General features: G+C 44.0%; 54 protein-coding genes (2 of these 54 cut by a window edge). 43 read left to right on the top strand and 11 right to left on the bottom strand.

Annotation, left to right across the window (positions count from 1 at the left end):
• Positions 1–1,236 carry the 3' portion of an ABC transporter ATP-binding protein/permease gene (locus tag A5868_RS11895; protein WP_086303370.1) on the top strand. 1,113 nt of this gene lie to the left of the window's left edge, so only the last 1,236 of its 2,349 coding nucleotides appear in the window; its start codon lies beyond the left edge, outside the window; the stop codon is at positions 1,234–1,236.
• A 43-nt stretch (positions 1,237–1,279) separates the two neighbouring features.
• On the opposite strand, the gene A5868_RS11890 is transcribed toward A5868_RS11895, so the two are convergent.
• Entirely contained in the window at positions 1,280–2,473 is a 1,194-nt protein-coding gene (locus tag A5868_RS11890; protein WP_086303371.1) for a YdcF family protein, read from the bottom strand.
• Positions 2,474–2,616: 143 nt separating this feature from the next.
• On the opposite strand from A5868_RS11890, the gene A5868_RS11885 reads away from it, so the two are divergent.
• The gene (locus A5868_RS11885) at positions 2,617–3,102 is read left to right on the top strand and encodes a GyrI-like domain-containing protein (RefSeq protein ID WP_086303372.1); all 486 of its coding nucleotides are present in this window, start codon (positions 2,617–2,619) and stop codon (positions 3,100–3,102) included.
• 30 nt (positions 3,103–3,132) lie between these two features.
• Here A5868_RS11885 and A5868_RS11880 read toward each other — a convergent pair whose 3' ends face one another.
• The 4 genes from A5868_RS11880 to A5868_RS11865 form a co-directional block, all read right to left on the bottom strand.
• Positions 3,133–4,425: a serine hydrolase gene (locus tag A5868_RS11880; RefSeq protein WP_086303373.1), complete on the bottom strand. Its 1,293-nt coding sequence runs from the start codon at positions 4,423–4,425 to the stop codon at positions 3,133–3,135.
• Between the two features lie 142 nt (positions 4,426–4,567).
• Complete coding sequence (locus A5868_RS11875) at positions 4,568–5,362, bottom strand: TPM domain-containing protein (protein ID WP_086303374.1); 795 nt, start codon at positions 5,360–5,362, stop codon at positions 4,568–4,570.
• Positions 5,359–6,429, bottom strand: a complete 1,071-nt coding sequence (locus A5868_RS11870) for an ATP-binding protein (protein ID WP_086303375.1) — start codon at positions 6,427–6,429, stop codon at positions 5,359–5,361. Before A5868_RS11870 ends, A5868_RS11875 begins: the two co-directional genes overlap by 4 nt.
• 29 nt (positions 6,430–6,458) lie before the next feature.
• Complete coding sequence (locus tag A5868_RS11865) at positions 6,459–7,679, bottom strand: SPFH domain-containing protein (RefSeq protein WP_086303376.1); 1,221 nt, start codon at positions 7,677–7,679, stop codon at positions 6,459–6,461.
• A 182-nt stretch (positions 7,680–7,861) separates the two neighbouring features.
• Here A5868_RS11865 and dnaX point away from each other — a divergent pair, with 182 nt between their 5' ends.
• From dnaX to A5868_RS11810, 11 genes are all read left to right on the top strand, one after another.
• Entirely contained in the window at positions 7,862–9,607 is a 1,746-nt protein-coding gene (gene dnaX / locus A5868_RS11860) for a DNA polymerase III subunit gamma/tau (RefSeq protein WP_086303377.1), read from the top strand.
• 84 nt (positions 9,608–9,691) lie between these two features.
• Complete coding sequence (locus A5868_RS11855) at positions 9,692–10,006, top strand: YbaB/EbfC family nucleoid-associated protein (RefSeq protein ID WP_010779861.1); 315 nt, start codon at positions 9,692–9,694, stop codon at positions 10,004–10,006.
• A 28-nt stretch (positions 10,007–10,034) separates the two neighbouring features.
• On the top strand, positions 10,035–10,631 hold the full coding sequence (recR, locus tag A5868_RS11850) for a recombination mediator RecR (protein WP_010779862.1): 597 nt from the start codon (positions 10,035–10,037) through the stop codon (positions 10,629–10,631).
• A 57-nt stretch (positions 10,632–10,688) separates the two neighbouring features.
• Positions 10,689–11,333 (top strand): dTMP kinase, encoded by a 645-nt coding sequence (tmk, locus tag A5868_RS11845; RefSeq protein ID WP_086303378.1) that lies wholly within the window; start codon positions 10,689–10,691, stop codon positions 11,331–11,333.
• Positions 11,334–11,346: 13 nt separating this feature from the next.
• Positions 11,347–11,676 carry a cyclic-di-AMP receptor gene (locus tag A5868_RS11840; RefSeq protein WP_010779864.1) on the top strand — a complete coding sequence of 110 codons (330 nt, stop codon included), beginning with the start codon at positions 11,347–11,349 and terminating at the stop codon, positions 11,674–11,676.
• Between the two features lie 3 nt (positions 11,677–11,679).
• Entirely contained in the window at positions 11,680–12,618 is a 939-nt protein-coding gene (gene holB, locus A5868_RS11835) for a DNA polymerase III subunit delta' (RefSeq protein ID WP_086303379.1), read from the top strand.
• 26 nt (positions 12,619–12,644) lie between these two features.
• The gene (locus A5868_RS11830) at positions 12,645–13,457 is read left to right on the top strand and encodes a PSP1 domain-containing protein (protein ID WP_086303380.1); all 813 of its coding nucleotides are present in this window, start codon (positions 12,645–12,647) and stop codon (positions 13,455–13,457) included.
• A complete protein-coding gene (locus tag A5868_RS11825; RefSeq protein WP_044926567.1) occupies positions 13,457–13,804 on the top strand; it encodes a DNA replication initiation control protein YabA in 348 nt (115 codons plus the stop codon). The genes A5868_RS11830 and A5868_RS11825 overlap by 1 nt, the downstream gene beginning before the upstream one ends.
• 93 nt (positions 13,805–13,897) lie before the next feature.
• Positions 13,898–14,758, top strand: a complete 861-nt coding sequence (gene rsmI / locus A5868_RS11820; protein WP_394371523.1) for a 16S rRNA (cytidine(1402)-2'-O)-methyltransferase — start codon at positions 13,898–13,900, stop codon at positions 14,756–14,758.
• 151 nt (positions 14,759–14,909) lie between these two features.
• Positions 14,910–16,124 (top strand): ammonium transporter, encoded by a 1,215-nt coding sequence (locus tag A5868_RS11815; RefSeq protein WP_010779869.1) that lies wholly within the window; start codon positions 14,910–14,912, stop codon positions 16,122–16,124.
• A gap of 19 nt (positions 16,125–16,143) precedes the next feature.
• Positions 16,144–16,488 (top strand): P-II family nitrogen regulator, encoded by a 345-nt coding sequence (locus A5868_RS11810; protein ID WP_086303382.1) that lies wholly within the window; start codon positions 16,144–16,146, stop codon positions 16,486–16,488.
• A 38-nt stretch (positions 16,489–16,526) separates the two neighbouring features.
• On the opposite strand, the gene A5868_RS11805 is transcribed toward A5868_RS11810, so the two are convergent.
• Positions 16,527–17,066 (bottom strand): PH domain-containing protein, encoded by a 540-nt coding sequence (locus A5868_RS11805; protein ID WP_086303383.1) that lies wholly within the window; start codon positions 17,064–17,066, stop codon positions 16,527–16,529.
• Positions 17,067–17,481: 415 nt separating this feature from the next.
• Here A5868_RS11805 and A5868_RS11800 point away from each other — a divergent pair, with 415 nt between their 5' ends.
• From A5868_RS11800 to dinB, 14 genes are all read left to right on the top strand, one after another.
• On the top strand, positions 17,482–18,585 hold the full coding sequence (locus A5868_RS11800; protein WP_086303384.1) for a baeRF6 domain-containing protein: 1,104 nt from the start codon (positions 17,482–17,484) through the stop codon (positions 18,583–18,585).
• A 191-nt stretch (positions 18,586–18,776) separates the two neighbouring features.
• A complete protein-coding gene (locus A5868_RS11795) occupies positions 18,777–18,977 on the top strand; it encodes a cold-shock protein (protein ID WP_010745638.1) in 201 nt (66 codons plus the stop codon).
• Positions 18,978–19,208: 231 nt separating this feature from the next.
• Positions 19,209–21,962 carry a helicase C-terminal domain-containing protein gene (locus A5868_RS11790; RefSeq protein ID WP_086303385.1) on the top strand — a complete coding sequence of 918 codons (2,754 nt, stop codon included), beginning with the start codon at positions 19,209–19,211 and terminating at the stop codon, positions 21,960–21,962.
• Between the two features lie 54 nt (positions 21,963–22,016).
• Complete coding sequence (locus A5868_RS11785; RefSeq protein WP_010779874.1) at positions 22,017–22,520, top strand: cell wall elongation regulator TseB-like domain-containing protein; 504 nt, start codon at positions 22,017–22,019, stop codon at positions 22,518–22,520.
• Between the two features lie 27 nt (positions 22,521–22,547).
• Positions 22,548–23,735, top strand: a complete 1,188-nt coding sequence (locus tag A5868_RS11780) for a pyridoxal phosphate-dependent aminotransferase (RefSeq protein ID WP_010779875.1) — start codon at positions 22,548–22,550, stop codon at positions 23,733–23,735.
• 38 nt (positions 23,736–23,773) lie between these two features.
• Positions 23,774–25,072, top strand: a complete 1,299-nt coding sequence (gene asnS / locus A5868_RS11775; protein ID WP_010779876.1) for an asparagine--tRNA ligase — start codon at positions 23,774–23,776, stop codon at positions 25,070–25,072.
• Positions 25,073–25,282: 210 nt separating this feature from the next.
• Positions 25,283–27,340, top strand: coding sequence for a heavy metal translocating P-type ATPase (locus A5868_RS11770; protein WP_086303386.1), 2,058 nt, complete (start codon positions 25,283–25,285; stop codon positions 27,338–27,340).
• A 214-nt stretch (positions 27,341–27,554) separates the two neighbouring features.
• Positions 27,555–27,998, top strand: a complete 444-nt coding sequence (locus A5868_RS11765) for a CopY/TcrY family copper transport repressor (protein WP_010779878.1) — start codon at positions 27,555–27,557, stop codon at positions 27,996–27,998.
• Positions 27,999–28,047: 49 nt separating this feature from the next.
• Positions 28,048–28,257 carry a copper chaperone CopZ gene (gene copZ / locus A5868_RS11760; RefSeq protein WP_086303387.1) on the top strand — a complete coding sequence of 70 codons (210 nt, stop codon included), beginning with the start codon at positions 28,048–28,050 and terminating at the stop codon, positions 28,255–28,257.
• Positions 28,258–30,432 (top strand): heavy metal translocating P-type ATPase, encoded by a 2,175-nt coding sequence (locus A5868_RS11755; protein WP_086303388.1) that lies wholly within the window; start codon positions 28,258–28,260, stop codon positions 30,430–30,432.
• A gap of 66 nt (positions 30,433–30,498) precedes the next feature.
• Positions 30,499–32,607: a heavy metal translocating P-type ATPase gene (locus A5868_RS11750; RefSeq protein ID WP_086303389.1), complete on the top strand. Its 2,109-nt coding sequence runs from the start codon at positions 30,499–30,501 to the stop codon at positions 32,605–32,607.
• Between the two features lie 106 nt (positions 32,608–32,713).
• Positions 32,714–33,751 carry an HTH domain-containing protein gene (locus A5868_RS11745; protein WP_086303390.1) on the top strand — a complete coding sequence of 346 codons (1,038 nt, stop codon included), beginning with the start codon at positions 32,714–32,716 and terminating at the stop codon, positions 33,749–33,751.
• Between the two features lie 170 nt (positions 33,752–33,921).
• The gene (locus A5868_RS11740; RefSeq protein ID WP_010745652.1) at positions 33,922–34,452 is read left to right on the top strand and encodes a hypothetical protein; all 531 of its coding nucleotides are present in this window, start codon (positions 33,922–33,924) and stop codon (positions 34,450–34,452) included.
• A 183-nt stretch (positions 34,453–34,635) separates the two neighbouring features.
• Entirely contained in the window at positions 34,636–35,757 is a 1,122-nt protein-coding gene (dinB, locus tag A5868_RS11735) for a DNA polymerase IV (RefSeq protein WP_086303391.1), read from the top strand.
• Here dinB and nrdG read toward each other — a convergent pair.
• Both nrdG and nrdD read right to left on the bottom strand, forming a co-directional pair.
• Entirely contained in the window at positions 35,749–36,351 is a 603-nt protein-coding gene (nrdG, locus tag A5868_RS11730) for an anaerobic ribonucleoside-triphosphate reductase activating protein (RefSeq protein WP_010779884.1), read from the bottom strand. The two genes, dinB and nrdG, sit on opposite strands and share 9 nt — an antisense overlap.
• A gap of 101 nt (positions 36,352–36,452) precedes the next feature.
• A complete protein-coding gene (gene nrdD / locus A5868_RS11725; protein ID WP_086303392.1) occupies positions 36,453–38,645 on the bottom strand; it encodes an anaerobic ribonucleoside-triphosphate reductase in 2,193 nt (730 codons plus the stop codon).
• A gap of 421 nt (positions 38,646–39,066) precedes the next feature.
• Here nrdD and A5868_RS11720 point away from each other — a divergent pair, with 421 nt between their 5' ends.
• From A5868_RS11720 to A5868_RS11685, 8 genes are all read left to right on the top strand, one after another.
• The gene (locus A5868_RS11720) at positions 39,067–39,834 is read left to right on the top strand and encodes an ABC transporter ATP-binding protein (protein ID WP_010779886.1); all 768 of its coding nucleotides are present in this window, start codon (positions 39,067–39,069) and stop codon (positions 39,832–39,834) included.
• Complete coding sequence (locus tag A5868_RS11715) at positions 39,824–41,836, top strand: FtsX-like permease family protein (RefSeq protein ID WP_086303393.1); 2,013 nt, start codon at positions 39,824–39,826, stop codon at positions 41,834–41,836. The genes A5868_RS11720 and A5868_RS11715 overlap by 11 nt, the downstream gene beginning before the upstream one ends.
• A 282-nt stretch (positions 41,837–42,118) precedes the next feature.
• Complete coding sequence (locus A5868_RS11710; RefSeq protein WP_010779888.1) at positions 42,119–42,268, top strand: teichoic acid D-Ala incorporation-associated protein DltX; 150 nt, start codon at positions 42,119–42,121, stop codon at positions 42,266–42,268.
• A 36-nt stretch (positions 42,269–42,304) separates the two neighbouring features.
• A complete protein-coding gene (gene dltA, locus A5868_RS11705) occupies positions 42,305–43,816 on the top strand; it encodes a D-alanine--poly(phosphoribitol) ligase subunit DltA (RefSeq protein WP_086303394.1) in 1,512 nt (503 codons plus the stop codon).
• Positions 43,816–45,069 carry a D-alanyl-lipoteichoic acid biosynthesis protein DltB gene (dltB, locus tag A5868_RS11700; RefSeq protein WP_086303395.1) on the top strand — a complete coding sequence of 418 codons (1,254 nt, stop codon included), beginning with the start codon at positions 43,816–43,818 and terminating at the stop codon, positions 45,067–45,069. The genes dltA and dltB overlap by 1 nt, the downstream gene beginning before the upstream one ends.
• 332 nt (positions 45,070–45,401) lie before the next feature.
• Positions 45,402–45,635 (top strand): D-alanine--poly(phosphoribitol) ligase subunit DltC, encoded by a 234-nt coding sequence (dltC, locus tag A5868_RS11695; protein ID WP_010740760.1) that lies wholly within the window; start codon positions 45,402–45,404, stop codon positions 45,633–45,635.
• A complete protein-coding gene (dltD, locus tag A5868_RS11690; protein WP_086303396.1) occupies positions 45,635–46,900 on the top strand; it encodes a D-alanyl-lipoteichoic acid biosynthesis protein DltD in 1,266 nt (421 codons plus the stop codon). The genes dltC and dltD overlap by 1 nt, the downstream gene beginning before the upstream one ends.
• Before the next feature lie 366 nt (positions 46,901–47,266).
• Positions 47,267–48,355, top strand: a complete 1,089-nt coding sequence (locus A5868_RS11685; RefSeq protein WP_086303397.1) for a hypothetical protein — start codon at positions 47,267–47,269, stop codon at positions 48,353–48,355.
• A 37-nt stretch (positions 48,356–48,392) separates the two neighbouring features.
• Here the strand turns inward: A5868_RS11685 and A5868_RS11680 are convergent, their stop codons facing one another.
• On the bottom strand, positions 48,393–49,019 hold the full coding sequence (locus A5868_RS11680) for a response regulator transcription factor (protein ID WP_010779894.1): 627 nt from the start codon (positions 49,017–49,019) through the stop codon (positions 48,393–48,395).
• Between the two features lie 39 nt (positions 49,020–49,058).
• Entirely contained in the window at positions 49,059–50,159 is a 1,101-nt protein-coding gene (locus tag A5868_RS11675) for a sensor histidine kinase (protein WP_086303398.1), read from the bottom strand.
• 153 nt (positions 50,160–50,312) lie between these two features.
• Here A5868_RS11675 and A5868_RS11670 point away from each other — a divergent pair, with 153 nt between their 5' ends.
• From A5868_RS11670 to A5868_RS11660, 3 genes are read left to right on the top strand one after another with little or no spacing between them, the layout of a single operon-like run.
• The gene (locus A5868_RS11670) at positions 50,313–51,245 is read left to right on the top strand and encodes an ABC transporter ATP-binding protein (RefSeq protein WP_010779896.1); all 933 of its coding nucleotides are present in this window, start codon (positions 50,313–50,315) and stop codon (positions 51,243–51,245) included.
• 10 nt (positions 51,246–51,255) lie between these two features.
• Positions 51,256–52,392: an ABC transporter permease gene (locus tag A5868_RS11665; RefSeq protein WP_086303399.1), complete on the top strand. Its 1,137-nt coding sequence runs from the start codon at positions 51,256–51,258 to the stop codon at positions 52,390–52,392.
• On the top strand, positions 52,379–53,551 hold the full coding sequence (locus A5868_RS11660) for an ABC transporter permease (RefSeq protein WP_086303400.1): 1,173 nt from the start codon (positions 52,379–52,381) through the stop codon (positions 53,549–53,551). Before A5868_RS11665 ends, A5868_RS11660 begins: the two co-directional genes overlap by 14 nt.
• 93 nt (positions 53,552–53,644) lie before the next feature.
• Here A5868_RS11660 and A5868_RS11655 read toward each other — a convergent pair whose 3' ends face one another.
• Positions 53,645–54,055, bottom strand: coding sequence for an NUDIX domain-containing protein (locus A5868_RS11655; RefSeq protein ID WP_086303401.1), 411 nt, complete (start codon positions 54,053–54,055; stop codon positions 53,645–53,647).
• A gap of 173 nt (positions 54,056–54,228) precedes the next feature.
• Between A5868_RS11655 and A5868_RS11650 the strand changes: the two genes are divergently transcribed.
• The 5 genes from A5868_RS11650 to A5868_RS11635 all read left to right on the top strand — a co-directional run.
• The gene (locus A5868_RS11650) at positions 54,229–55,308 is read left to right on the top strand and encodes a M42 family metallopeptidase (RefSeq protein WP_086303402.1); all 1,080 of its coding nucleotides are present in this window, start codon (positions 54,229–54,231) and stop codon (positions 55,306–55,308) included.
• Between the two features lie 110 nt (positions 55,309–55,418).
• Positions 55,419–55,583: a hypothetical protein gene (locus A5868_RS19040; protein ID WP_010779901.1), complete on the top strand. Its 165-nt coding sequence runs from the start codon at positions 55,419–55,421 to the stop codon at positions 55,581–55,583.
• A 96-nt stretch (positions 55,584–55,679) separates the two neighbouring features.
• Complete coding sequence (locus A5868_RS11645) at positions 55,680–56,453, top strand: DUF975 family protein (protein WP_010779902.1); 774 nt, start codon at positions 55,680–55,682, stop codon at positions 56,451–56,453.
• Positions 56,450–57,187: an MBL fold metallo-hydrolase gene (locus tag A5868_RS11640; RefSeq protein WP_086303403.1), complete on the top strand. Its 738-nt coding sequence runs from the start codon at positions 56,450–56,452 to the stop codon at positions 57,185–57,187. Before A5868_RS11645 ends, A5868_RS11640 begins: the two co-directional genes overlap by 4 nt.
• 42 nt (positions 57,188–57,229) lie before the next feature.
• Positions 57,230–57,671: the beginning of a lipoate--protein ligase gene (locus A5868_RS11635; protein ID WP_086303404.1), read on the top strand. It continues 566 nt past the right edge of the window; only the first 442 of its 1,008 coding nucleotides appear in the window; its start codon is at positions 57,230–57,232; its stop codon lies beyond the right edge, outside the window.

Here is a 57,671-nt window from a genome sequence, read left to right as displayed (position 1 = left end):
TTTACACGCGTAGTGGGGATGAACCTGTTGCGTGACGTGAACGGCGATGTGAAGCCGGTTAAATTATCCAATGAAGCGCCAGACAGCGGTCCTTCTATGATGAGTGCAATGTCCAGCATGACTGGGATGGGCGTCTCTTCATTCCCAACACAGTTAGACAAAAGTTCAGGAAATTTCTTAGAAGATAATTACAAATTACTATCCGGTGCATATCCAAAGGCTACGACAGACGTGGTATTGATCGTAGACGCGAACAATAGTACCAACATCAATTCATTGAAAAATCTCGGATTCGATGTCAAAGACGGTGAAAAGATCGACTTCGACAAAATCGTCGGAACGGAATTTAAACTGATCAACAACAATGAATATTATTCGAAAGTACCTACAGGAAACTTTATTCCAAATAATGACTATCAAGCCATGTATAACAACGCAAACAACGATACATTAAAAATCTCAGGGATTTTACGTGTAAAACAATCTTCCACGATGAATCTTTTAGCACCAGGCATCGCCTACAGCAACGAGTTGACATCAAAAATTGTAAAAGACAATGAGAACTCTGAGATTGTTCAAGCGCAAAAGGATACAAATACGAATGTGATGACCAATGAAGCCTTGGATGATACGACGAAGGAAAGCACGATCGCTTATTTAGGCGGAAACAGTATTCCAAGCAGTATCATGATCTATCCGAATAATTACAAAGACAAAGAACAGATTTTAAGTTATTTAGATGATTACAACAAAGGAAAGAAAAAAGAAGACAAGATCATTTACACAGACTTAGCTGGTACGATGACTGAGTTGACTGGTGGCCTGATGGATGCGATCACCTATGTATTAGTCGCATTTGCTGGGATCTCATTAGTAACAAGTATGATCATGATCGGTATCATTACTTACACTTCTGTAATCGAACGGACAAAAGAAATTGGTGTCTTGAAAGCTTTAGGGGCTAGAAAAAGAGATATCACACGCGTATTCGATGCAGAAACATGTATCTTAGGGATCGCCTCGGGAACATTGGGCGTGCTTATTGCATACCTCGCGACCTTCCCAATCAATGCGATTTTGTACAACATGACTGAATTAAAGGATGTCGCACAATTAAATCCTGTCCATGGCGTAATTTTGATTGTTGTTTCAACTGTACTGACAATGATCGGTGGACATATTCCAGCACGAATGGCAGCGAAAAAAGACGCTGCGATCGCTTTACGAGCAGATTAAAAAAAGAAGGAATGCCCGCATGTGGGGCATTCCTTCTTTTTGCTTAAATTATAAAAAAGTAATTGAATATCGCTAAAGCGATGCAGCTTAAAGCAATGATTCCGCAAACAATCAAATGCAAGCGTTTATTCATAACAGCGACTGCTATAAATTCTCTTAAGAAAGCATTCGGCAAATAATAACGGGCTGTTTTTGACCCTATACCGTCAATTTTTAAACCAACGGCTTCTGCGTACATGCCTGCTCTGAAGATGTGATAGTTATTTGAAACGAAGATCGCATGGTAGCCGGAGGGTTTCTCACGATCCATGATTTCTTTACTGAACCGCATGTTTTCAAGTGTGTTCGTCGATTGTGCTTCCATGAGGATATCCTCGTCAGGAATGCCTTGTTCCAAGGCATATTCTCTCATTGCCTGCGACTCAGGAACTTTTTCATCGTGTCCTTGACCGCCAGACATCAAGAGCTGAGGCGGGGATAACGTTTTTTTGCTTTGTTCGTGATAGAACTGAATGGCGCGGTTGATTCGATTGGCTAAGAGAGGCGTTACTTTTTCTCCATTGATCAATCCAGCACCCAATACGATCAGGTAGTCTTGGTTGTATTTTGGCTGGTTAAATTGATAAAGAAGAGAGATCGACAGGAAATTCCAAAAGACAACGAAAAAATAAAAGGCGATCGTTGTTGGAATGGCTAATAAAATCACAGACCAATTCGGTAAGATTCGAGGGCCAACCGTCTGTAAAAGAATCAAAGCAATGATCGCCAAGCCTAATATCAAGGTTAACAAATTGGGCAGCTTGCGAGATTCGTGACGCAAGACGACGAAGCTGTTGCCGATCAGGAAAATGATTGCTGCGTATAATCCAAAGGCTACGGCAAATAAAAACAATACTGCCAAAATACCCAAGATTCCAGCGCCGATCAATGAACTGGAGGTGATAGTCATAAGGGTTACATACCCCATGAAGCTGATCAATGTCAGATTCAGCAGCCAGCCATTTCGTAACCGGCTTTTTTCTTTGAAATAAAAATAGCAAAAGAATAAAAGAAAAAATAGCGGAATCAAAATGAAGAAGCTTTTATTTTGAATCTCCAATATGCAAAAATATAAGACCAGAAAAATCCCTGTCCAACGTGAAAAATAGTGGAATTTTTTCCCCTTAAAGCGAATCATCAAACCCATTAAAACGATAAAATAAATTGCCATAGCAATTAAATCTCGTTGTATATTCATCCCATCACTTCTTTCATTTTTTTTCGATTAATGATTGATGCCATGACCAAGTATATCAAAGAAAAGCAAAAATGCGCAGTGAAGAACTATTAGTTGGTTTTCTTGGAGAAGATTAGTAGAATTGAGGTAAAGGAGTGCTGCAGATGGAAATTGAAGGTGTGACTCGTGTAGATTTGCCAACACTTTTTGTAGTTGGCAAGGAAGGCCGAGGATTAGCTGAGGAAGGTCCTTCGTGGGTCCCTTTATTGTGGGATCAAATGAATACCAATTTTGACGAGGTCGTTGAACTTCTGGCAGGTCAAGAAATGAAAGATCTGCAATTATGGGGGCTGATGAGCGACGGCGAGCAGTGGTTAGAACCGTGGCAAAAAGAGGGACGCTATTTGGCAGGAATCCAAGTACCAAAAGAGGCAGAAGCGCCTGAAGGATGGGTACGCTGGGAATTGCCGCCAATGAGTTACCTCACGATCAAGGCGAGTGCTGAAAAAATTGAGGACGCGACGAATTTGATGCTGGGAGAAATCTTCCCTTTAGAGAAGCTGGAACTGGCTGGCGCCATCCATGAGCACTATTTGCCGCATTTTCCAGAAGGCGAAGTAGAATTATACTTTCCCTTCAAAGCAAAATAAAAGCTTTCGACTTCGGTCGAAAGCTTTTATTTATGCAAATAGATTTGTAATTCTCTGCCAGATCAATTCAAAAGCACTTGCTTTTTCTACTGCATTTTTCGTTACGAGATCGGTGGTTGCCCCTTCAGTTTTCTGGACATAGCCTAAGTTGTCTTGCGCTAACGAGACGCTGACCGTTCCGATCTTTTCATTTTTATGAACAGGTGCGATGATCGCATTGCTGTCTAGTAAAGAGTGGTCCAAGGTCGTTTCGATCGTCAATTGTTTCGGGTCCATATCACTTCTTACCCACAGATTGACAGGTTTCTCCATGGCTAATGCAACGGATTTTTCTTTACCTTCCGTAACCTTCAAAGTCTTTTGATCACTCGGTGTTTGTCCAGCGACAGTCACATCCTGTTGACTCCAATTGTTCAAACAGTAATCCATTAATTTACCAGTCTCAACAAAACGTGCATTTTCGTCATTTGGCTGATCCAAGGCATTCAGGATCACAGTAATCACACGACGACCATCTTTTTGGATCGTCCCCACAAAGCAGGCACCAGCTAAATCAGTGGTACCAGTTTTTAAACCATCAACGCCTTCTTTGTAATTTGGTCCCTCATACAGCATCACATTCCAGTTTTTCATGTCGTCTGGTTGAGAGGTGTTTGGGGCGAAGGTCTTTTCTTTGATTTTAGAAACTTCCAATACTTCAGGGAAGTCTTTTATCAAGTGCTGTGCCACGATGGCCACATCACGAGCAGACATCAGATTTTCATCATTTTCTTGGGTTCCGGGATATTTGTGTTCGCCTAAATACACATTGCTTAAACCGGAAGCATTGATGATTGTTGCGTCTTTGATCTCCCATTTTGTCAGTTGCTCCCGCATCTGATTCACAAATGTATGTTCATTGCCCGCAACCAGTTCGGCTAAAGCAACCGCGCTTGCGTTGGCGGATTGAACGATCATCGATTCAAAAAGATCCCTGACCGTGTACTTTTGTCCTCGAACGAGAGGGACGTTGGATAAATCAGGAACAGTGCTTAATTTCTCCGCATACTCTGAGATCGGCACTTCTTGCTCCCAAGAGATTTTTTGCTGCTTGATCGCCTCTAAAACGAGGTATGCCGATATCGTCTTAGTGATCGAAGCGATGCCTTTTGGCGTATCGCCATCTTGGTTAAAAAAAACTTTTCCTGAGTCCGCATCAATAGCATATCCCGCATTTGCATTAACAGAAAAATCATCTGCTGCTAGAGCGGTGATTCCTATGAGGCTTTGGAAAAAGAGAATCAGAGTAACCAAAACAAGGGGGAATCTTTTCTTTTTATTCATTGGTGGGCTCCTTTACTTCTATTAACCCTAAAAGTTTAGCAAAATAGGAGGGTGAATTCAAGAAAATACAACAAAACACCAGAGTTTTTCATTAGTTTTGAAATCTCTGGTGTTTGATGATAACATTTTTCGTTTTAATTGCTTAAAAACTTCGACCGCCGCCGCCAAATGTCCCGCCGCCACTGGAGTGGGTACTGCTGCCACCGCCGCCCCCACCGCCATTATTGGAGGGCTTCGGAATTCGACGAGTGGTGACAAAGGAGTTTACTAATTGATCTTGCCGTTCAGTCAAATTCAACTTAGCATGCTGACGGTAGGGATAGCGATACGTTCCAGTTTTTAATTGGTAACGTAAACGAACAGAGACGAAGAACGCGATCGCCGCCACTGCGGAAACGATGAAACCAATGGCAAATTCAATCGGTGTGAGCGACTTGTAGCGTGTCACCTTGCCAGTCTCTTCGTCAATTCGATAGGAGCCGCCAGGAATACCGTCATCAACGAAATTTTTTGTATGAACGAAGTAGTTGTTCGCGGCTTCATAATATTCTTGATCTCTCATGGCATCTTCTACACTGTCTAAAATGGTATTTACGCGTTTGTCATTTAAATAGTCGATCATGTTGCCTGAAGTCGACAAATGAATTTTTCGTTGATTCATGTCTAATAATAGAAGCGCCCCGTTGTTGTCTTTGCCTACGCGATCCATTAACTGGAGGTCAGCGAACTCCTGTGGATCTTCGGTATTGGAATTCGTAGTTAAGACAAAGACTTCCCCTTTGATTTTTTGATTTATGGCGTCCGCCTGATTTGAAAGTTCGGTTCTTTCTTCTGGTGAGAACAAGTTTGCCTGATCATCAACAGTATTTGAAGCGGCAAAAACAGTCAAAGGGGTAAACAATGCCAGAAAGCCAACGATAAAAAGGATTTTTTTCATATGAAATACCCCACGATCATCGCAATGAGCAGAACAGCGGCAAATATTCCGCCGGAGAACAGTCCAAGTCGTTTGTTGCTGATAGGCAATATACCGCTGACTTTTCCAGTTTGTCCATTCATCGCGTAATAGTATGTTTTCTTTGAGGCATCCTGATACGTGACTAACCAAACAGGCAGGAGCATATAATGATTGTCCTGTTTTTCAACATCCACGGAGTGACTGCTGGCTGTGAATGTCGTGTAGCCAGAAACGGTATCCCGCAGCAAGTCTTCGGTATATTCGCCAAGCTCATGCTCGATTTGATCGGAAATATCTTTTATTTCGATATCCCGCTTTTCAGCTTGAAAACCCGACAAGTATTCGGTGTGAAAGTCTACCGCTTGATCAATGGGGAAGGGTTGGACTCCTTCTACCATTTTTTGCTGGATATTCTTCTTCAACGCATTTTTAGTCAAATGCTGGATCTTGGCTGTTCCCTTGCGGAAAATTTGGTAAATCTTTGTTTCTGTATACTCAAGATCTCCCACGATCCAAACACGCAGCGAGGTCCCTTTACCGGTCAAATTACCCGCTGTTTCCGCATCAACGACCCAATAAGGAAAGTAGACGCCGGTCATTTTCTCGATCTGCTCCTTGTTAAAGAAATCTTTTGGAATAAATCGCTTCTTTTGTGTCCAAGCCAAAAAGTCAGTAACGGCTTTTTCGCGGTCAATGGTGAAGGGCAAGACTTTATTCGGTAAAAATTCTCCTGTCAAACGTCCCGACAGCACCACGGGGTTATGACAGAAATAGCAATAAGTTGCGGCGGTAGTGTGATCAGTGACAATCTGAGCGCCACAGCTAGGGCAAAGGAAGAGGTCCATATCTCCAGTATTCGCCTCTTCAATACTAGCCGTACTTGTTTGTCCATCAATCGTTTGAACGCCATCGTTGGCTTCAAACTTCTCAATATCTTCCACGGTAAAAATGCTTAAACAATAATCACAGTGAAATTTTTGATCACTTGGATTAAACGTCAAAGGACCGCCGCAGTTGGGACAATGATGCGTGATTACATCTGCCATTTTGCAGGTCCTCCTCTCGTAGTGATAAGTTAATCTAATGGAATGGCTTTAAAGGGTTTTCCGCAATGTGGACAGAACTTCGGTACTCCGTTACTTAAATCAACGACCTCGCCGCATTCGCTGCACTTCATTTCGATTTTCGCCGCTGCTGCCGGTGCAGGTTTTGGTTCACCACAGTTGCTGCAGAACTTTCCAGTATTATCTTGGCCGCATTTCGGACATGTCCATTGCTCGCCGTCAGCCGAATGTTGTTGGGACTGCTGATTGTTGCTTTGCGATGCCTGATTTAAGAAATCACCGCCGGCATTCATGCCCATACCCATTCCGAAGAAGCCAGTGGTTGCACCCGCATCATTTTTACCCGCTGCTTCCATTCCGCGGGCAACAGAACCTTGAACATAGCCCTCACGTACGCTTGGATCGCCAAGCATCGCGCCTTCATTGCGCATATTGATTAATTTTGTTGAGTCATCTGTGTAGGAGATGCTGGCAACAGCGACAGAAACGATTTCCATCCCCCGCAGTTCGTTCCAGCTGTCATCCAACGCATCCGACAAATACTTGCTTAGCTCCAAGCTTTTTGATGGTACATAAGAAATACGCTGTCCGTCTGCAGACATTTGATTGATCGACGCTTGCAGACCAGTTAGGAATTCTTGCAGGTATTGTTCATTGATGTCGCTGATATCGACTTGATCCATGTTTCTCGGAATCGCATTCGCGAAAAATAAAATCGGATCCGTCACTTTGATCGAGTACGTTCCGTGTGCGCGTAAAAACAATTCTGCATTGTAAAAATTATCAAAATAATTCAGCGGTGTACTGGTACCGAATTTGATCCCTTTGATTTCTTGCAGGTTAATATAGAAGACTTGCTGCTTCTGAGGGGTGACACCGCCAAATTTGAATCGACTAAAGGTCTCCGCAACGGCATCTTTTAATGACCCGTTGAACATAGACGGTGCAGAATTGTTCTCCACTGTGTAGTAGCCTTCTTCGGCGGTGTAATCAATGATTTTTCCGCCATCGACTAAAAGCATCATCATATTCGGATACACGTGAATAACAGAACCGTCCGTAATCACGTCTTTGGTTCCTTTTTTATTGCTGCCGCGTTTGTCGTCTTTGCGCACGGCAACGCCTTTCGTCATGACAGTCGTTTGACCCATGTCGGATGGTTCGATAATCTCTAGCCATTGATCGGCAAGACCGCTGCCGATCGAGCTGGTTGCTGCTTTAAATAGTCCCATGAATATCCCTCCATAAAAACGTTTTTTCTATTATACCACAGGGGTTTTTCGAAACAGAAAAGATCCAGATGCACAAATTAAAAGACACTAAACAATTACGGGAAACAATTGGTTTCTATAGTTTTTTTACTGGAAATCACGTATAATAAAAAGCAGTGATTTTTAGAGAAAAGAGGAGAATTATGGCGTATCAAGCACTTTACCGCGTTTGGCGTTCGCAACGTTTTGATGACCTAGTCGGGCAAGAAGCGATAACCAAGACGCTGAAAAATGCGATCCAACAACAGAAAACGTCTCATGCCTATTTGTTTACCGGCCCCCGCGGAACAGGGAAGACCAGTGCGGCGAAGATTTTTGCAAAAGCCATCAATTGTCCAAACAGTGTCGATGGGGAACCTTGTAACGAGTGCGAGATGTGCCGTTCGATCACTGAAGGGCGTCAAGAAGACGTCATTGAGATCGATGCTGCCAGCAACAACGGTGTAGAAGAAATTCGTTTTATTCGTGACCGGGCGAATTACGCGCCGACTACTGCAAAATACAAAGTGTATATTATTGATGAAGTCCACATGCTTTCCACAGGGGCCTTCAATGCGTTGCTAAAAACGCTGGAAGAACCAAAAGAACATGTGATCTTTGTTTTAGCAACAACGGAGCCTCATAAAATCCCTGCGACGATTATTTCTCGGACACAACGGTTCGATTTTAAACGGATTGATGTTCAAGCGATCATCGGCCGCATGGCATATATTCTTGAACAAAGCAATCAGCCTTATGAAGAGCAAGCATTGTCTGTGATCGCTCGTGCTGCTGAAGGGGGCATGCGTGACGCATTGAGTATTCTGGATCAAGCGATCTCATTCAGCAATGAGAAGATCACGTTAGAGGACGCATTGGCTGTGACGGGAAGCTTGACGACGGAGATGATGGACAGCTTCATCGGCGCTTGTTTGGAACAGAATGTCAGCGGAGCGCTTGAGGTACTGGAAAATATTTTGTCAGAAGGAAAAGAAGCACGTCGCTTAACGGAAGATTTACTATTGTATTGTCGAGACTTGCTGATCTATCAGCAAGCCCCGAAATTGATGGAAAATCGTGCGGCGTATCTGACAGATACCTTTAAGCAACTAGCCGAAGCGACCGCTTCTGAGCGGTTGTATGCAATGATCAAGATTTTAAGCGATACACAAAATGAGATCCGATTTACCAACCATGCGAATGTCTATTTGGAAGTTGCAACAGTAAAATTAGCGACACCGCAAACGAATACTGAAACTGCGGGCGCTGCTCAGTCTGTAGGCCAAGTGTCTACAGGGACGGCGCAACCTGCTGAACAAGCAGAAGTTGCCGCGTTAAAAAGTCAATTGCAAAAGCTGCAAAATGAGTTTCAGCAATTAAAAGCTCATCCAACAGTTGAAAAAGAAGAACGAAAAGCAGCACCGAAGAAAACAGCCAGCACGTACCGCGTGCCCACGGAGCGTGTCTATCAGGTATTAAGTGAAGCAACCAAAGACCATTTGCTGAATGTGAAGAGTGTTTGGGAAGACCTTCTGATGGCTCTGCCAGTTACGCAACGGGCGATGTTAAAGGCTAGTGAGCCTATGGCGGCTGGACCTGAATTGCTGCTGGTTGCTTTTGACTACGAAATCGTTTGTCAGCGAGCGGACAGCAACGAGGAGTTACGCTTGAATATGCAGAACAGTTTAAGTATGATGATCAAAGATTATACACCTGACTTCGTATTCATTACTCGTGAAAGCTGGCCTAGATTACGGCAGGCATTTGTCAGTCAGCACAATGACCGTCCGGTGGCAGCAGAAGATCACGAGTCAGAAGACGAAATCAGTCTGATACCGGAAGAAACCAATGAAGTCGTTGAACAAGCCAAGAGTTTGTTTGGCGATTTAGTAACGATCAAAGAAGATTAGAGCTGTCAGTTTTACGCTTTGACTAATGAAATAAATTAGTTAATTGTTGCACAGCTTAGAATGAAGAAGGAGCGAATAGAGACTATGATGCGCGGAATGGGAAATATGCAAGGCATGATGAAACAAATGCAAAAGATGCAAAAAGAAATGGTGAAAGCCCAAGATGAATTGAATGCCAAAGAATTCACAGGCAGTTCAACGAATGATCTCGTGACAGTAACTTTTACCGGAGATAAAAAAATGAAAGCAATGACGATCAACCCTGAATTGATCGACCCAGAAGATCCAGATATGCTGCAAGATATGATTGTTTTAGCAGTCAACGATGCGATCGAAAAGATCACGAAAGAAACGGATCAAACAATGGGTAAATATACAAAGGGACTTCCTGGAATGTAAGCGACTTTGTTCAGAGAGGAAGAACACCATGCAATATCCAGAACCAATCGCAAAGCTGATTGAAAGTTATATGAAATTACCGGGGATCGGTCAAAAAACTGCGACCCGTTTAGCTTTTTTTACGATCGACATGAAAGATGAGTCCGTGAATGAATTTGCACGGTCATTGATCAGTGTCAAGCGTGACCTGCGTTTTTGCAGCATATGTGGTAATATCACAGAGGAAGACCCTTGTGAGATCTGTTCAGACACGACACGCGATCGCAGTACGATCTTAGTGGTCGAAGAACCAAAAGACGTGATGTCAATGGAAAAAGTCCGTGAATACCATGGGCTTTATCACGTGCTTCATGGAGTGTTGTCACCAATGGAGGGCACAGGGCCAGAAGATATCAATATTGCGCCTCTGATCAAACGATTGCATGACGATGAGATCAAAGAGGTCATCATAGCGACAAATGCCACAACAGAAGGCGAAGCAACAGCAATGTATCTGTCACGTTTGATCAAGCCAGCGGGGATCAAAGTTACACGACTAGCTCATGGCCTGTCTGTCGGCAGCGACATTGAGTATGCTGATGAGATCACGCTGTTAAAAGCAGTGGAAGGACGCCGTGAATTGTAAGAACATCACGGTGTTTTTTAAAATACGAAGATCATAATTATTTTGGGGGACAAGAACGTGAACGGATTATTTATTACGATTGAAGGGCCAGACGGTGCTGGAAAAACCAGTGTACTGAATGAACTTTATCCTAAATTACAATTAACGGCGAAACGATCCATCGTCAAAACAAGAGAACCTGGAGGCATTCCGATCGCTGAAAAGATTAGACACGTGATCCTTGACCCCATAAACGATCAAATGGATGATCGGACAGAAGCCTTGTTATATGCGGCTGCTCGTCGGCAACATTTGGTTGAGAAGATTTGGCCTGCGCTTGAGGCAAATAAAATTGTTCTATGCGACCGCTTTGTTGACAGCTCGTTAGCCTATCAAGGTGCTGGACGCGGTATTGGTATGGAAGAAGTCGCTAAGATCAATGAATTTGCGATCGAAGGCACGACACCAGATGTGACGTTATATTTAGATGTAGATTCGGATACAGGATTGCAACGAATCATGAAGAACCGAACCAATCAAATTGACCGTTTGGACTCAGAAGGGTTACAATTTCATCAGAAGGTTCGACACGCCTATTTAAAATTGGCAGATGCAAATCCAGATCGGATCATAAAAATCGATGCTCGGAAACGTTTAGACGAAGTAGTGAAAGATTGCTTTTACGAGTTGTTGACACGTTACCCAGACTATTTTCAATCATGAGAGGTGTAAAACTATGAAACTAATTTTAGCGATCGTCCAAGACAAAGATTCCAACCGTTTAGCCAATGAGTTTATTGACTCGAACATTCGAGCAACCAAGCTTTCATCTACAGGCGGCTTTTTGAAAGCTGGGAACAGTACTTTTATCATTGGTATTGAAGATGACCGTGTGGAGGATACTTTAGCGCTGATCAAAGAAACGTGCCAAGCTCGGACACAATACGTCACGACACCAGTGACCCTAGACATCTCGTTAGATGGGCAAGTGCCTTACCCTGTTGAAGTTGAAGTCGGCGGTGCAACAGTCTTTGTTTTACCAGTCGAAGGCTTCCACCAGTATTAAGATATGGAAGAAGCGAAAAGACTCCAGACAATTCAACCCATCGTTTTTCGCCAATTACAGAACAGCTTTGAGCATGGGCGTTTGGCCCATGCTTATCTTTTTGAAGGCGATCAAGGAACAGGGAAAGCAGAACTGGCTTTATGGTTCGTCAAGCATCTGTTTTGTTTAAATTTACAAGAGAACATGCCCTGCGAAAAATGCAATAATTGTCTGCGAATAACCAGTAAAGATCACCCCGATGTTGTCGAGATCGAGCCAGATGGCCAGTCCATCAAAGTCGATCAAATTCGTGCATTGCAGAGTGAATTAACAAAAAGCGGCTTTGAATCTGCGAAGAAAGTCGTGCTTATTCACCAAGCGGAAAAGATGAATGTCAACTCGGCAAACAGTCTATTAAAGTTTTTGGAAGAACCGCCAGCAAACTTCATGATTATTTTAGAGACACAATCGTTAGGAAAGATATTGCCGACGATTCGATCTCGTTGTCAGATCATCCACTTTCAAGCGTTGTCTACTGCGCGCTTGCAATCCCGTTTAGAAGCGGAACAAATCCCTGCGAAAACTGCAAAACTCTTAGCAAATTTAACAAATAGTTATGGAAAAGCTGTTGAAATCTCAAAAGATGAATGGTTTAATGAAGCTAGAGAGGTTGTTATTCAATGGTTTAATTATCTTGATAAAAATGATCCGCAAGCGTTTATCTACGTTCAGAAAAAGCTGACAAAGATGTTTAAGGATAAAGCGCAGCAGCAATTTGCCTTTGAAATGTTGGCTTATTTTGTGAAAGAAAAGCGTGATCAAGTAATGAAAGAAAATCAAACCAACCTAGAGAATTACAACCATCTATTAGAAGAAGTTTTGCTAGCTAGTCAAAAGCTAGAGGCAAACGTGTCATTTCAAAATATCGCAGAACAAGTAACGTTACGTATTGTTTTTGCTTAACGTTATTTAAGAGAGTAGGGAGAACCATGGTTGAAGTTGTGGGTGTTCGTTTTCGTGATGCTGGTCATATCTATTATTATGCACCGGGGAAAAACGAATATTTTTATAATGATAAAGTCTTGGTCGAGTCGCAACAGGCGCACCAGATTGCGACAGTGGCAATTCCAAAAATAGAAATAGCAAAAAAAGATTTGTCCGATGATTTAAAAACGATATTACATAAAGCATCAGATAAAGAACTAAAAAAAGTAGCGCAAAATGAAGCCGATGCGGATGCCGCGTTCAAAACAGCAAAAGAGAAGATTCGGGCCCATGAGTTAGAAATGAAATTGATCCGAGTGGAATACACGTATGACCGCAGCAAAATGATTTTCTATTTTACCGCGGATGGACGGATCGATTTTCGGGAGCTGGTCAAAGACTTAGCGGGTGTTTTCCGTACGCGAATTGAGCTGCGTCAGATCGGGGTTCGGGATGAAGCCAAGATTCTTGGCGGAATCGGGCCGTGTGGGCGACCATTATGCTGTTCGACTTTCTTAGGAGATTTTATTCCTGTTTCTATTAAAATGGCGAAAGATCAAGGTCTTTCATTGAATCCAACAAAAATATCAGGCCTTTGCGGCCGTTTGATGTGTTGCCTGAAGTATGAAAACGGCGAGTATGAAGCAGCCAAAAAAGAAATGCCGGATTATGGTAAGGAAATCAACACACCAGAAGGGCGTGGAAAAGTAATCGGGTTGAATCTGCTTAGCAAGGTAGTGAAGGTGCGTTTGTTTGGCCGTGATATGACTGTCGATTTCGATTATCAAGAACTAGTTGAAGCAGGTGATGTGTCATGATGGACCGACGTTCGTTGTATGATGGCCTGAATCAGTTAGAAGTGGACATGCAAAAAAATCTTGAGGATCTAGTGTCGATGAAAGAAACACTACTAGAGCTCGTTGAAAAAAATGCCACATTGGAAATGGAAAATGAACGCTTGCGTGAACGGATTCGTGAGATTGATGCCAAAAAATCTCCAGTCTTAGATGAACGGCAAGAATTGTCGGAATCTCGTTTAAACCTTGAAAAGATATATGAAGACGGGTTTCACGTGTGCAATTTACTTTACGGTTCAAGGCGTGAACAGGATGAGCCATGTGCTTTTTGTTTAGACGTCATCTATCGCGAAAGTAAGCAAAAATAAATCGATTTCAACTAGTGGGTATGACGCTGCTTGTCACACCCGCTTTTTTGCGAGTATCGATGGGTAGTAAATACATAGAAGGAAGTTAGGAGTATGTCTGTGAGAATTCAAAAAAGTTTTGCACAAGAAGTTGGGACGCTGTATTTGGTTCCTACGCCGATCGGGAACTTGGAGGATATGACCTTTCGTGCAGTTAAGACATTGCAAACGGTCGATTTGATCGCCAGTGAGGATACTCGAAATACGCAAAAATTGCTGAATCATTTTGAGGTGAAGGTTGGGCAAAAAAGCTTGCATGAGCATAATTACAACGAACGGATTCCTGAATTGCTGGCATTTCTTAAAAGTGGGCGATCAATCGCGCAAGTCAGCGATGCAGGCATGCCTTCTATTAGTGATCCGGGGCATGAATTAGTCGTTGCTTGTATTGAGGAAGACATTCCTGTAGTGGCGCTGCCTGGAGCAACTGCGGGTATGACGGCGCTGATTGCTTCTGGTCTGATGCCGCAACCTTTCTATTTCTATGGATTCCTGCAACGAAAGAAGAGTACCCAGAAAAAGGAATTAGCAGAGCTGAAAAATCAAACGGCGACAATGATTTTTTATGAGTCTCCCCATCGTATAAAAGAGACCGTGAAAAATATGCTGGAAGTTTTTGGCAATCGCGAAGTGGTCATTTGCCGAGAGTTGACTAAGCTCTATGAGGAGTATCTGCGAGGCACAGCAGAGGAAGTGATCGACTACTTGTCGGAGCATTCGTTAAAGGGAGAGTGCTGCTTGCTGGTTTCCGGTACGACAGAGAAGGTAGAAGAAGAAATTTTTGAAGGCTCACTCAAAGAGCAAGTGGACGTATTGGTCTTAGACGGCGAAAGCTCGAAGGAGGCTATCAAAACTGTCGCGAAACGACATGGACTGAAAAAACAAGAGGTCTATAAAGAATATCACGGATTGTAAGAGCAGGAAATTCTTCCTGCTCTTTTTATGTTAGTTTTTCTCACACGAAAAGTCATTAAATTAGAATTAAATGAAAAAAATGAGGAAAAACTCTTTTTTTATTTAAAAACGATGTTAGAATACTTAACATAAAGAGAAATGGAGTGATTTGATGGCAGCGAATATTGCATTTATTTTGATTTGTTCAGGGTTAGTTTTTCTTATGACGCCCGCATTGGCATTTTTCTATGGCGGGTTGGAGCGGAGAAAAAATATTTTGAACACCATGATGATGGTCATTTGTACGATGGGATTAGCCTCTTTGATTTGGGTAGTCGTTGGCTACTCGCTATCATTTAGCGGCGGCGGAGAATTTATTGGAAATTTGGACAAGCTATTTTTTAATGGCGTCTCTATGACGAAAGGCGATAGTATCCCAGAAGGCTTATTCGCGTTCTTTCAAATGATGTTTGCCTTGATCACGACAGCGATTTTAACAGGATCAGTCGCCGGTCGCATGCGCTTTTCAGCGATTTTCCTATTCATAGCCATTTGGTTAATCGTTGTCTACTTCCCCATGGCGCATATGGTTTGGGGCGGCGGTTTTCTAGACAAGATCGGCTCGATCGATTTTGCCGGCGGGAATGTGGTGCATATTAGTTCAGGGATTTCTGGGCTGGTCTTGGCGATTGTCTTAGGCCGTCGTCGAGAATACCACCTCGGCGATTATCGTCCCCACAATGTTCCATTTGTTGTCTTAGGGACAGGGCTTTTGTGGTTTGGCTGGTTTGGCTTCAACGGCGGCTCGGCCTTAGCGGCGGACGGACTTGCGATCCATGCGATGATCACGACCAACACAGCGGCTGCTTGCGCGATGTTGTCATGGATGCTGATTGAGAAAGTCCTAAATGGCAAGCCAACGGTCGTCGGTGCTTGTACCGGTGCAGTTGTCGGATTGGTGGCAATTACTCCTGGGGCGGGATTTGTCTCGATTTGGTCAAGCCTCCTCATTGGCGCATTGGTTAGTCCGTTCTGTTATTTCTTCATTTCAGTAATTAAGCAGAAGCTTGGTTTTGACGATGCGCTGGATGCTTTTGGTTGTCATGGTGTCGGCGGAATCTTCGGCGGGATCGTAACAGGGATTTTTGCTGATCCTTCGGTTGGTGGACGAACAGGTTTGATTTACGGCGAAACCCATTTGTTTATCGCACAAATCGAGAGCGTCATTTTTACATTGATTTTTGCTGGAGTCGCAAGCTATTTGATCATTTCTTTGATCCGGGTCTTCATGCCGATTCGTGTTTCTCAACAGGAAGAAGCGTTAGGGCTAGACCAAATCGAGCATGATGAAAATGCTTATCCGACATTTATGGGAATGGATTCTTAGGAGACTATAGGAGGACGCGATGAAAAAAGTTGAAGCGATCATCAGACAAGAAAAATTAGAAGCGATCAAAGCAGCGATCGATCAGGAAATTGAAGTAAATGGGATGACTGTCAGCCAAGTATTAGGCTGCGGCTTGCAAAAAGGACAAAAGACGCACGTTCGAGGACAAGAGGTCATCACGACATTATTACCTAAAATAGCAGTAAGCTTTATTTTAGCGGATGAAGATGTAGAGAGAGTGATTGATTTGATTTTAGAGACCTGCCAATCAGAAGAATGCGGAACAGGAAAAATCTTTGTGTATCCTATCGAAGAAGCGATTCGGATACGCACGCGGGAGTCTGGAAAAGCAGCGATCCAATAGAAAAAAACTGTCTGAGAAAATTTTTCTCAGACAGTTTTTTATTGAAAGATTTCTTCTTTTATTTTTTCGAATTCCTTTGCTGTCAGGATTCCTTGATCCATCAGCTCCTTCATTTTCAAGAGCTGTTCCGCTTTGCTTAAGTGGGTCTCGGGTTCTTTTTTTGTGATGATCTCTTGGACTGTTTGCTTTAAAGTCGCTAAGACATAGGGTGCTTCATCTTCCGTCAAGACTATTTTTGTTACGCCTTCTAAAGAGGAAATCTCTAATATATCCAAGCTGGTTTCTTTTGTTAAACGAAGTTCCTGAAGATTTGCCAAAGGAATCACTTTAAACTCATCGCCAATCAATTTCTTTTGTCCCATGATAAATCGTTGATTGGTTAAAGCATAGGCGTAAAAGCCGTCATTTTTGGTTGCAGATGTTCGATTGTGCAGCCCAATAAAGCAAACAAGAACCTCTTCATGAGGCCCTAAATGTTTCTCCAGCACTGAAAAAAGTTTTTCGCTCCATTGTTGATCGGACCCTGAAAAGAATTTCGCATGTTGACAAAATTGGTACATTTCCTCCGCAGTTTTCATAGCACACCTCGCTGATTTAGTAGCTCCAGTTTAGCAAATAATGGAAACGCAAACAAATCAATCGTAAAAATTCAAAAGGATTTCTTATCCGAATGATTGTGGGGACGCGCGAAAACCGCAAAAAAACCACCATAGCCGTCACTATGGTGGAAATGAAGGTTGTTATTTACTCTTGGTAGGAGTAAGTATGAAAAACCAATTCGGGATAATTGGTATAAATTAATGATAATGCATACAATCAATGAATTCATGAATAGCAGTTTGTTAATCGATAAGAAATGAATTAGAAAAAACTTATGCAAATTTCTGTGAAATTTTTTAGTTATTTACATAATGTAAGGGTTGCATTTCGTTTCATGGAATTTAACAGCTATGGTACACTTGATTTGGAAGACTTAAATAGGAGGGTACATTTATGGCAAATATCAGTAAAAAGTTACTATCTGAACTGACTTCAGAAGAAGCCACCGGTCCGTTTATCACATTCATGTTGAATACACACCATGCGCATCAAGAAGTTGAAAAAGATCAAATCACGTTTAAAAACTTCGCTAAAGAAGCGAAACGTCGTTTTGAAAAAAAATACACTGATCACAGCTTTGAACCATTCCAAGAAAAGATCAATCAACTACTCGCAGATGGTGATTTTTGGCGAAACGGAACAGAAAGTATTGCGGTGATCCTTACGGCAGAAGAAAGTTATATCCATCGCTTAAGTATCGCTGTGGACGATCAATATTATGTCAGCGACTTGCCGTATCTGTTGGCGATCATCAAGAATGCACAATTTAATTATTCTTACTATTTAATGGCTTTGAATAGAGATTCTATGAAGCTCTATTTTATCCGTAACAAAAAAGTGAAAGAAGTCGATCTGCCAGAGGATGCTCCGAAAGATATTGTCACGGCTCTTGGAGATGAATTAACGGGAGGAAACTTAAACGTATCTGCTCGCGGCGGAGAGGTCGGCAGCTATCATGGCATCAATACGAAGGATGAAGAAGTCGAAATTGACTGGGTGAATTATTACCAAGCAGTGGACAACTATTTAAAAGAGTTCGAAAACCCAGAGCAACTTCCAGTATATCTTTTTGCCTTGCCAGAGAATCAAACACAATTTAAAAAAGTTGCGAAAAATCCTTATTATTCAGATAAGGCGGCAATCAATGGTTCGCCAGCACAAGCAACGATCAACGAAATCAAAAAAGAGTCACAGAAATTGACGGATCAATTGGCATCTGTTGAGACACAAACGTACCAAAAATTAATGGATAGAAAATTTATTGACCAATTAGTAGACATCGTACCGGCCGCGAAGGAAGGAAAAATTTCTCATCTCTTTATCGCAACATCCAACCTAGTCGATGGGTTCGGAGAAGATCCAGATGTCGAATATGATCGTCGCCAAGTCTTGAACGAGATTGCGGACAATGTTATCAAAAATGGCGGACAGGTCTTTGTTCTAGACCAAAAAGACGCTCCAGATGAGAAAAGTCTATTAGCGATACTACGGTATTAATGTTCGAATAGTTCAAATATATTAAGAATAAAAATTTTAAGCGATAACCTAGTGTTATCGCTTTATCTGTGTTATACTTCTAAGTGTAGTTTTTGTACGGTAATATTGGCAAGTTTGTTTCAGACAACATCTTTCCTATTTCACCATTCAAGTAATTACAAACTAATTTTTATCCTAGGAGGATGTTTAACATGGAACAAGGTACAGTAAAATGGTTCAACTCAGAAAAAGGCTACGGATTTATCACTGCTGAAAACGGAAATGACGTATTCGTACATTTCTCAGCTATCCAAGGCGACGGCTTCAAAACTTTAGAAGAAGGTCAAGCAGTGACTTTCGACGTAGAAGAAGGCCAACGTGGACCTCAAGCTACAAACGTTAACAAAGCTTAATTAAGTAGACTTTTAAACCAGATGCTCACGCATCTGGTTTTTTTGTTTTTATAAATTGAAATCGCTTTGAATGAAGAACTTCCTTGTAGAAAGTGGTACTATTCAGATATAATGCGTGAGGTAGATGTCCCCATGCTGCTTCTAAAACTGACAGAAGCAAAGTATGTGGGCTAGTGAGATACGTGGTTTTATAAGGAAATCACTTCTTGTGTTTGAGGAAGGAGGAGAAGTGTGAAAAAGAATTATGCTGTGGTTGATATTGAAACGACTGGAACCGATCCAAAAACCGATCGTATCATTCAGTTCGGCTGTGTATTGATCGAGAACGGCAAGATCGTAACGCATTTCTCGACGGATATTAATCCAGATCAGAATATTCCAGCGCAGATCCAAACGCTGACAGGAATTACGAACCAACGAACGCGAAAAGCCCCTTATTTTGAAGATGTGGCTCAAACGATCACTAATTTATTGGAAGATACAATCTTTGTTGCCCATAACATTCATTTTGATTATCCGTTTTTAAGTAATGAGCTAGAGCGATGCGGTATGCCGCCATTGACGATCCCCGGTATTGATACCGTTGAGTTGGCGCAAGTGTTTATGCCGACGTCTTTGAGCTTTCGCTTAAAGGATTTGGCAGAGGAGCTGCACTTAGTCCATGAAAATCCCCATCAAGCGGATAGCGACGCGGATGTAACTGCGCAATTATTATTATATCTAGACTCGAAAATAAAAGAACTGCCGATCATTACAGTGGAAAAAATCGTGGAAACGGCTGATCAAATGGCGTTTCAAACTAAAAATTATTTAGAAGAATGTCTGAAGGAGATGCAAGAAGCCCCTCGTCCTTTGTCGGATGAGTTGGTGATCATTCGTGGATTAGCGCTGCGCAAGAAGCGTGTGCCGCTTTTTTCTGAGAGCTATTTTGGGGTGAAGGCCTATCCTCGCTCACGGAAAGCCAAGGAGAAAATCTATCACGGTGAATTGGATTTTCGAAAAGAACAAGCGCGATTGATGAATCTTGTGTATGATTTTTTTAATAAGAAAGATGACAAGAATATTTTAGTAGAGGCCGCAACAGGAATCGGCAAAACGTTGGGCTATTTATTACCCATGAGTTTTTTGGCAACTCCGGAAAAACCGCTGGTGATCAGTACGGTCTCTTTGCTGCTGCAAGAACAGATTTTGAGCCACGACTTGCCGTTGATCAATCGTCTGTTGGATCAGCCGATGCAGGCAGTAGTGATGAAAAGCAGTCGTCATTACTTGGATCTTGAGCGTTTTTATCAGAGCTTTGAGAAAGAAACAGCACAAAAACAATACACATTTTATCAAATGTCGGTGCTTGTCTGGTTAACTCAAACCGAAACAGGGGATTTTGATGAGCTGAATATGACTAGCTTGAAACACCCTTTCTGGCAAGAGGTCTCTCATTTAGGCGTGCATACATTGAATCCCAGCAGCCCATTTTATCAAGCAGATTTTATTCATCATCGTCAAAAAAAATTGGCTCAAAGTAATTTGGTGATCACCAATCATGCCTATTTAGCGCAAGAGGATCAACGGAAAATTCCTCAACTGCCGAACAGTTCGTATCTGATTATTGATGAAGCCCATCATTTAAATCGAGTCTTGGAAAAAGTCAGCACTCAGAACTTTAATGTATTGGCGATCCAGCGTTCGTTTGCCCATCTTTTTGACCAGCAAACCTTTGCTGGTTGGAAAAAATTGATCCACAAAGACAAGCAAAGCCAGCATACGCTTGAAATTCTTCAAGATGTTCTTCAGGAATTAAATGAGGACCTGACGGATTTTTATCGTATTTTCAAGGAAGAGTTTCCTGCGGAAGAGGAACGCTTGCTGACGAAAGAGATGATCGACCAATTGTCCTTGGCTGGGGAGCATGTTTTACAGCGGATCAAGCGTCTTTACCAAGATGCGTTGGATTTGGGGGATCAATTGTCGGGGTATTTTATCAGGTACAAAGAGACGTTCAGTATCAAAGAACAGGCGGAATGGGGCGACCTGCAAGCACTACTGGACAATTTGACAGAGCAGCAGACAGCATTTGAAACATTTAGTGAAAAATGGGATGCCCGCTATGTTCATTGGTTCAATGCCAAACGAAAGACGTTCCAAGTCCAGGATTTGGAAGCGGCATTGATCAGTCAAACGAAGTGGTATGAGCGGTACAAGCAGATCCTTTACTTGGGGGGAACGTTGAAAATCGGCAGCGATCGGCATTATTTCGCGAAGCGTTGGGGGATAGCGGAGACGCCTTTAAAGATAATCAGCAGTCCCTATGATTATGCCAACCAAGCGCGCCTGTACCTTCCGACGGATACGATCAGCATCCAGTCGACCTCACCGGATCAGTATGCGCAATACATCGCCGACGTGGTTCGAAAAATGGCAGGCGATCAGAAACGTCCGATCTTAGTTCTTTTTACTTCTCACGATATTTTGAATCGTGTCTATCAACGCGTGCGTGTGCCTTTATTAAATGAAGGCAGAGAAGTTTTGGCTCAAGGTGTTGGCGGCAGCCGCGAAAAATTGTTGAAGCGTTTCTTGTTATCAAATGACGCGCTGCTATTCGGAGCCGACAGTTTTTGGGAAGGGGTCGATCTGCCAGGAGAGATTCTGCAGCTTTTGATCGTTACTCGTTTGCCGTTTGAAAATCCTAAACGGCTGCAGGTCAAAGCACGGAATGAGTATTTAGCCTCTGAAGGAATCAATCCGTTTTACCAAGAGGCAGTCCCCCATGCAGCATTGCGGCTGCGCCAAGCATTGGGAAGGTTGATTCGTTCAGACAAGGACAAGGGAGTAATGCTCTTGTTGGATCAGCGCTTTATCACTGCGAAGTACGGCGAAAAATTACGAAAAGCATTGCCAAAGGACCTTCCAATCAAACAATTGCCGTTAGAAGAGATTCTGCTTGAAGCGGATCAATTTTTAAATTCTGACAAAAGTGATGAGAATTAATGAGGCAAAGCCCTTCTTTTGGTATAATGTAGCTTGTCTGAGAGGAGTATGATTTTGGATACGAATAGTACAAGGCAGCAAAAGCTCAACCGCTGGCTTTTAGGGATCGTGGCATTTTTACTAATTATTATCGTGGCGGCGACCATGATTTTTATCCGTTCAAATCGTCCGATGCAGCAAGCCAAAAGAGAAGCGGTTCAAATGGCAGAAAAATATGCCGATTTAAAAACGGTCGATCATTTTTATTGGTTCAATCGTGAAAAAACCTATTTCACCGTTACGGGTGAAAATAATACTGGCGAATCGATCATTGTGATCGTTCCGAAATCAGGAGAGAAAGTCCGCGTTCTCAATCAAAAGGATGGTCTGACCGAAGAACAAGCAGAAAAACGCTTTAATGAGGAGAATCCAGATCTGATTTTTGAGAAAGCCAACTTAGGGATCTATCAAGATAAAACTGCTTGGGAGATCACCGCGAAGGATGAAAAGGGCGCGATTTTTTATTACTTGCTGTCATTTAATGATGGCAAACAAATCAAAGTCATCAAAGAAATCTAAAAAAACTTGGTAAGGGAGTTATTGGTTATGAAATTATCACAGCGTGTAACAAACTTAGAACCGTCCGTCACTTTAGCAGCTACCGCCAAAGCCAAAGAGTTGAAAGCCCAAGGATTAGATGTCATCAGCTTGACTGTGGGGGAGCCTGATTTCACAACGCCGGAAAACATCGAGCAGGCAGCAATCAAGGGAATCGAAGGGGGCAAAGTCAGCTTCTACACTGCCTCTGGCGGGACCCCTGAATTGAAATCTGCGATCGTGGACTTCACTAAGAAAAATTATGACCTGTCGATCGCACCGAAGAATGTCATTGTCACAAGCGGGGCAAAATTTGCCTTGTATACCTTGTTCCAAGCAGTTCTGGACGCAGGAGATGAAGTCATCATCCCAGTTCCTTATTGGGTGAGTTATGGTGAACAAGTCAAGCTGGCTCAAGGGAATCCTGTGTTTGTTGCAGGTGCGCAAAACAATGACTACAAGATCACAATCGATCAACTAGAAGAGGTTCGTACGGAAAAGACAAAAGCACTGATCATCAATTCCCCGTCGAATCCGACAGGGATGATCTACACGGAAGACGAGCTGCGAGAAATCGGGGAATGGGCCGTCCGTCACGACCTGTTGATTGTCTCAGATGATATTTATGATCATCTTGTTTATAATGGAAACAAAGCAGCCCACCTTGCTTCATTGTCAGAAGATATTTTTCATCATACCGTGATCATCAATGGCGTTTCGAAAACCTACTCTATGACGGGTTGGCGAATTGGCTATGCGATCGGGAACGAAGAGATCATCGGTGCCATGACGTCGATTGCTTCTCAAGCAACGAGCAATCCGACGGCGGTCAGCCAAGTAGCTGCTGCTGAGGCTTTATCGGGAGAGCAGGAAACAGCAGAAAAGATGCGTCAAGCGTTTGAAGAGCGGTTGAATACCATCTATCCAAAAGTAGCGGACCTGCCAGGTTTTGAGCTTAAAAAACCGCAAGGAGCGTTCTACCTGTTTCCGAACATCAAAGGTGCGATGGAGATAGGCGGCTACGACAATGTAACGACTTGGGTCAACGATTTGTTGGAACAAGAGCGTGTGGCGCTGGTAACAGGCGAAGGGTTCGGTTCTTCTGACAGCGTGCGAATGAGTTATTCATCCAGTATGGAAAATCTAGAAGAAGCAGTCGTGCGGATTCGTCGTTTCATAGAAAATAGTAAAAAGTAAAACCTTATTTCGGGATAAATAAGTGAGGAGAGACATTTGTGGAACAAATTCAAATCATCGATGCCAAGAACCATGTTGGCGAAACAGTAAAAATCGGGGCTTGGGTCGCGAATAAACGATCAAGCGGAAAGATTTCTTTCTTACAATTACGTGATGGGACAGCTTACTTTCAAGCGGTCGTTGTCAAAAGTGATGTATCAGAAGAAGTTTTTCATTTAGCGAAAGAATTGACGCAAGAAACATCAATCATTGTTACGGGAGAAATTCGGGAGGACACACGCTCTAAATTCGGTTATGAATTAGGTGTAGCGTCGATCGAAGTCATTGGTGAAAGCCATGATTACCCGATCACACCGAAGGAGCATGGCGTAGATTTCTTGATGGATCATCGTCATTTATGGTTGCGTTCGTCACAACAACACGCGATCATGCTGATTCGTAACGAGATCATTCGTGCAACCTATGAATTCTTCAATAACAATGGTTTTGTAAAAGTAGATCCGCCGATTTTGACAGGTTCAGCTCCTGAAGGAACCAGCGATTTATTTGAAACAAATTATTTCGACCATAAGGCCTATTTATCTCAAAGTGGACAATTATACATGGAAGCAGCAGCGATGGCATTAGGAAAAGTCTTCTCATTTGGACCGACTTTCCGTGCTGAAAAATCAAAAACACGCCGTCACTTGATTGAATTCTGGATGATCGAACCAGAAATGGCCTTCATGCATCAAGAAGACAGTCTAGAAGTGCAAGAACAATACGTGGCTTATTTAGTACAAAGTGTTCTGGATAACTGTGACTACGCATTAGACGTCTTGGGACGTGATAAAGAAATTTTGAAAAACTATACAAAGCTTCCTTATCCGCGGATCTCTTATGACGAAGCGATTGAATTATTGAAGAAAAATGGCTTTGACGATATTGAGTGGGGCGAAGATTTTGGATCGCCGCACGAAACGTTTATCGCGAATTCCTTCGACCGTCCAGTCTTCATCTTAAATTATCCAAAGGCTATCAAGCCTTTCTACATGAAGCCACACCCAACACGTGAAGATGTCGTGATCTGTGCCGATTTGATCGCGCCAGAAGGATATGGAGAAATCATCGGCGGTTCTGAACGTGCGACCGACTATGATTACTTGTTGGAGCAAATCCGTGAAGCAGGCTTGAACGAAGAAGAATATTCATGGTATTTGGATCTGCGTAAATATGGGACTGTGCCCCATTCAGGTTTTGGTTTAGGACTTGAACGGACGATCACATTTATTTCAGGGATCGACCATGTTCGTGAAGCCATTCCATTCCCACGTTTGTTGAACCGTATTTATCCATAAGCTACGATCGCTGAAACGCCGAGGACTTTCTCGGCGTTTTTTTTGTGTTTGTAGGGCTGTTTCAAGTCTCTTTTTTAGAAATAGAGTTAGGGGAAAATGAGCGGGAAATATTTTTGAAAAAGCTTTCTTTTTATGCTTGACATATGAACGAGCTCTCATATATAATATACATGAAGAATCATTCATATGTAAAAGAGAGAAGGGAATCTCATGGAAAAAGTATATCGGTTAGATGGGTTGGATTGCGCGAACTGCGCAGCGAAGATCGAGCGCTCTGTACAGCAAATCAAAGGTGTGGAGCAGGCTCAAGTGGACTTTATGAGCACGAAACTGACGATCGTTGCACCGGAAAAAGACATTGAACGTGTCAGCGAGGAAGCGAAGGAGATCGTGAATAAGCTGGAGCCGGATGTTGAAGTCAACAGCGTGCAAACGCAACGAGAAGAGGAAAGCTCTAAAGGAAAAATCATTCAAATTGTTGTGGCGATCATTGCTTTAGGAGGCTTGGCTGTCTTTACTCCGGCAATGCCGTTGAAACTGATTGCTTATTTGATCTTATACTTGTGGATCGGCTATGACGTCCTCAAAACCGCCATCACAAACATTTTCCATGGAGAGATCTTCGATGAAAACTTTCTCATGGCGATCGCAACCGTTGGCGCTATCGCGATCGGAGAATATCCAGAAGCAGTGGCCGTTATGCTGTTTTACCAAGTAGGAGAATTTTTCCAAGATTACGCCGTTGCAAAATCAAGAAAATCAATCAGCTCACTGTTAGCGATTCGTCCAGATTCGGCGAACTTGATCCAGAACGGTGAAGTGAAAAAGGTCGCGCCTGAAGCGATCAAGGTGGGCGATCGTATCTTGATCAAGCCGGGGGAAAAGGTACCGTTGGATGGGATCGTCAAAGAAGGCAATTCGATGCTGGATACCTCTGCGTTAACAGGAGAATCTGTTCCCCGCAGTATCCATCCGGAGGAACAGATCCTCAGCGGGTTTATTAATCAGAGCGGACAATTGACTGTAGAAGTGACAACGACATTTGGTGAGTCGACGGTCAGCAAGATCTTAGATTTGGTGGAAAATGCCAGCAGTAAAAAGGCACCGGCAGAAAACTTTATTACCAGCTTTGCTCGCTACTACACACCGATCGTTGTCGGCTTGGCTGTCTTGTTGGCAGTCGTGCCGCCGTTGGTGACCGGAGAGCCCTTTTATGATTGGGTCTATCGTGCGCTGACCTTCCTAGTGATCTCTTGTCCGTGTGCGCTGGTTATTTCTGTACCGTTGAGTTTCTTTGGCGGGATCGGCGGTGCTAGCAAAGCCGGCGTCCTGATCAAGGGCAGCAACTATATTGAAACGTTAGCAAACGTGGAAACCTTGGTCTTCGATAAAACAGGAACGCTGACGAAGGGTGTCTTTGAAGTTCAAACTGTTGAAACGACCATGAACAAAAAGGAATTCTTACAGTATGTGGCTAGTGCGGAACAAAGCTCCAGTCACCCGATTGCCCAATCAATCGTAAATTACGTCGATCAACCATTGCTCGCTGTCAGTCAATTAGAAGAAATCGCAGGTTTTGGGCTCTCAGTTGAGATCGATGGGCATCATTTCTTAGTCGGCAACGAAAAGCTGATGGCAAACAAGAATATTCCATTCCAAGCCGTACAGGAAATCGGCACGATCGTCTATGTTGCGATGGATGGAAGATTTGTCGGACATTTAGTGATTGCTGACGAGCTCAAGGACAATGTCTCTGAAGCGTTGGCTGAAGCGAAGAGCCTCGGTGTGAAGCGTACCGTCATGCTGACTGGAGACAATCGCGGAATCGCGGATGCGATCGGTAAGAAGATCGGGATCGATCAAGTCTACAGTGAACTGCTGCCAGAGGATAAGGTCACGCACTTAGAAGATGAATTGCAGCGGGAAACCAAAACGGCTTTTGTCGGTGATGGGATGAACGACGCTCCCGTGCTTGCCCGCGCCGATATCGGTATCGCTATGGGCGGCCTAGGGTCGGATGCCGCAATCGAGGCAGCGGATGTCGTGATCATGGATGACCAGCCTGAAAAAATCCCGACAGCGATTCGAATCGCACGTAAAACAATGGGGATCGTCAAACAAAACATCGTGTTTGCGATCGGTGTCAAGGTGGTCGTGTTGGTCTTAGGAGCATTAGGCTTCGCAACGATGTATGCCGCCGTTTTCGCAGACGTAGGTGTCACTGTGATCGCTGTGTTGAATGCGATGCGTTGTTTAAGAATAAAATAGTAGATGAACAGGCTTTGTGGCTCTAGTGGTCACAAAGCCTTTTTTTGCGGGGAAAAGAGGTATTCAAAGAGGTCCACGCTTCATTGCAGAAGGGGTCATTAATGGGCACACATTTCTCGCCGTACAAAAAAAATATCGTAACAGTTGACGAATGACGATTACAAATGTAAACTAAAAGATGTAGATTACAATTGTAAACGAAAGAGGTGAGTGTATGGCTATGACGATCACACCAGTAAAGATCAGTGATTCCGAGTGGGAGATCATGCGAGTGATTTGGACACAGGAATCCACGACCGCACAAGAAATCATCGACATCCTTGGTCAGACGATGGCGTGGAAGCCCGCCACGATCAAGACGTTATTAGGGCGCTTAGTAAAAAAAGAAGCGGTACGGACCGAGCAGTCAGGGAAAAAGTATATTTATTATCCGGCAATCAGTGAAGGCGAGACGGTAAAAAGTGCGACAGAGAATCTCTTTTCTCATATTTGTGCCAAACGAATCGGCGAAACCATTGCTGAATTAGTTGCAGAAGCGGAACTGACGGAGGCAGATGTGGAAAAAATCAAGGAACAATTAGTAAAGAAAAAGACCGTCGATACAATCGCGTGCAACTGTATCCCCGGGCAGTGTGAATGCAATCATCATAAGGACTAACTGGCAACAGCCATAAAAAATAATTCAATCAGAATGGGAGACTATCAACATGAAAAAACAATTTGAAATCAACGGAATGAGCTGTAATCACTGTGTAGCAAATGTAGAAAAGGCAATCAACCAATTGGAAGGGATCGATAAAGTAAAGATCCACTTGAAAAAGAACCAAGGTGTGGTGAAATTTGACGAAGCAAAGGTTTCAGCAGAACAAATCGTTGCCGCAGTGACCGAAGCAGGGTATGAAACTGAGGTGATTTAATTGGCAGACGCAACAGTAGAAACATTTGCGATCACTGGCATGACCTGTGCCAACTGTTCTGCCCGCGTGGAGAAAGAATTAAAGGCCACTGAGGGTGTGCTGGAAGCGAATGTGAATTTGGCGACAGAAAAGGCCACGGTCCAATTTGCCGATAATTTAACAGCGGAACAGTTGATCCAACGAGTAGAAGCCATCGGGTACGGTGCGATACTCTTTGATGACGCCCATAAACAAAAAATCGAACAGGAAAAAGCCGCGTATCTGAAGAAGATGAAACGTGATTTGCTCGTGAGTGCTCTTTTAACGGCGCCATTGATGATCGCAATGATCGCGATGCTTCTGGGCAGTCACGGGAACTGGGTACATTTTCTGCATCTGCCGCTGGTTCAATTGATCTTAGTGACACCGGTGCAGTTTGGTGTTGGGCAGCGTTTTTATCGCGGTGCCTATCATGCGTTGAAGACAAAAGCGCCGAATATGGACGTGCTGGTAGCAATGGGCACGACCGCGGCATTTGCCTTGAGTGTCTATAACGGCTTCTTCAATCCTTATAATTCCGATCTGTATTTTGAAAGCAGCGGTATGATCATCACCTTGATCTTGCTGGGGAAATATTTGGAGCAAAAAGCGAAGACAAAAACCAGTGATGCGATCAAACAATTAATGAGCTTGCAGGCGAAGACAGCCACAGTGATCGTCGACGGTGAAGAGAAAGAAGTACCGATCGAAGAGGTGCAAACAGGCGACGTTGTGCGTGTCCGTCCTGGAGAACAGATTCCCGTAGATGGAAAAATTCTCAGCGGCCAAACCACTATCGATGAAAGCATGCTGACTGGCGAAAGCTTGCCGGTCGATAAGCAAGCAGAAGATCAAGTGTTTGGCGGCACCGTCAATACGACAGGCAGCATCCAATTTGCCGCAACGCAAGTCGGCAGTATGACCGTTCTTTCACGTATCATTCGCATGGTGGAAGATGCGCAAGGAGAAAAAGCACCGATTCAGCAAATCGCGGATAAAATTTCCAAAGTTTTTGTCCCAACGGTTCTAGGAATCGCCTTGATCACCTTGCTAGCCACAGGCTTCGTCACACAAGATTGGCAACAGGCGATCGTTCATAGTGTTTCTGTTTTAGTGATCGCGTGTCCATGTGCCTTAGGCTTGGCGACACCAACAGCGATCATGGTAGGAACGGGTCTGGGGGCGAAGTCTGGAATCTTGATCAAAGGCGGCGGCGCGCTGGAGAAGATCGCGCATTTGACAACGATCGTTTTAGACAAGACTGGGACGATCACTGAAGGAAAACCAGTGGTTGCTGATTTTGATGCCTTCGATCCAGAAGCACTCTCTTATTTAACAAGCCTGGAACAGTATTCTGAGCACCCCTTGGCGAAAGCCATCTATCATTATGGAAAAGATCAGGCGGCGATCCTGCCAGTAGATTCTTTTGAAAGCTTGACTGGTCAAGGTGTCACAGGTGTGATCAACGGGAAGGCTTATTTTGTCGGGTCTACGCGGGGTGTCCGTGAGCGAAATATTTTATTTGATGAAGAACGTGTGCTAGCGTTGGAAGCAGAAGGAAAGACAGTGATGTTCTTAACGGATCACGCGAAGGTCCTTGCCATGATCTCAGTGACAGATCAGGTAAAAGCCTCTTCAAAAGCTGCCATTGCGGCGATGCAGGAATCAGGGATCACCGTGAAAATGCTGACAGGCGACAACCCGCAGACAGCACGCTACATTGGTGAACAGGTGGGGTTAGCTGCATCAGATATCGTGGCAGAAGTCTTGCCGGAGGATAAAGCGCAAGTTGTCAAAGAATTACAGACAAAAGGTGAATCTGTAGGGATGGTTGGCGATGGGATCAACGATGCGCCAGCTCTAGCCTTGGCGGATATCGGTATTGCGATGGGCAGCGGAACAGATATTGCGATGGAGACAGCGGACATCACCTTGATGAACAGTGATCTTTTATCCATTGAGAAAAGTATTCGTCTATCCAAAATAACACTAAGAAAGATCAAACAAAATTTATTCTGGGCGTTTCTATACAACGTGATCGGGATTCCCTTTGCCGCAGTGGGCTTTCTGAATCCTATCATTGCCGGCGGTGCGATGGCCTTTAGTTCGGTCAGTGTATTGCTGAACTCGCTCAGCTTGAATCAGAAAAAAATATAAGTCGTCTTTTTGGTTAGAAATAACTAAAAGGACGCATCAGATGAAATGATGTAGGAGGTCGTTGAGATGAAGCAAGGAGAAAAAATGGATGAATCGATGAAAAAGGACCCGTCGATGCATGATCACCAACATATGGATAATGCAATGGAGGGGCACGATCATCACGAGATGAATCATGGAATGGATGGTCATGAGCACCATGATATGGGTGGCGGTATGGACCATTCGATGCATATGGGGAATTTCAAACAAAAGTTTTGGCTCTCGCTTGTTTTGTCGATCCCTATCATCGTTCTTTCCCCAATGATGGGGATACAATTGCCGTTTCAATTCACTTTTCCAGGTTCGGAGTGGGTCGTATTGGTCTTGGCGACGGTTCTCTTTATTTATGGCGGTCAGCCTTTCCTCAGCGGCGCTAAAATGGAGCTGAAAATGAAGAGCCCCGCCATGATGACCTTGATCGCAATGGGGATCTCCGTTGCGTATATCTACAGTTTGTACTCCTTTGTTGTGAACAAACTCAATCCCCACGAACACGTGATGGACTTTTTCTGGGAATTAGCGACCTTGATCGTGATCATGCTGTTAGGGCACTGGGTAGAAATGAGCGCTGTTTCGAATGCAAGTAACGCTTTGAAAAAGCTGGCTGAATTACTGCCGGATGAAGTGACCAAGATCGAGGCGGATGGTGCTGCGAAAAAAGTGAAACTGCAGGATATTCACGCAGGCGATCACTTGCTCGTTCGTGCGGGAGATAAGATGCCAACGGACGGCGAGGTCATCGAGGGTGCTACGATCGTTGATGAGTCCGCCGTGACGGGGGAATCAAAAGGCGTTCAGAAGCAAGTCGGTGATACTGTCATTGGCGGGTCCGTCAATGGCGACGGCACCATTCAACTGAAGGTTACAGGGACAGGAGAAGATGGGTACTTAGCCAAAGTCATGACGATGGTGAAGGAAGCCCAGCAGGAGAAATCGAAATTAGAATCGATCTCTGATAAGGTCGCCAAATGGTTGTTCTACATTGCGTTGGCCGCTGGTATTTTGACCTTCATCGCTTGGCTCTTCGTGGCAGACTTGCCGCAGGCGCTGGATCGTATGGTGACAGTCTTTGTCATTGCCTGTCCCCATGCCTTAGGATTGGCGATTCCTTTAGTAATTGCGCGTTCTACGTCATTAGCGGCTAAAAATGGTTTGCTGTTGAAAAGTCGTCAAGCGCTGGAGCAGGGAAACAAATTGGACTACGTCTTTCTTGATAAGACTGGTACATTGACTGAAGGAAAGTTCACGGTGACGGGTGTCGAAGTGTTGACCGACCAGAGCAAAGAAGAGGCGTTGAAATATATCGGCGCGTTGGAAAGTCAAACGAACCATCCCCTTGCTGTCGGCGTCATGAATTATTTGAAATCAGAAACGATTACCCCTTACAAAGCAGAAGATGTTTCTACGCTAAAGGGTGTCGGCGTAAGCGGCACAGTAGAAGGACATCAAGTTATTTTGGCAAATCAGAAAGAAATCGAAAACCGTCACTTGCAGGTTGATCCTGAAAAACTGAAGGATTATCAAGCACAGGGCAACACGATTTCTTTCTTATTGATCGATGACCAATTGGTCGCCTTCTTTGCAATGGGGGACACGCTAAAAGACCAAGCGCAGGACTTTATCACGAAGCTGCGGGAGAGCGGCATCGAACCGGTCATGCTGACTGGCGACAATCAGGCAGCGGCAAAGGCTGTAGCTGATTATTTAGGAATCCATGAATTTTATAGTGAATTGCTGCCAGATGATAAAGAGAAAATCATCAAGCAGTACACCGATAAAGGGAAAAAAGTCATGATGGTCGGCGACGGGATCAATGATGCCCCGGCTCTTGCCAGAGCCACGATCGGAATGGCGATCGGCGCAGGAACCGATATCGCCATCGATTCGGCAGATGTCGTGCTGACCAACAGTAATTTACAGGATATTTTGAAATTTGTCCGTTTAGCTAAAAAGACCCACAGTAAAATGATCCAAAATCTTTGGTGGGGCGCAGGCTACAATATTCTCGCGATCCCATTGGCTGCGGGTGTTCTAGCCCCTATCGGAATCCTTTTGAGTCCAGCAGTGGGCGCCATTTTAATGTCACTAAGTACGATCATCGTCGCGATCAATGCGATGACTTTAAACGTCTGAGTATTCAGGCGTTTTTATTTTTTGAAAAAAGTTGAGAAACTTCTGCGGCTTAGATTGTGCTATGTTTAAAGAAAGGAGTTTATTTGACGGGGAAAGAGTGTGGCGCATGATCTGGGAATTTATCACGAGGAAAAAATGTCAACGGCAATTGCAATTGTTAGAATGGATTCAATACAGTCGCTATTCAGTCACAGAGCTGGCTGAGAAAATGACCGTGAGCAGAAAAACGATCTCACGGGACATAGAGGAGCTGCGACAGAAAAATTTCTTAATAAAAGAGAAGATTTGGCAAATCAACTGGCAGTCCGAACCGAATTATTTAGGACTCTGCCGTAAATTGATCCGCGCTGATCCGCGGTTTCAACTATTTCGAGGCTATCTTTGGAATGACGGGGATACCAAAAGCAGCTATTCTAAGCTAAGACGCTTGAACAAGCAGATCCTTCACTTGAATATTTCTGTGAATCACCGATCGGGAGAGCTAGCGGGCGAGCCTGCACTGATCGTGCTGCTGCAGTTACGCTATTTACGAGATTTCTACTCTTTTGAAGAACAGGAAATGTATGATCAACTGGCGCACTATTATTTGAATCGGTCCCTTCCCTCCATTGAGAAAGCGGCGTTTTTTGCAGGGGAACAGCTAGAGGACTTCCGCAGTCAGTTCGGAGTGGAGTCGCCATTGGCGGAGTATTTCTATTTTGATTATCTTAGGCATCATTTCGACAACTATCTTGATCTTTACAGGTCCCATCAGCAGCAGCGGAGCAGCTTGTATCAGGAGGTGCAGGAGGCATGTGCCATTATCGAAGAAGTATTTATAGAAGAATCCGGCACTACGGAGGAGCTGCTGGCTGCTAAATTGTTTGATTTATTTTTAGGGGTTTATCAAGGGCTGCCGCTGACGCTCTTCAATTTAAAATGGCGCGGGGATACGGTGAGCGATCATTTCTATATCATAGCCAAAGAATTTAAACGACGATTGCCGTTTTTGACCAATTGCCAGCTGGATGAATTGGCTTTTGCGCTAAAGGAAATCTTCTCTTCGGTCCATTCAGCCTCCTTAACGCTGACTCCCAATTTAAAATCTTCCTTGTTGATCCAAGAAAGGTATCAGGCCTACGACACTTCTCCAAGGAGAAACTGAGGTGAAGATTTTTCTTCAAGATAGGTTATGCTATAATGATGAAGACTACGTTGAGGATGCCGTTCTATTTTGCATCTTTTTGTACATTCGTGGGTGAATAGAATGTAAAACAACTAAAAATAGAAGTTCGTTCTTTCAATCGATGGACTATTAAATAGGAGGAGAGCTGAATGGGGTTAAGAAAATTAGATGTTCCGACATCTTCCATTACAGAAGTAAAAAAATCGCCAATGGATGTTTTTGCTCAAGCTCGAAAAGCAGAGACAGGGGTTTATATTTTCAACCGTGAAAAAATTGCTGGCGTCATGCTGACAAAGGAACAATATGAAGCGTTGGTAGAGGAGCTGAACACCTTACGGGATACCTTGTACCAACCAGTAGAACGTGAATTGCCCGTTCCTGAAGAACTAGAAGAATTGGCGACCGCCTTAAGAACTACTTTGGCGAAGGGCTCTGTCATTTCTGCCCGTTACCTAGATGAGCGAATGGTAGCGACAGGATTTATCACCAAGAAGACCGGCTTTGGCGGTGTGACTGAAATGATGAAAGAGCTGGAAGATACAGGGAAAATCATTTACCAGCTTCGCCGTCGCGAACACAACAAAGTTATTTATGCGGAAATCTTCGGAGAACCTCAAGAGTTCCAACGAGGCTCTGCCGACAAACTAATGATCCGCAAAGTAAATCTAATCGAACGTTAAACACTCATAGGAAGACAACAGTCCTTTTTCCGTACTTTGGAAGAAGGACTTTTTTTGAGAAAAGAATCCGACAATCAACGAGCCTTCTTAACGTCTTTTAACTTTCAGCAGGATTGATTGTCTCTGAACAAACGTTCGGTTATAATGAGGAGGAAGATTTTACGACTGAAGGGGGCGTGTACGATGGCAGAATTGGTTTTTCCATTGAAAAATGATACATCGAGAAAAATCATTCACATGGATATGGATGCTTTTTTTGCCTCGGTAGAAGAGCGGGATGATCCTGAGCTGGCGAAGCATCCGCTGGTGATTGCTCGCCACCCTTCGGACACAGGCGGCAAAGGGGTCGTGACGACGGCGAACTACAAAGCGCGAATCTACGGTATCCACTCAGCCATGAGTGCGCAGAAGGCCTTCGAATTATGCCCCCAGGCTATTTTTAAGCCAGGCGATCATGAAAAGTATCGGGCTGTCTCGCATCAGGTACGGGAAATTTTCCACCGCTACACGGATATTATTGAGCCTGTCTCGATCGATGAGGCATATCTGGATGTCACAGAAAATAAAATGGACATCCGCTCGGCCATCAAAATCGCGCGTTTGATCCAGCAGGATATCTGGCAGGAGCTGCAACTGACTTGTTCAGCAGGGGTCAGCTACAATAAATTTTTAGCGAAGCTGGCTTCTGATTATCAGAAACCAAAGGGCATGACCGTTATTTCACCTGAAGAGTCTGTGGTTTTTCTGAAGCGATTGCCAATCGAAAAATTTCACGGGGTCGGGAAAAAGACTGTTCCTAAAATGAATGAGTTGGGAATCTTTACAGGTGGAGACCTCTACGAAAAGAGTGAAATGTTTCTGATCCAAGAATTTGGGAAGATGGGCTATTCCTTGTATCGGAAGGTGCGTGGAATCCATGATTCGCCGGTTCACATTACTCGTGAGCGAAAATCCGTGGGAAAAGAGCATACCTATGGTCGTCCGCTATCTACGGAGGATGAAGTCTTGAGTCAGCTGCGTCAGTTGGCGGAGAAGGTGGAAGAATCCCTGCGGCGCGTACAGCGCCACGGAAAAACAGTGGTGCTGAAGATTCGCTATACAGATTATACGACCGTGACACGTCGCGTGACGCTGCCTTATTACATAGATAAAAAAGAAGAATTGTTTTCTCAAGCGAGTTTGATTTGGGAGGAGATCGGCGGAATAGAAAAAGGAATCCGATTAGTCGGTATTACCTTGACCAATCTAGATCCCATTGCTTTTGAAAATATTGTTTTACCATTGTGGGAAGAGCGATCAGATTAGTTCGCTCTTTTTAATTTGTTCAAATGCTTTTTCTGAATCATGAAGCTTTTCCCAGATCACGACGCGGCCTTGAGCCAATGATTTTTTCACGTCAATGATTCGCTGGTTAGAGCTGCCGCGAAATTGCAGCATCAAATTTTTCTTTGAAAGATCGAAACGGCCATCGACCAAAATATCGATCTTGCTCAGCATCTCTAATTTGTCTTCACTGTCCAGCAGCAATTCTTCAAACGTATACCCGCTCCAAGACCAGATATCTTTGGTGTCGCCAAATTCAGCGTGCATCCGATCGATCACTTTTAGGCAGACTTGCGTGTTTAGGAAGGGCTCGCCGCCTAGCAGGGTGATGCCTTGGACATAATCGTGGGCGGTGTCGGCGATCAATTGGTCTTCGATTTCTTGAGTAAAGGGTTTGCCATAATGAAAGTTTTGCGCCGCCGCATTGAAGCAGCCTTCACAGGCGAAGGGACAGCCGCTGACGTATAAACTATTTCGAACGCCTTCACCATCGACGAAGTTGTAGGCCTTGTAGTCAGCAATATACAGTTGGCTCAACTCACTTGCGAGCCATTCTTTTGGTTTGGGATTACGCATGTTTTTTCCCCTTTCAACTAAAACAGGGAGCGGCAAAGAGCGCCGTCCCTGTCAACAGTTATTCCTTTTAGACGGTGCAAACGAGGGTTTGCGCGTCTTTTTTATTTCATATGTTTCACGCGAGAAGCGATCTCTTCGTGACGGCCATGAACCATTGGACGTGCTTGAGGATTCCCCAGGTAACCGCAGGTCCGTTTTACCACATCACAGGATTTTGGATCGTGATTGCCGCATTGCGGACATTCAAAACCACGTTTGGTTGGTTTGAAGTCGCCTTCGAAGCCGCATTCGTAGCAGTGATCGATCGGTGTGTTCGTTCCTAAGTAGGCGATGCGGTCGTACCCATAATCCCAAACAGCTTCCAGTGATTTAGGATTTTGTTGGAGAACCGGGTATTCACAGTAATGGATGAAACCACCAGAACAGTATTTAGGATACTCTTTTTCAAAGTCCAGCTTCTCGAAGGGTGTCGGATTTTTCCGAACATCGTAATGGAAACTGTTTGTGTAGTAGTCTTTGTCCGTGATATTTTCAACAATTCCGAAGCGTTCGGTATCTAAACGGCAGAAGCGGTCAGTCAAGCTTTCACTTGGCGTTGAGTACACGCTGAAGTGGTAGCCGTATTCATTGCCCCAAGCATCTGCGTGTTCCTTCAAATCTTTCATGATATTCAAAGTGAAGGCTTTTGCTTCTAGGTCGCCTTCCCATTCGCCGCCGTAAAAGACGCTGGCTACTTCGTAAAGACCGATATAGCCTAGCGAAATGGTTGCGCGTTTGTTTTTGAATAATTCATTAACGGCATCGGTACGTTTTAGGCGTTTACCGAAAGCGCCGTATTGATAAAGGATCGGTGCGTTTGCCGGCGTTGCTTCTTTACAACGATCAATTCGGAAGACTAACGCGTCTTTCGCGATTTGCAGGCGTTCTTCTAGTAATGACCAGAATTTTTCTTTGCTGCCGCCAGATTCTAGCGCGATTCGCGGCAAGTTCAATGTCACAACGCCAAGATTCATCCGTCCCGCATTGATTTCTTCCCCTTGGTCATTTTTCCAGCCTTGTAGGAAGGAGCGGCAGCCCATTGGTACTTTGAAGCTGCCAGTCAATTCGATCAGCTTGTCGTAGTTTAAGATATCTGGATACATACGTTTCGTAGCACATTCCAATGCCAATTCTTTGATGTCGTAGTTTGGATCTGTTGGTTCAAGATTTGTCCCGCGGCGCAGAGTAAAGATCAATTTAGGGAAGATCGCTGTCCGTTTTTCACTGCCTAAACCTTCGATCCGGATTTGCAGGATCGCTTTTTGGATCTCACGTTCAAACCAATCCGTTCCAAGACCGAAGCCTAAAGAAGTGAAGGGGGTTTGTCCGTTTGATGTAAACAACGTATTGATTTCATATTCCAAACTTTGCATCGCATCGTAAATGTCTTTTTGTGTTTTTTGTTTCGCAAAGGCTTTTTGTTTTTCAGGATCATCGATCCATTCTTCCGCGTCTTTCAAGTGTTTTGCGTAATTTAGGCGCGCAAAAGGAGCTAACAGCTCGTCTGTACGGTCTGCGGAGCAGCCGCCGTATTGGCTCGATGCCACATTGGCGATGATCTGCGAGATTTGGGCAGTCGCTGTTTGGATCGATTTTGGACTTTCAACTTCCGCATTCCCAATCTTGAAGCCGTTGTTCAACATGCCTTTGAAGTCGATCAAACAGCAGTTGGTCATCGGTGTATAAGGATGGTAGTCCAAGTCATGGTAATGAATGTCGCCCTTTTGATGAGCATTGGCTACGTGAGGCGGCAGCATCTTCAAACCGATGGATTTGCCGACGATCCCAGCAGTCAAATCACGTTGTGTGTTAAAGACATCACTATCCTTATTCGCATTTTCATTCACGACGGTTTGATCCTTGTTGATCAATTTTCCGATCGTAAAGTTGATGTCCGTCGCTTTGCTGCGCTGGAAGTCGCGGCGTGTCCGGTAATTGATATATTCTTCTGCTAATGCATATTCGTTGTGCTCTAATAATGTATGCTCCACGATATTTTGGATCTCATAGATTTTAATGTCGCTGTTAAACCGTTCTGAAATTTCTGCATCTACCCGTTCAACGATTGACTGAATGCGTTCGTGTGCTAAGGGGTCGACGGATCCTTTGATTTTTGTTTCCGCTTTGATCAAGGCATCGTAAATTTTTTGGTCATCAAAAGACGTGTGACGACCATCACGTTTTACGACCTTAATATTTTTCAGCGATGGTTGATATTCGTTGAGCAATGAATCTTTTGAGTGGATTTCCATCATTATAAACAACTCCGTTTCCTTTAAACTTCATTATCAATCATATAGTATTTTCAATGACGATGCAACGATATATAGGGGTAAAATTTGTAAAAAAAAGAGTGACACACTATATATAGTGTGTCACTTTACTGAAAGATAAATGAAAGCTGATAAGGTCAAGCTTCTGATTACTATAAAATAACTGGAAAATATTTTTCCATAAACATGTAAAAATTGTAAGATTATTGAAGGTCGTTTCACATAAGAAACTGACCTAAATATGATACCATAAAGAAAAAAATTTAGATATTAAAAATAGAAGAATCACCAAAGGATTTGCGAGCGGCTGTCGAGGGACTTTTTTCAACGGCAGCACCAGAGCAGGCGGGAGATCGTCCGCCTATTCTTAAAGGACGAGAGAATCCTAGTTAGGAGAAAGCAAATGGGTAAAATGATCGATGTGCAGCATTTAAGCAAAAGCTTTGGCACACGCAGCAATAAAGTAACGGTGTTGAATGATTTGAATTTTTCTGTTGGAAAAGGTGAATTTGTAGGGATCATGGGACCCAGCGGCGCAGGCAAGACGACGCTGATGAACATTCTTTCCACGATCTCTTTGCCGACGATGGGTTCTGTCAGAATCGCTGGCGCAGATATCACGCAGATGCGGGAAAGCCGATTAACGGACTTTCGTCGAGAGAATTTGGGGTTTATTTTCCAGGATTTTAATTTGATCGATAGTCTGACCGTGAAGGACAATATTATTTTGCCGTTGACGGTCAGTAAGCTTTCTTATGAAGAAATCGAGGAACGGGTGATACGGCTGACGAGAATCCTGAAGATCTCAGACATTCTGACACGGTACCCGGAAGAAATCTCGATTGGTCAGCAGCAGCGGACGGCGGCAGCTCGGGCGTTGATCAGCCGGCCGTTGGTCTTGTTTGCGGATGAGCCGACGGGATCGCTAGACTCAAAGTCTGCTACAGAATTTTTGAATTATTTGGACGAGGTCAATATCCATGAAGATACGACGATCTTGATGGTGACACATGATCCCTACACAGCCAGCTATTGCAACCGTGTCTTGTTTATCAAAGATGGTCGTTTCTTTTCGGAGATTGTTCGCCGGTCTTCCCGTAAAGACTTTTTTGAGAAAGTGATCGATATGCAGGCTACGATCGGCGGAGGTGGGAAGGCCAATGCTGATTAGTCTCATTTGGCGCGGGTTTAAAAAACAATTGGGGAATTATTTGATTTTTTTCTTTAGTCTGATTTTCGCGGTAATGGTCTATTATTCTTTTACCGCCATGACCTATGAACAACCGCTGATTCGCAGCGCTGGAAAGAATACGCAGCTAGTAGCGATGCTGGGCTTCGGCAGCTTTGCTGTAGTCGTCATCTTATTGTTCTTTATGGCGAATACCAACCGCTTTTTTATTGAAAATCGTCGAAAGGACATTAGTATCTTTCATTTATATGGTCTCAATTATTATCAAATTTGTCTTTGGTTCATCTTAGAGATTTTCTTTATCGGGATCTTTTCTTTCGTTATTGGGATCGGGTTAGGGGTGCTGCTGTCTAAGCTCTTTAGTATGATTTTAGTCAAGGCGATGGATTTGCCCTTGCAGGTCCATTTCTTCTTTTCATCAGATGCGATCCTCACCACGGGGCTCGTCGTCTTGTTCATCTTAGGGGCGGTCTCGTTTCAGATACTGTGGCTTGTCTCGGGCTACAAATTTTCCCATTTGATGAAGATTCGCTTGCGGAAAATCCAAGCCATGAAGTTGAGGATAGGACAGAAAATTCTTGGTGCGATCGGGATTCTGTTTTTACTAAGTGGTTGGGGAATGGCTGTGATGTATATCCGTTTTGCTCGCAGAATGAGCGGTCGTTTTGGCTTGATCGAAGGCAATTTATTGCTGATGGGGCTGATTTTTGTCCTGTGCGTGGTAGGCAGCTATTTGTTTTTTGCGTATTCGCTGCGTTGGTACAATTCCTATCGGCCGAAGCGATTGAACAAAAACTTGGGGATGCTGTCGAGAAGTGAATGGCAATTGCGCTTATTCAGCGAGTGGCGTTTCTTCGGCTCGATCACGGTGGCCCTTGGGATGGCCCTGCTGATTCTAGGCGGGATGGCGGCGATGGTCTCGATACAGATGCGCCTAGTGAATGAGATCGCGCCGGCCTCGTTGACCGTCACCCAGGAAAGCTATGCCTCCTTCGCGCCAGAGCTGCAAAAGGTGGCTCCTTATGAACACCAGACATTGAATTTTAAAGCTGTTCCGGCAAAGCAAAGTGTGGAGATCTCTGGTGAAGGCGTCAATTCGCAGCCGGAGGTTATGGACATGGTGTCTATTTCGGATTACCATGCCTTCCAACGGACCAACCCGACGCTGAAGGATATCCAGTTGAAGACACCGAAGTCTACGGTCGTTTTGAGCTCGTATCAGCGCTATTTGAATGACTACACAAATTACAGCAAAATCATTTATTTGAAGGACAAAGAGCTGACGGTCCAGGGGACGTACCCCAACTTTTTCGGGGACACGAATTTGCGTTATGGGACCAGTTTAATTGTCGTTTCCGATAAAATATTTAATGCTACAGCGGGTCATGACTATTCTCTTGAGGTCATTGATGTCAGGAATGCCAAGGAAAATGAACTAAATCAATTGGTCCGAAAAAAATTGAAGGGTGATTGGGATTTTCCGATACATTATGACTTGAAATGGGAGAACAAGCAGATCGTGGGGGACATTTCTGCAGGCGAAGGCGGCAGAAAAGAGGACACAACGATTTACCGTTCCGAGTACACCTCGTATCAAGAAATTTACCGATCGACGCGAAGCAGTATGGGGTTGGTGCTGTTTGTAGTGACCTTTGTGACGGCGACCTTTATTATCACGACCGCCAGCATGGTGAGTCTGCGGCAGTTGTCGGAGTTTAAGCAAAAACGGAAAAAATACGGATTGCTGCGTCAAATGGGCATACCGATGGAGACTATCTATCAAGAGATGAAGCGGGAAAATCGGGTCGTCTTTTTCATCCCGGCTATTTTGGCATTGATCCATAGCATACTTGCCATCACTGTCCTTTCTCACATTGCACAGAATGCCGACTATTGGTTCGTGTATCTTTTTTGCGGATTGATGTTGATCGTGTATGCCTTGTTTTATTGGACCACCTGCGTTTACCAGAAAAAATTACTCTAAGAATAGAGAGAAAGAGATCAAAGGGAATCTTTTGGTCTCTTTTTTTTGTCCGCTTTTTCTCCGATTAATGGTTAAAAAGGCGCGGTTTGATCCAAAATGGCAGGCCATCGGTCAAAAAAAACTGGAAAGAAAAAAAGTTGATGGAGCGTCAAATAAGGAAGCTGTCAAGCATGTGACAAAACTGTTCGTTTGAAAGCGGTATATGTAAGCATAATCGGTGGCGGTTTTTTTAATCAGAACTATAATACTAATCAATGAAAGAAATTAAGAGAGGGCGATTGGATGAAGGAGTTTTTTAAGCGGCCCGCCACTCGTTACTGGTTAAGTTTTATTGGAAAGACGATTTTCTATTTTGCCGTCCTTTTGATATTGATCTACTTATACCATTATAAGAGCATCCAAGGCGGTAATTTTATCTACAACGAATTTTAATCAAAGTTCGTGCTTGAACCGAACGGGGGGATAATCATGGGAAACATCATTACAGCAATCGATCGCTGGGCAAATGAAACACCAGAGGCGATCGCTTATCAATCTGAAACAGAACAATTCAGTTACCGTACCTTAAAACAATGGTCGGATAACTTAGCACATTATTTAGCAAAGCAAACCGCAGCGAAAACACCCATCGTCGTATTCGGCGAATTGGAAGTGGAAATGATCGCCAGCTTCTTAGGGGCTGCCAAAAGCGGACATGCCTATATTCCGATCGAATCCAATACACCATTGGATCGGATTCAATTGATTTTAGAAGTGGCACAGCCAACGATGATCCTAAGTGTCTTGCCTTGGCCAGAAGAAGTCGCTACAGCTGTTCCAGTCGTATCGCCAGTAGCGCTTGCTGAGATTTTTAAGACAGCACAAGAACCGCAGGCTTTGGAGCCAGTCACTGACGACGAAACATTTTACATCATCTTTACCTCGGGAACGACAGGCGTACCAAAAGGTGTACAAATCAGCCACACGAATTTACTGAGCTTTGTTAACTGGGATCTGAAGGATTTTGGGATCGAAGCCGGCATGCGCTTCTTGTCGCAGGCACCGTATTCCTTTGATCTATCTGTGATGAGCGTCTATCCATCACTTTGCAGCGGCGGTACGCTGATCCCGATGGAAAAAGCAGTAATCAACGACTTTAAAAAATTATTCAGCTTCTTGCCAAAGCTGGACCTGGAAGTTTGGGTATCGACCCCTTCATTCATGGATATTTGTTTAATGGAAAAAACCTTCGACGGCGAGCATGTGCCTTCCTTGAAGATCTTCCAATTCTGCGGAGAAGAGCTGCCTCGTAAGACCGCGGAAGAACTGCTGCGGCGTTTTCCAAAGGCGAAAGTCTTTAACACTTACGGACCAACAGAAGCCACAGTGGCTATGACGCAAATCGAAGTGACCCCAGAGGTCTTGGCGGAATATGACCGTGTACCGATCGGTTATATCAAAGAGGACACTGATGTGCTGATCTATGATGACGATCGCGAGGCCGCTCCAGGAGAAGCCGGTGAGATCATCATCAAAGGGCCAAGCGTTTCCAAAGGGTACATGAACAACCCGGAAAAAACGGCGGCTGCTTTCTTCGAGATCGACGGTGTGCCAGCGTACCACACTGGCGATGCCGGCCGATTGCAAGAAGATGGACTATTGCTTTATGAAGGACGAATCGATTTTCAAGTGAAGCTTCATGGCTTCCGAATCGAATTGGAAGACATTGATCATCATTTAGAAAAAGTTTCCTATGTGAAACAAGCAACGGTGGTTCCGAAATACCAGGATCATAAGGTTCAACAATTGGTCGCATACGTTGTCGCCAATGACAATGATTTTGAAAAAGCGTATCAATTAACGAAAGCAGTCAAAGAAGAATTGGCTGAAGGCGTCATGGAATACATGATTCCGCAAAAATTCGTCTACGTGGAGCAATTGCCGCTGACAGCCAACGGCAAAATCGACCGCAAGAGACTGATCAATGAGGTGAATCGTTAATGTTCGTTCCTCACATGGTGCCATATGCGTCACCCATCTACTTTATCATTTTAATTGTCACACTTTTGCCGTTGATTTTAAGTTTGCTGTTTCGAGGCAAACGAATCAACTGGTATCAATCACTGATCACTTTGTTCTTCCTATACATCTCCTTTGGCGGAAAGGATTACCGTCAAGGGCTGGCGCTGATCGGCTACGTGATCTTCCAAAGCCTCTTGGTTTGGAGCTATCACAAGTATCGGCAAAACAAAAACCAGTCAGGTGTCTTTTATTTCTCAGTATTTTTAAGCATCCTGCCACTGATTCTTGTGAAGGTCACGCCTTTTATGGATGGACAAAATTCCATCGTTGGCTTCCTCGGTATTTCTTATCTGACGTTTAAATCGGTTCAGATGATCATGGAAATGCGGGATGGAATGATCAAGGAATACAGCCCGTTGAACTACATCAAGTTCTTGCTGTTCTTCCCAACGATCTCCTCTGGTCCCATCGACCGGTATCGCCGGTTTGAAAAGGATTTGAACGAGCCGCCTACACCAGAAAAATATGTCGATCTGTTAGGTGCAGGTGTTCATGATATTTTTGTCGGGTTTTTGTACAAATTCGTGATCGGGTATTATTTTGGTCAAGTTCTACTGCCTATCGTTGATCGAATCGCGATGCACCACGGCGGGATCTCATGGGGCTTGGTCGGTTACATGTACGTTTATAGCATGTATTTGTTCTTTGACTTTGCCGGTTATAGTTTGTTCGCGGTCGGTACCAGCAAGCTGATGGGGTACGAAACACCGCCGAACTTTAACAAGCCGTTTCTTTCATGGAACATCAAAGAATTCTGGAATCGTTGGCATATGACACTTTCCTTCTGGTTCCGTGATTACATTTATATGCGCTTGATGTTTACATTGATCAAAAAGAAAACCTTCAAGAGTCGGATCGTGGCATCAAATGTCGGCTACTTCGCTTTGTTCTTGATCATGGGCGTCTGGCATGGGCTGACGTGGTATTACATCTTATACGGGTTCTACCATGCCGCACTGATTTGCTTGACCGATGCGTGGCTGCGATTCAAGAAAAAACACAAAAAGCAGATACCATCGAACAAATTTACCCATGCGTTGGCCGTCTTCTTGACCTTCAACGCCGTCTGCCTAAGCTTTTTGATCTTCTCAGGCTTTTTGGATAAATTATGGTTCCATAACATATTTGCCAGTCCAGCTTTTAGCAGTTTGTTAAAATTCAAGCTGATGTAATGTTTTAAAGGTTGAATATAGCGTGAACCGTTTAGCTGGATGGTAGGCGTACGAAAATAAAAACATTTTTCGCACTTGAAAAATGATTTCATAGAGATGAGCTAGCTGCCAGTCCAGCTTTTAGTAGTTTGTTAAAATTCAAGTTGATGTAAAGATATAAAAACCATACTCAGCGTGAAGCGTTTAGCTGGATGGTAGGCGTACGAAATGAAATCATTTTTTGCACTTGAAAAATGATTCCATAACAATGAGCTAGCTGCCATAGCAGGATAGCAATGATAAAAATAATAAAAAACCAAGTACTAATTAAAAAACGAAATGGAGCGATTGACATGGAAGACACATTATTTAGCATTTTAGAAGATATTACAGGAACAGATGAAGTAAGAGACAATCCAGATGTAGATTTATTTGAAGAAGGATTGATGGATTCTTTAGCGACAGTCCAACTATTGGTTGAGATCGAAGGACAATTAGGTGTTCAAGTTCCTGTATCAGAGTTTGACCGCGCTCAATGGAACACACCGAACAAAATCATTGAACAAGTGAAAGCTTTGCAAGCTTAATGAAAAAGAAACTCTTCGGTATCTTTGGGCCGGTCCTTTTAGCGGCAGTCTTATTGGTTCTTCTGTTTTTTTCACCATTTAAAATTAACAGCAACGATCCGAAGTTGATCAAAGCTGCATCAAGTTCAATGGCTGGAAATGTTTTACGAGGAAACAGTATTACAAAGGAAGCTCTAAGTACGGATAACTATGTACCCTTTTTCGGCTCCTCTGAGTTGAGTCGGATCAGTCCGTTTCATCCTTCTGTTTTAGCGGAGAAATATGATCGCGGGTATACACCCTTCTTGATGGGGGCGCCAGGAACGCAGTCATTGACGCAATTCATGATGATGCAATCGCTGGGAAATGAATTGAAGGATCGCAAAGTCGTCTTCATTATTTCTCCTCAATGGTTTGTTAAAAACGGGATCAAGCGGGATTACTTTGATGCCTATTATTCTCCAGAACAAACGTTGAATTGGTTGTTGAATTTGAAAAAAGTCGACGAAAGTGACAAATACTTGGCACAACGTTTGACCCACTACGGAGTGGTAAGAAAAGACGAACGTTTAGATCGAATGCTTGATGCGGTGATGAAGGGCAAGCTGCCGAATAAAACGGATATCGCATTCAGCAAATTGAAATACAATATGCTTGAACGGGAAGATCAATTGTTCAGTACGATCGGAATGATCAGCAAACAAGATCAAATCGATAAAAACACGAAACGTTTGCCTAATGAATACGACGCTCATGAACTGAATACATTGGCGAACCAGCTAGGTAAGCAAGCAACACAAGGCAATGAATTTGGGATTCAACAACGGTTTTATAATCAACGGATCAAACCGCATCAAAACCGTTTAGCCAATTCACAAAAAAATTGGGATTACCGCTACTCTCCAGAGTTCTCTGATTTCCAATTAGCGTTGGATCAGCTTGCGAAGAAACATGCGGATGCGCTCTTTATCATTCCTCCAGTCAATGGTCGTTGGGCGCGATACACGGGTCTTTCAGATCAGATGCTGCAAGAATTCTCTGCGAAGATCAAGTACCAATTGACCTCTCAAGGATTCACGAATATTGCGGATTATACGAACGATCAAAACACGCCTTACTTTATGCAAGACACGATCCATTTGGGTTGGAAGGGCTGGTTAGCGGCGGATAAAAAAATCAAACCATTTTTGAAAAACAATCAATCGCAGGCCAAAAACTACACCATCAATAACCCGTATTTCTTAAGCAACGAATGGCAAGAAATGAACCCGGGCGAAATTAAATAAAAGGAAGCAAGCCATAAACAATAAATGTTGTTTATGGCTTTTTTTCAAATATTAAAGAAGAGGTGTGTTTTTTTATAGAGCATTTTAGAGAGAAAAGGCAATTATAAGAGGATTTTTACGGCTTTTTTCAAAAGAAAAAATATGTTTTTTTAATAAATTTAAAAAATGCAATCATCAGATTTAACGAGGTTTTGATAGGATTTGATTCTAAATATACAGTTATTTATAACCTGAAAATTAACGTTTTGCCGATGAAAGTGGTACGATTATTTTATTTTTTTGAATAATTATGGGTTAGTAATTTTACGCAACAAGGGGTATGATTTTCTTAACTAGAAAGCGTTCACAACGAAGGAGAGAATGAAGATGCCCGTTAAAAAACCTGAAACACCCTTATTGCCTCGACAAATTTTTGGGATAAAGCGCCAATCATTAGAGAAAAAAATGACCGCGTTTTTTGCCGCTACAAAAGATACGTCTTCGGTCGTGGAATATGCCGTTGCGATCATGGTCAGAAATGCCCTTTGTAATGGGGATTTTTCGTTCTTCTTAAGGGAACTTCTTTGTGAAATATTCCTTACTGCCGAACCGAGTGACGTGCTGCGCCATTTTTGTGTGTATTTTAAATCGTATTTTTCAGGTGGCGACTGGGGGCAGGTCATTGATCGCCTATTCAAGAATAAAAAAGAGTACCATCGGATGACGCAGCAGGCGCAAGTATACAATCAACGACTGAAGACACCTGGAACGGGGGAGTGTAAAAATCCCGATCTACACCTCCGGCTCCTCACAGTCTTCGAGGATGCCAACGGGAAACGGCATTCTCTCACGATCAGGGACAGCGATGAGAGCCGCACTAAAACAGAGACAGACGGGCTATTGGAGATACTGACGACCTTGACGGTGTTTGAAAACGAGGGTGTCCGCCGCTTTACCAAATTGTTAAAATCCAATCGTCCTGGAGCCAAAGAAACCTTTGGAGAAGAAGAGGAGTCGGCGGCAGTGTCAAAAAGGGACGAAGTGTCGGTGTCCGTACCTACTGCAAATGAAGCCCCTACACAAGAAATCGTTACAGCAGAAGCTGCGGAAGAAGCAGAGAAGGAGACGCTTAAAATCATGGTGCCCCACGGGTTTGATCCAAGATCCTTGAGCGATGAGGAAGCGGTGCTGTTAGTCAAAGCACATTTGCCGGAAAACAAAACGCTGGCAGATATCCAAGTACTGTTCGTAGAGCGACCGGCAGAAGCAGCCAATGAGGCATCTGTCAAAGAAACACCAGTTATGGTTTCTGAGGGATCGGCGCCTGCGAAAAACGAAGACGATTCCCCCGCTGTCACAGTCGCTGATCCGCCGCCGAAAAAGAAACGAAACAGACCGCTCTCAGCAAAAGAAGCCTATATCCAAGGGCTGATCAATGATAGGAAAGCAAAAAAAGCGAGGGCAAAGAAACAGTAAAAAAACCTGAGATAAGACACTTCTCAGGTCGCGCTGCTCATTGGTATTTTTGATAATAAAAGATCGCTAACTGCGTGCGGTCCCGCACATCAAGTTTTTCCAGCAATTGGCTGATATTGTTGCGGACAGTCCCTTCGCTTAAAAATAATTCTTTCGCGATCTCTTTGTTGTTTTTTCCATTTGCGACAGCGATCAGGATGCTTTTCTCTCGTTCAGACAGCTCTACGCTCGGATGTTTGCGGGGCAATTGATCAGTCAGGATCGACGCCAGTTTTCCTGCAATCTCTGTGCCAAAAACGGATTGGCCGTTAGTGACTGCCTTGATCGCCGGGACGATGCTGGCCAAGTCTTGTTTGATGAGGTAGCCCTTTACGCCGATCTGCAATGCTTCGCGGATGTATTCGTCATCGGAAAAAGTCGTTAACAGCAAAATAGCAGCGTCTGGAACGTGCTTGAATATTTCCTTTGCGGCTTCGATCCCGGTACTTTCTCCCATGCGAATATCTGTTAACAAAACATCGGGGCGTTCCTGCAAGTAGAGGGTGACTGCTTCTGAGGCGGCATTTCCTGTACCGACGACTTGGATCTCATCGGAAATTTCTAAAATAGTTTTCAATGATTCCGTTACTAACGGGTCATCATCGACTACGACGACACGAATCATACATTTCCTCCTATTCATGGATCAAGACCAGTCTCCCCATCAGCGGGGATGGCGGATCGTATCAGAATCTTTCTTTGGTAAAACAACATGGATCAAAAAATGGGTGGGATTTTGCGAGAGATGCAGTTGACCATTGATGTGTTCCACTCGCTGCCGCATGCTTTTTAATCCGATCCCGCTGCCCTTTTTTTTGCGTATCGTTCCATTGTCTGCGATCTGCAATTGGTAAAAAGCAGGCAATTCAGTTAGCGAAAGCGTGACTTTAGTGGCATTGCTGTGCTTCATCACATTCGCCAGCGCTTCTTTGAGCACCATCAGCAAGGTTCGCTCCTGTTCAGGCGTCAAACTATCTGGGATCGTCCCATCAAAGGCGACATCACAAAACTGAAAATCTGCCAACAATAAATCTAGCCCTTTTTCAAACGACAGGGAGGTCTCATGAAGATCATGAACGCTCTCGCGAATATTGTCCATGCCTGTATGGATAGTCGTTTTCAGTTGATGAAGCGGCTTTTTTAGGCTGTCGCTTTGATTGATGGCCTCGATAGCACCAAGCTGAATGATCGCACTGGATAACAGATGTCCGACATTGTCGTGGATATCCCGTGCGATCCGATTTCGTTCCTCTGAGATCTCCAGATCAATGAAGGTCTCCTGCGAGTGGATCAATTCTTGATTCTTTTGCTTTAACAGTTCTTGCTTTTCCCAACTGTCATCCTTTAATTGCAGCAAATCCTCTGTTACCTCGCGCTGCTTTTTTTCTCGCCAGGCGAGTAAAAGGGCAAATCCAATCAAACACACCACCAACAGCCGCTCAGGCAACGAGTAGGTCTCCAGAAGGAGCGGCACCCCCAGCAGGATCACTCCCCAATATAGCTGAAGTTCTTCCCGAAAAGCGAGCCGGACACTTGCCGGTAAAAAGACCACTAACGGCGGCCAGACAAAACTCGACAGCAGCAAGGGAAGGGCCCCCAGCAGCTGATTCCACGGTTTTTCAAGCAATAAAGCCGGTCCAGCAGGTAAGATACTTGCCAGCAGGAACACCACCATATAGGGTTCAAAGCCTCTCTGCATCAGCAGCAAGATACCAATCACTTCCAAAAAGAAAAAATCGATCCAATGATTTGTCTGTTTTCTCATAAGTACTCCTAAATGACTAATAAATTCGCTGCATGTCGTTCAATGGGCCACAAAATGACATTTGTCATTTTGTAATTGGCGAAAACTCACTACTGCGATCTTCTTGATTTCATTATAGTAAATGTAAGAAGAAAAGGAAAAGGGGTTTTTCAAATGTTGATCGAGATCGAGAACTTAGTAAAGCGCTACGGGGATTTCACTGCGCTGAATCATTTAAATTTATCGGTAAAAAAAGGCGAGATTTTAGGCTTGTTGGGTCCAAACGGCAGCGGAAAATCTACGACGATCAATTGTGTGTTGTCGTTGCTGACCTATGATCGGGGATCGATCAAAATTTTCGGGGAAGAAATGGGTCCAGAAAAATACGGCATCAAACAAAAGATCGGGATCGTACCGCAAGAAATCGCTCTGTTTGAAGAATTAAATGTGACAGATAACATCAATTACTTTTGTGGATTGTATATCCAAGAAAAGGAAAAGCGGGCGCAATACGTGGAGGAAGTGATCCAGCTCGTAGGTCTGGGAGAGTTCCGCAAATTCTATCCGAAGCAGCTTAGTGGGGGGTTGAAGCGGCGGCTGAATATTGCTTGCGGGATCGTCCATAAGCCAGAACTGATTTTTTTAGACGAGCCTACGGTAGCGGTCGATCCGCAAAGCCGCAACAAGATCCTAGACAGTATCAAGGAATTGAATCGGCAAGGGGCAACGATCGTTTACACGACGCATTATATGGAGGAAGTTGAGATTCTGTGTGACCATATCGTGATCATCGACCAAGGGCAAGTGATCGCTGAAGGCAGTAAAGAACAATTGAAGAACATGGTCAGAGAAAACGAGAAGCTGATCATTGAAGTACCCGGCTTGACGCGAGCGCAGGTCGAGCAAGTAGGGGCATTTCCTACGATTTTGGAAGTTGCCTACGACGAGAGCTATCTGAAGGTGACGACGAAGGATCTGAAAAAAGCGCTGCTGCCGATTTTGAATTACTTTGAAGCGGAAAAGATCATGTATGCCAATATCCATACCCAAGAAGCGACGCTGAACGATGTCTTCTTGGAAATCACTGGGAAAGAATTAAGGGATTAGGGGTGAGACGATGTTTATACGATTATTCTATTATCGCTTGCGGGTCCTGCTGAGAAACCGCAGCTTGCTTTTTTGGACATTGGCCTTTCCTATCGTTTTAGGGCTGCTGTTCAACTTGGCCTTTGGCAACCTGGATCAGATGTCCTCCATAAAAACGTCCACTGTGGGGATCGTGGCAAAAGATGAAGCAAAAACGACTCAATTTAAGGCTGTCCTGAAGGAAATCAAAAATGACGATGAAGTGATCTTCAAGGGCAAGGAGCTTTCAAAAAAGGAAGCGCAGAAGCAATTATCTGACGACGAGCTCTCAGGATACTTTGAAGTCGACGCGGACCGCATCGAATTGTTTGTCAGCAAAAGCGGCACGCAACAAACGATTTTAAAGGAATTGCTGAGTCAATATTTGCAAAACACCAACAAAGTTGAAACTCTAATGGCATCTGGCACTCTACAGCCGCAGCGTCTCAATCAGGTGTTAGAGCAAAAGAATTATATAGAAGACGGCAATGATACCGGGAATTTTAACTTGAAATCTTTTTATTTCTTTACGCTCGTGGGAATGACGATCATGTACGGCTTCATGTGGGGGTTGCGTAATGCGAATGATCAGCAGGCGAATCAATCACCCGAGGGAATGCGTTTGTGTCTGATCCCACGGAACAAGTTGCTGGTGTCCTTTGCAAATATGCTGGCAAGTTTTGTCTTGTTCTTTGTTCAAACAGTCTTGATCCTGCTGTTTTATCGTTTTGTGTATCAAGTCGCCTTTGGGGATCAATGGAACTATATTTTGTTCGTCTGTGCGCTGGGGACCTTTACATCGATCGCCTTTGGGACGCTGATCGGAAATGCGTTATCGAAAGTCGATTTTCAGCAGAAGGTTTCCATCGGCATCTCCATCTCGATGATCATGAGCTTTTTAGCAGGGATGATGGGCTCACAGTCGATCAAGTATTGGATCGATGTTCACGCGCCCTTTTTGAGTCGGATCAATATTGTGAACTTGATCAGTGAAAGCCTGTATCAGTTGTTTTATTACGAATCGCTGCGTCCGTTTTACCACAACATGATCTGGCTGGCAGGATTTGGTTTATTGTTTGTCTTACTCAATTACTCATTCGAAAGGAAGGTGCAATATGACCACTTATAGAGCGATTCTGCAAATTCTAAATAAGAACAAGGGCTCGCTTCTTCTTGGGATCATCATCATGGCAGTGATCACCTTCTTTTACGCAGGGCAGCTGTCACAAGAGGCAGAGGAATTGAGCGGGGCGAAGATCGCGATTCTTTCAAAGGACGATTCCGCGATTGAAAAAGGCTTTGTTGAGTACCTTGGAAAGCAGCACACGATCGTCAAGCTGAAGGACACCTCTCAGAAAAGTCTGGATGACGCGCTTTACTTTAACGAAGTCGAATATATCCTGGAGATTCCTAAAGATTTCTCTGAAAAACTAGCGGAAGGAAAGCCTGTGAAGGTGGCGAGCAAGACCCGTCCGGCGACTTTTTCCCAATCACTGGTGGATACGACGATCAATAATTATTTAAACACGTATTATACGTATAAAAAACAGTTGCCGAACCTTAGTCAAGACGAGCTGTTAAAGAAAACCAAAGCGACCTTGAGTGAGACCGGCAGCGTTCATTTTGATTCAAGCTACAACAAAAGGAAGACGCAGCGTGTCAAAGGTCAGATTTATAATCTGCTGTCTTACGGGATGTTCATGTCGATCTTTAGCGGGTACGCGGTTGTAAATCTTGCCTTTAATCGTGAAACGATCAGTCGTCGCAATAGCTGTTCACCACTGTCACGGCGAAAACTGGCGCGAAAAATATCCCTTGGAAATTTGCTCTATTCGCTGTTTTGCTTGATGATCTTTTTAGCCTTCGTCCAGCTTGTTATCAGAAGCGGCTTTGATCAGGCGATCGGGTACTTCATTCTTAATACCGTGGCGTTCTTCATGTCGATCGTAAGCTTTTCGATCATGGTCACCAGCATCATGCAAAATGAAGATGCGATCGCCGGGATCAATAATATTTTCATTATGGGGAGCTGTTTTGTCGGCGGGGTCTTCGTGCCGAGTGAATTTCTGCCAAGCGCAGTGAACAAGGTCGCTGCCTTCACGCCCACGTACTGGTTTGCCCAAAATAATGAATTGATCGGAAAAACCATTCATTTTGACCGCGTCTTTTTGGATAACTTTTATTTTCAATCTGGGGTCCTGTTGGCTTTTGCAGCCGTTTTCTGGGTGATCCATCTGATCACAATGCGGGAAAAAGGAACGTGGTCCTTAAAAAAAGTTCGCACATAATCAAAAGAAGCCTTCCTTAAGTGACGGCTTCAAAAAGTCAAAAGGAATCCACGGACTTTTTGGAGCTGCTCCAGCAAGGGAAGGCTTCTTTTTTTATACGTCAAAGTATTTCTGTTGTTCGTTGCCAAAAAAGACCGGCAGCAGCTCGTTCAAGGTTCCAGCCAAGGAATGCTTGTTCAAGGTTTCTTTATCGACCCAAAAGAGCGCTTCTGGCAAGGGCTGCTTTTCGACATTGGCGGTATAAAGAAAAGCCAATTCTCGTGTGCCTTTTCGTTGATTGTTCCATTCCGCTGTTCCTTGCAGAACGGGCTGGATAGACAAGCCGGTTTCTTCTTTTATTTCCCGTAAGGCGGCGTGATAGCTGCCTTCGTTTGTTTCTACGTGCCCACCGGGAAAGGTCCAGCCGGGCCAATCTTTTTTCTTACGGTCTTGTACTAAGATTTCTCCTAACTCATTTTCGATCATTACCATCATCGTCAGTTCGATCGCTAATTCGCGTGCCATTTGATCACCTCCCAGTGATTATACAACATACTTCGCAGATTTTTTTGACAATGGTATACTGAATTTATGCAAAACGACTGCTCGTCCTATTTTTTGTATGAAGATCAAAGCTATTTTTCAGCGTATTCGAGCGGTGCAACAACTAGTATGTAAAGGAAACAGGAGGAGTTATAGTGGAGAAAAAGGAAGAACAATTATTGATCGATCTGACTTCAGCGCGAGGGATCGCGGGAAATGAAGAAGAAGTTAGAGACGTGTTCAAAAACTACGCCAAGGAATTTTCAGATGATATTTTCTTTGACGGTCTGGGCAGTGTCATCGCAAAACATGGCGCAGGCGGCGGACCAAAAGTCTTTATTTCTGGTCACTTAGACGAAGTCGGCTTCATGGTCACTAAAATTACGGAAAAGGGCTTTTTAGAATTTCAAACGATCGGCGGCTGGTGGAATCAGGTGATGCTGGCGCAGCAAGTAGAAATCAAGACCCGCAAAGGCGACATTGTCCATGGCGTCATCGGATCGAAGCCTCCCCATGTTTTGACGCCGGAAGCACGGAAAAAACCGTTTGAGATCAAAGATATGTTTATTGATATTGGTGCAAGCAGTGAGGAAGAAGCAAAAGAATGGGGCATTCGCCCGGGAGACATGGTGACGCCGTACATTCAATACCAACGCATGAATAAGTCAAAATTCTTGCTGGCAAAAGCATGGGACAACCGCATTGGTACAGCCGTTGCGCTGCGGGTATTGGAAAATCTTTCGAAGCGCGAACACCATAATGTTTTATTTGCCGGCAGCGACGTACAGGAAGAAGTCGGCTTGCGGGGCGCACGTACGAGCTCCCACATCGTCAATCCCGATATCGCTTTTGCCTTGGATACAGGGACCGCAGGAGACACACCGGGGATGACGCCGAGGGAAGCAGATTCTGTTCTTGGAAAAGGACCGCAGATCTTGATCTATGACGCGTCTATGGTGCCTCATAAAAAACTATTGAATTTCGTGACCGATGTTGCGGAGGAGTTAGAGATTCCCTTCCAATACACGGTGATCGCTGGCGGCGGGACGGATGCGGGACAGATGCATTTGACACGCGATGGGGTGCCGTCACTGGCTATCACAGTGCCTGTTCGTTACTTACATTCACATACCTCGATCATCCACGAAGACGATTACTTCAATACAGTGAAATTAGTAACTGAAGTCGTTGCTCGTTTGGATTACGAGACCGTTGGAGAAATCAAGAATTATTAAGAGCCTCTGTACCTACAGATCGTTGTTGTTTTATGTTCATTTGTTCATAGAGGGACCTGTTTTGATCGGGTCCTTCGTAGTCGGTCGCTGTTTCGAATAAGGAGTCGAATATGAATAAGAAAATAGATACAAAACGTACCGAATTGGAGCATCTAAAAGCAGAATTGAAAACCTTCAAGAAGCTCAATTATGCGAATGTTCCAGTGGCTTTAGAAGCAAAAAGAGTGGAACGGAAAATCCAGCAGCTGACAAAAGAAATAGCGGAGCTGCAATAATTAAAAAATAAAATGACACTTCAGACAGCGAAGCGGCGGGTTTTCCATTGGAGAAAACGCCATCGCCGTCTGGGAAAAAGAAAAGGAAGTGGGTTCATGAGTCTTAGCAATTATCGCCAACTAGCCAAGGATCGATTAAGTGGGCAGTGGGGAATCAACGTTGGATTGGTCGTGATCGTAGGGATCTTGACCGGAGCGATCAGCAGTGTTACATCAAATTTCAATAACGAGGGCATTCAATTCACTCTTTCATTTTTATTGAGCATCTTTGTCCTTTTTGCATTTAGCTATGCCTTGTATTACATCAGCTTATATGTTGTGCGAGGCGGCAGAGCGGAATTGGGCCAAATCTTTGTCGTATTTCAAAAAGGCTATTATGTTCCGCTGTTACTGATCAATATTATTGCGCAAGTGGTTCAATATGCCTTAGCAGCCGTGTTTTTTGTTCCCTTATTATTACAAGCAGGAGGCAGTGTCTACCTGTCTTTGATTTCTTCAGGCGGCGTAACGAGTGCGGAAAATGTTACGGCCTTGATGAGCATCGGCGTTATCGGATTGTATGTCATCTTGACGTTGGTTTTCTTATTAGTCAGTACGATCATCAGCATTATTTTCAAATTTGCTGTGTGGGTGAAATTTGATTACCCGGATTTAAGTGTCGGTGCCTGTATCAAGTTGGCGTGGTCTCTGTTGAAGGACCGTTGGGGCAAATACATTCTCTTGCAATTATCCTTTATCGGCTGGTACATTCTTGGACTTGTCGCTTTGGTCGTCGGCCTGCTCTTTGTTGCTGTCTATGTCAATACAGCAAGCGCAGCATTTTATGACCAAGCCTTGAAAGAAAAAATCGAACAGGGGGAATTCGCATGAAAGTAACCGTACTCGGTTGTTTAGGTGCGTATCCATATGAAGGCCAAGGAACCACCAGCTATTTGCTGGAATCAGAAGGCTTCCATTTATTATTAGATGCCGGCAGCTCGACTTTGGTGGAGCTGGAAAAGGAGCTTGATCCTTTGGCGTTAGATGCGGTGATTTTGACCCATTACCACCACGATCATATTGCGGATCTGGGGGTATTGCAATATTATTGGCAGCTTTACCCGACCCAAACGCCTAAACCTATTTTGCCGATTTATGGGCATACGGAGGATGACGTTCATTTCAATGAGTTGACGATGGAAGGCGTGACAGAAGGACGCCCGTATTTCGAAGCAGAAGAATTGAAAGTCGGGCCGTTTCTTGTTACGTTTATGAAGACGATTCATCCGGTCCCTTGCTATGCGATGCGGTTTGTGGAGGAAAAGACAGGTGCTGTCTTCGTCTTCACCGGAGACTCTGGCTATCTAGAATCCTTCAATGAATTTGCCAAAGACGCGGACCTGTTTTTAGCGGATACGTATTTATTTGATGGCAACGAACACCATAAAGCCCACTTTACGGCGGGAGAAGCCGGAACGTTCGCCAAACATGCCGCAGTCAAAAAATTGGTGTTGACTCATTTGCCGCAGCACGGCGATCTGGAAGAATTACGCCAACAGGCGGCGGCTGTCAGCGGAGGCATTCCCGTTGAATTAGCAGCGCCTCATAAAGTCTTTGAGTTTTAGACAAAAAATTTTATTCCTTAATCGGAGTTAGGAGTTGGAAATATGCTTTATGTACCAAATGACAACGAACGTGACCCACGAGTAAATCTTGCCATCGAGACGTATTTATTGCAAAACATGCCCTTAGACGAACCAATCCTGCTTTTCTACATCAATGAGCCTTCGATCATCATCGGTCGGAATCAAAACACGATCGAAGAGATCAACAAGGACTATGTCGATGAAAAAGGGATTCATGTCGTTCGACGATTGAGCGGCGGCGGTGCGGTGTATCATGACCATGGGAATTTGAATTTCAGCTTCATCATGCCGGATGACGGCAACTCCTTTAGGGATTTCAAAAAATTAACAGAGCCTATCGTGGAAGCCCTCCACAAGCTAGGCATCGAAGGGGCTCAATTGAAAGGCCGCAACGACTTAGTGATCGAGGACAAAAAATTCTCCGGCAATGCGATGTACTCAACCAATGGTCGGATGTTCGCCC

Origin of the sequence: Enterococcus sp. 12F9_DIV0723 (assembly GCF_002174375.1) — a bacterium.
GTDB lineage: Bacteria > Bacillota > Bacilli > Lactobacillales > Enterococcaceae > Enterococcus_A > Enterococcus_A gilvus.
The sequence above is the reverse complement of the archived record's forward strand: the minus strand, read 5'-3'. Positions and strand labels throughout refer to the sequence as shown.

What these genes read in the sequence shown, in the direction of transcription:
- A5868_RS11665 (WP_086303399.1), top strand. Translation starts at nt 51,256, where the DNA reads ATGTTTATACGATTATTCTATTATCGCTTGCGGGTCCTGCTGAGAAAC.
- A5868_RS11765 (WP_010779878.1), top strand. Translation starts at nt 27,555, where the DNA reads ATGGCTATGACGATCACACCAGTAAAGATCAGTGATTCCGAGTGGGAG.
- A5868_RS11890 (WP_086303371.1), bottom strand. Translation starts at nt 2,473, where the DNA reads ATGAATATACAACGAGATTTAATTGCTATGGCAATTTATTTTATCGTT.
- A5868_RS11675 (WP_086303398.1), bottom strand. Translation starts at nt 50,159, where the DNA reads ATGAGAAAACAGACAAATCATTGGATCGATTTTTTCTTTTTGGAAGTG.
- nrdG (WP_010779884.1), bottom strand. Translation starts at nt 36,351, where the DNA reads ATGCGTAATCCCAAACCAAAAGAATGGCTCGCAAGTGAGTTGAGCCAA.
- A5868_RS11795 (WP_010745638.1), top strand. Translation starts at nt 18,777, where the DNA reads ATGGAACAAGGTACAGTAAAATGGTTCAACTCAGAAAAAGGCTACGGA.
- dltC (WP_010740760.1), top strand. Translation starts at nt 45,402, where the DNA reads ATGGAAGACACATTATTTAGCATTTTAGAAGATATTACAGGAACAGAT.
- A5868_RS11745 (WP_086303390.1), top strand. Translation starts at nt 32,714, where the DNA reads ATGATCTGGGAATTTATCACGAGGAAAAAATGTCAACGGCAATTGCAA.
- dltB (WP_086303395.1), top strand. Translation starts at nt 43,816, where the DNA reads ATGTTCGTTCCTCACATGGTGCCATATGCGTCACCCATCTACTTTATC.
- A5868_RS11645 (WP_010779902.1), top strand. Translation starts at nt 55,680, where the DNA reads ATGAGTCTTAGCAATTATCGCCAACTAGCCAAGGATCGATTAAGTGGG.
- A5868_RS11810 (WP_086303382.1), top strand. Translation starts at nt 16,144, where the DNA reads ATGAAAAAAGTTGAAGCGATCATCAGACAAGAAAAATTAGAAGCGATC.
- A5868_RS11680 (WP_010779894.1), bottom strand. Translation starts at nt 49,019, where the DNA reads ATGATTCGTGTCGTCGTAGTCGATGATGACCCGTTAGTAACGGAATCA.
- A5868_RS11780 (WP_010779875.1), top strand. Translation starts at nt 22,548, where the DNA reads ATGAAATTATCACAGCGTGTAACAAACTTAGAACCGTCCGTCACTTTA.
- dinB (WP_086303391.1), top strand. Translation starts at nt 34,636, where the DNA reads ATGGCAGAATTGGTTTTTCCATTGAAAAATGATACATCGAGAAAAATC.
- dnaX (WP_086303377.1), top strand. Translation starts at nt 7,862, where the DNA reads ATGGCGTATCAAGCACTTTACCGCGTTTGGCGTTCGCAACGTTTTGAT.
- dltD (WP_086303396.1), top strand. Translation starts at nt 45,635, where the DNA reads ATGAAAAAGAAACTCTTCGGTATCTTTGGGCCGGTCCTTTTAGCGGCA.
- A5868_RS11880 (WP_086303373.1), bottom strand. Translation starts at nt 4,425, where the DNA reads ATGAATAAAAAGAAAAGATTCCCCCTTGTTTTGGTTACTCTGATTCTC.
- A5868_RS11770 (WP_086303386.1), top strand. Translation starts at nt 25,283, where the DNA reads ATGGAAAAAGTATATCGGTTAGATGGGTTGGATTGCGCGAACTGCGCA.
- A5868_RS11825 (WP_044926567.1), top strand. Translation starts at nt 13,457, where the DNA reads ATGGACCGACGTTCGTTGTATGATGGCCTGAATCAGTTAGAAGTGGAC.
- A5868_RS11740 (WP_010745652.1), top strand. Translation starts at nt 33,922, where the DNA reads ATGGGGTTAAGAAAATTAGATGTTCCGACATCTTCCATTACAGAAGTA.
- A5868_RS19040 (WP_010779901.1), top strand. Translation starts at nt 55,419, where the DNA reads ATGAATAAGAAAATAGATACAAAACGTACCGAATTGGAGCATCTAAAA.
- A5868_RS11715 (WP_086303393.1), top strand. Translation starts at nt 39,824, where the DNA reads ATGCTGATTAGTCTCATTTGGCGCGGGTTTAAAAAACAATTGGGGAAT.
- copZ (WP_086303387.1), top strand. Translation starts at nt 28,048, where the DNA reads ATGAAAAAACAATTTGAAATCAACGGAATGAGCTGTAATCACTGTGTA.
- nrdD (WP_086303392.1), bottom strand. Translation starts at nt 38,645, where the DNA reads ATGATGGAAATCCACTCAAAAGATTCATTGCTCAACGAATATCAACCA.
- A5868_RS11660 (WP_086303400.1), top strand. Translation starts at nt 52,379, where the DNA reads ATGACCACTTATAGAGCGATTCTGCAAATTCTAAATAAGAACAAGGGC.
- A5868_RS11855 (WP_010779861.1), top strand. Translation starts at nt 9,692, where the DNA reads ATGATGCGCGGAATGGGAAATATGCAAGGCATGATGAAACAAATGCAA.
- A5868_RS11815 (WP_010779869.1), top strand. Translation starts at nt 14,910, where the DNA reads ATGGCAGCGAATATTGCATTTATTTTGATTTGTTCAGGGTTAGTTTTT.
- recR (WP_010779862.1), top strand. Translation starts at nt 10,035, where the DNA reads ATGCAATATCCAGAACCAATCGCAAAGCTGATTGAAAGTTATATGAAA.
- A5868_RS11720 (WP_010779886.1), top strand. Translation starts at nt 39,067, where the DNA reads ATGGGTAAAATGATCGATGTGCAGCATTTAAGCAAAAGCTTTGGCACA.
- A5868_RS11805 (WP_086303383.1), bottom strand. Translation starts at nt 17,066, where the DNA reads ATGAAAACTGCGGAGGAAATGTACCAATTTTGTCAACATGCGAAATTC.
- A5868_RS11710 (WP_010779888.1), top strand. Translation starts at nt 42,119, where the DNA reads ATGAAGGAGTTTTTTAAGCGGCCCGCCACTCGTTACTGGTTAAGTTTT.
- A5868_RS11840 (WP_010779864.1), top strand. Translation starts at nt 11,347, where the DNA reads ATGAAACTAATTTTAGCGATCGTCCAAGACAAAGATTCCAACCGTTTA.
- A5868_RS11670 (WP_010779896.1), top strand. Translation starts at nt 50,313, where the DNA reads ATGTTGATCGAGATCGAGAACTTAGTAAAGCGCTACGGGGATTTCACT.
- holB (WP_086303379.1), top strand. Translation starts at nt 11,680, where the DNA reads ATGGAAGAAGCGAAAAGACTCCAGACAATTCAACCCATCGTTTTTCGC.
- A5868_RS11655 (WP_086303401.1), bottom strand. Translation starts at nt 54,055, where the DNA reads ATGGCACGCGAATTAGCGATCGAACTGACGATGATGGTAATGATCGAA.
- A5868_RS11870 (WP_086303375.1), bottom strand. Translation starts at nt 6,429, where the DNA reads ATGGCAGATGTAATCACGCATCATTGTCCCAACTGCGGCGGTCCTTTG.
- dltA (WP_086303394.1), top strand. Translation starts at nt 42,305, where the DNA reads ATGGGAAACATCATTACAGCAATCGATCGCTGGGCAAATGAAACACCA.
- rsmI (WP_394371523.1), top strand. Translation starts at nt 13,898, where the DNA reads ATGTCTGTGAGAATTCAAAAAAGTTTTGCACAAGAAGTTGGGACGCTG.
- A5868_RS11685 (WP_086303397.1), top strand. Translation starts at nt 47,267, where the DNA reads ATGCCCGTTAAAAAACCTGAAACACCCTTATTGCCTCGACAAATTTTT.
- A5868_RS11750 (WP_086303389.1), top strand. Translation starts at nt 30,499, where the DNA reads ATGAAGCAAGGAGAAAAAATGGATGAATCGATGAAAAAGGACCCGTCG.
- A5868_RS11640 (WP_086303403.1), top strand. Translation starts at nt 56,450, where the DNA reads ATGAAAGTAACCGTACTCGGTTGTTTAGGTGCGTATCCATATGAAGGC.
- A5868_RS11865 (WP_086303376.1), bottom strand. Translation starts at nt 7,679, where the DNA reads ATGGGACTATTTAAAGCAGCAACCAGCTCGATCGGCAGCGGTCTTGCC.
- A5868_RS11800 (WP_086303384.1), top strand. Translation starts at nt 17,482, where the DNA reads ATGGCAAATATCAGTAAAAAGTTACTATCTGAACTGACTTCAGAAGAA.
- A5868_RS11885 (WP_086303372.1), top strand. Translation starts at nt 2,617, where the DNA reads ATGGAAATTGAAGGTGTGACTCGTGTAGATTTGCCAACACTTTTTGTA.
- A5868_RS11875 (WP_086303374.1), bottom strand. Translation starts at nt 5,362, where the DNA reads ATGAAAAAAATCCTTTTTATCGTTGGCTTTCTGGCATTGTTTACCCCT.
- A5868_RS11830 (WP_086303380.1), top strand. Translation starts at nt 12,645, where the DNA reads ATGGTTGAAGTTGTGGGTGTTCGTTTTCGTGATGCTGGTCATATCTAT.